53 protein-coding genes and 1 tRNA gene (2 of these 54 cut by a window edge) are annotated in these 57,671 nt (G+C 34.8%); 13 read left to right on the forward strand and 41 right to left on the reverse strand.

What is annotated here, in order from left to right; genetic code table 11:
- The 17 genes from purD to D1003_RS04805 all read right to left on the reverse strand — a co-directional run.
- Positions 1 to 773, reverse strand: the 5' portion of a protein-coding gene (gene purD, locus D1003_RS04725) for a phosphoribosylamine--glycine ligase (RefSeq protein WP_153935936.1). It extends 466 nt beyond the left edge of the window; only the first 773 of its 1,239 coding nucleotides appear in the window; its start codon is at positions 771 to 773; the stop codon falls past the left edge of the window.
- Between the two features lie 244 nt (positions 774 to 1,017).
- Positions 1,018 to 1,569, reverse strand: coding sequence for a hypothetical protein (locus tag D1003_RS04730; protein ID WP_153935937.1), 552 nt, complete (start codon positions 1,567 to 1,569; stop codon positions 1,018 to 1,020).
- A 138-nt stretch (positions 1,570 to 1,707) separates the two neighbouring features.
- Positions 1,708 to 2,490: a hypothetical protein gene (locus D1003_RS04735; RefSeq protein WP_153935938.1), complete on the reverse strand. Its 783-nt coding sequence runs from the start codon at positions 2,488 to 2,490 to the stop codon at positions 1,708 to 1,710.
- 39 nt (positions 2,491 to 2,529) lie between these two features.
- Complete coding sequence (locus D1003_RS04740) at positions 2,530 to 3,105, reverse strand: hypothetical protein (RefSeq protein WP_153935939.1); 576 nt, start codon at positions 3,103 to 3,105, stop codon at positions 2,530 to 2,532.
- A 296-nt stretch (positions 3,106 to 3,401) separates the two neighbouring features.
- On the reverse strand, positions 3,402 to 3,860 hold the full coding sequence (locus D1003_RS04745; protein ID WP_153935940.1) for a hypothetical protein: 459 nt from the start codon (positions 3,858 to 3,860) through the stop codon (positions 3,402 to 3,404).
- A 113-nt stretch (positions 3,861 to 3,973) separates the two neighbouring features.
- Positions 3,974 to 4,420 carry a hypothetical protein gene (locus D1003_RS04750; protein ID WP_153935941.1) on the reverse strand — a complete coding sequence of 149 codons (447 nt, stop codon included), beginning with the start codon at positions 4,418 to 4,420 and terminating at the stop codon, positions 3,974 to 3,976.
- 17 nt (positions 4,421 to 4,437) lie between these two features.
- Positions 4,438 to 5,088: a hypothetical protein gene (locus D1003_RS04755; protein WP_153935942.1), complete on the reverse strand. Its 651-nt coding sequence runs from the start codon at positions 5,086 to 5,088 to the stop codon at positions 4,438 to 4,440.
- Positions 5,040 to 5,300, reverse strand: a complete 261-nt coding sequence (locus tag D1003_RS04760; RefSeq protein WP_153935943.1) for a hypothetical protein — start codon at positions 5,298 to 5,300, stop codon at positions 5,040 to 5,042. Before D1003_RS04760 ends, D1003_RS04755 begins: the two co-directional genes overlap by 49 nt.
- Before the next feature lie 13 nt (positions 5,301 to 5,313).
- Entirely contained in the window at positions 5,314 to 5,604 is a 291-nt protein-coding gene (locus tag D1003_RS04765) for a hypothetical protein (RefSeq protein WP_153935944.1), read from the reverse strand.
- 108 nt (positions 5,605 to 5,712) lie between these two features.
- Positions 5,713 to 6,087, reverse strand: a complete 375-nt coding sequence (locus D1003_RS04770) for a hypothetical protein (RefSeq protein ID WP_153935945.1) — start codon at positions 6,085 to 6,087, stop codon at positions 5,713 to 5,715.
- Positions 6,088 to 6,168: 81 nt separating this feature from the next.
- Positions 6,169 to 7,098 carry a hypothetical protein gene (locus tag D1003_RS04775; protein ID WP_260393328.1) on the reverse strand — a complete coding sequence of 310 codons (930 nt, stop codon included), beginning with the start codon at positions 7,096 to 7,098 and terminating at the stop codon, positions 6,169 to 6,171.
- Between the two features lie 87 nt (positions 7,099 to 7,185).
- Positions 7,186 to 8,280, reverse strand: coding sequence for a glycosyltransferase family 1 protein (locus D1003_RS04780; RefSeq protein WP_153935946.1), 1,095 nt, complete (start codon positions 8,278 to 8,280; stop codon positions 7,186 to 7,188).
- Between the two features lie 5 nt (positions 8,281 to 8,285).
- Positions 8,286 to 9,059: a polysaccharide deacetylase family protein gene (locus D1003_RS04785; RefSeq protein ID WP_153935947.1), complete on the reverse strand. Its 774-nt coding sequence runs from the start codon at positions 9,057 to 9,059 to the stop codon at positions 8,286 to 8,288.
- A 5-nt stretch (positions 9,060 to 9,064) separates the two neighbouring features.
- Positions 9,065 to 9,994, reverse strand: coding sequence for a glycosyltransferase family 2 protein (locus D1003_RS04790; protein WP_153935948.1), 930 nt, complete (start codon positions 9,992 to 9,994; stop codon positions 9,065 to 9,067).
- Between the two features lie 15 nt (positions 9,995 to 10,009).
- Positions 10,010 to 11,185, reverse strand: a complete 1,176-nt coding sequence (locus D1003_RS04795; protein WP_153935949.1) for a glycosyltransferase family 87 protein — start codon at positions 11,183 to 11,185, stop codon at positions 10,010 to 10,012.
- 5 nt (positions 11,186 to 11,190) lie between these two features.
- Complete coding sequence (locus D1003_RS04800) at positions 11,191 to 12,003, reverse strand: 2,3,4,5-tetrahydropyridine-2,6-dicarboxylate N-succinyltransferase (protein WP_153935950.1); 813 nt, start codon at positions 12,001 to 12,003, stop codon at positions 11,191 to 11,193.
- 15 nt (positions 12,004 to 12,018) lie between these two features.
- Positions 12,019 to 12,540, reverse strand: coding sequence for a C40 family peptidase (locus D1003_RS04805; RefSeq protein WP_153935951.1), 522 nt, complete (start codon positions 12,538 to 12,540; stop codon positions 12,019 to 12,021).
- An 881-nt stretch (positions 12,541 to 13,421) separates the two neighbouring features.
- Between D1003_RS04805 and D1003_RS04810 the strand changes: the two genes are divergently transcribed.
- Both D1003_RS04810 and D1003_RS04815 read left to right on the forward strand, forming a co-directional pair.
- Positions 13,422 to 14,552 carry an acyl-CoA dehydrogenase family protein gene (locus tag D1003_RS04810; RefSeq protein ID WP_153935952.1) on the forward strand — a complete coding sequence of 377 codons (1,131 nt, stop codon included), beginning with the start codon at positions 13,422 to 13,424 and terminating at the stop codon, positions 14,550 to 14,552.
- Positions 14,553 to 14,701: 149 nt separating this feature from the next.
- Positions 14,702 to 16,051, forward strand: a complete 1,350-nt coding sequence (locus D1003_RS04815; protein ID WP_064964675.1) for a DEAD/DEAH box helicase — start codon at positions 14,702 to 14,704, stop codon at positions 16,049 to 16,051.
- A 70-nt stretch (positions 16,052 to 16,121) separates the two neighbouring features.
- Here D1003_RS04815 and D1003_RS04820 read toward each other — a convergent pair whose 3' ends face one another.
- The 3 genes from D1003_RS04820 to D1003_RS04830 all read right to left on the reverse strand — a co-directional run bounded on the left by D1003_RS04820 (position 16,122) and on the right by D1003_RS04830 (position 19,450).
- On the reverse strand, positions 16,122 to 16,934 hold the full coding sequence (locus tag D1003_RS04820) for a GLPGLI family protein (RefSeq protein ID WP_153935953.1): 813 nt from the start codon (positions 16,932 to 16,934) through the stop codon (positions 16,122 to 16,124).
- 143 nt (positions 16,935 to 17,077) lie between these two features.
- Entirely contained in the window at positions 17,078 to 18,244 is a 1,167-nt protein-coding gene (locus D1003_RS04825; RefSeq protein ID WP_079207878.1) for an iron-containing alcohol dehydrogenase, read from the reverse strand.
- Positions 18,245 to 18,310: 66 nt separating this feature from the next.
- Entirely contained in the window at positions 18,311 to 19,450 is a 1,140-nt protein-coding gene (locus D1003_RS04830; RefSeq protein ID WP_153935954.1) for an acyl-CoA dehydrogenase, read from the reverse strand.
- A 125-nt stretch (positions 19,451 to 19,575) separates the two neighbouring features.
- Here D1003_RS04830 and D1003_RS04835 point away from each other — a divergent pair, with 125 nt between their 5' ends.
- A complete protein-coding gene (locus D1003_RS04835; protein WP_153935955.1) occupies positions 19,576 to 21,357 on the forward strand; it encodes a long-chain fatty acid--CoA ligase in 1,782 nt (593 codons plus the stop codon).
- 83 nt (positions 21,358 to 21,440) lie between these two features.
- On the opposite strand, the gene D1003_RS04840 is transcribed toward D1003_RS04835, so the two are convergent.
- Both D1003_RS04840 and D1003_RS04845 read right to left on the reverse strand, forming a co-directional pair.
- A complete protein-coding gene (locus D1003_RS04840) occupies positions 21,441 to 23,030 on the reverse strand; it encodes a peptide chain release factor 3 (RefSeq protein ID WP_153935956.1) in 1,590 nt (529 codons plus the stop codon).
- 68 nt (positions 23,031 to 23,098) lie between these two features.
- A complete protein-coding gene (locus D1003_RS04845; protein WP_014938513.1) occupies positions 23,099 to 23,941 on the reverse strand; it encodes an ion transporter in 843 nt (280 codons plus the stop codon).
- 67 nt (positions 23,942 to 24,008) lie between these two features.
- On the opposite strand from D1003_RS04845, the gene D1003_RS04850 reads away from it, so the two are divergent.
- The 6 genes from D1003_RS04850 (at position 24,009) to D1003_RS04880 (ending at position 31,465) form a co-directional block, all read left to right on the forward strand.
- Positions 24,009 to 25,106 (forward strand): Nif3-like dinuclear metal center hexameric protein, encoded by a 1,098-nt coding sequence (locus tag D1003_RS04850; RefSeq protein ID WP_153935957.1) that lies wholly within the window; start codon positions 24,009 to 24,011, stop codon positions 25,104 to 25,106.
- Positions 25,107 to 25,110: 4 nt separating this feature from the next.
- Entirely contained in the window at positions 25,111 to 25,890 is a 780-nt protein-coding gene (locus D1003_RS04855) for a zinc ribbon domain-containing protein (RefSeq protein WP_014938511.1), read from the forward strand.
- An 80-nt stretch (positions 25,891 to 25,970) separates the two neighbouring features.
- Entirely contained in the window at positions 25,971 to 27,977 is a 2,007-nt protein-coding gene (locus D1003_RS04860; protein WP_153935958.1) for a S9 family peptidase, read from the forward strand.
- A gap of 687 nt (positions 27,978 to 28,664) precedes the next feature.
- Positions 28,665 to 29,342: a hypothetical protein gene (locus D1003_RS04870; protein WP_153935960.1), complete on the forward strand. Its 678-nt coding sequence runs from the start codon at positions 28,665 to 28,667 to the stop codon at positions 29,340 to 29,342.
- A gap of 34 nt (positions 29,343 to 29,376) precedes the next feature.
- The gene (locus D1003_RS04875) at positions 29,377 to 31,056 is read left to right on the forward strand and encodes a hypothetical protein (protein ID WP_153935961.1); all 1,680 of its coding nucleotides are present in this window, start codon (positions 29,377 to 29,379) and stop codon (positions 31,054 to 31,056) included.
- Positions 31,057 to 31,081: 25 nt separating this feature from the next.
- Positions 31,082 to 31,465 (forward strand): HU family DNA-binding protein, encoded by a 384-nt coding sequence (locus D1003_RS04880; protein WP_153935962.1) that lies wholly within the window; start codon positions 31,082 to 31,084, stop codon positions 31,463 to 31,465.
- A gap of 968 nt (positions 31,466 to 32,433) precedes the next feature.
- Here the strand turns inward: D1003_RS04880 and recF are convergent.
- The 16 genes from recF to atpB all read right to left on the reverse strand — a co-directional run bounded on the left by recF (position 32,434) and on the right by atpB (position 51,705).
- A complete protein-coding gene (gene recF / locus D1003_RS04885) occupies positions 32,434 to 33,516 on the reverse strand; it encodes a DNA replication/repair protein RecF (protein ID WP_153935963.1) in 1,083 nt (360 codons plus the stop codon).
- The gene (locus D1003_RS04890) at positions 33,516 to 34,232 is read right to left on the reverse strand and encodes a hypothetical protein (RefSeq protein ID WP_153935964.1); all 717 of its coding nucleotides are present in this window, start codon (positions 34,230 to 34,232) and stop codon (positions 33,516 to 33,518) included. Before D1003_RS04890 ends, recF begins: the two co-directional genes overlap by 1 nt.
- Before the next feature lie 64 nt (positions 34,233 to 34,296).
- Complete coding sequence (gene ccsB / locus D1003_RS04895) at positions 34,297 to 37,470, reverse strand: c-type cytochrome biogenesis protein CcsB (RefSeq protein ID WP_153935965.1); 3,174 nt, start codon at positions 37,468 to 37,470, stop codon at positions 34,297 to 34,299.
- Between the two features lie 144 nt (positions 37,471 to 37,614).
- A complete protein-coding gene (trmD, locus tag D1003_RS04900; protein ID WP_004919912.1) occupies positions 37,615 to 38,295 on the reverse strand; it encodes a tRNA (guanosine(37)-N1)-methyltransferase TrmD in 681 nt (226 codons plus the stop codon).
- Positions 38,292 to 39,638: an NAD(P)/FAD-dependent oxidoreductase gene (locus D1003_RS04905; protein ID WP_153935966.1), complete on the reverse strand. Its 1,347-nt coding sequence runs from the start codon at positions 39,636 to 39,638 to the stop codon at positions 38,292 to 38,294. The genes trmD and D1003_RS04905 overlap by 4 nt, the downstream gene beginning before the upstream one ends.
- Before the next feature lie 45 nt (positions 39,639 to 39,683).
- On the reverse strand, positions 39,684 to 40,916 hold the full coding sequence (odhB, locus tag D1003_RS04910) for a 2-oxoglutarate dehydrogenase complex dihydrolipoyllysine-residue succinyltransferase (protein WP_014938503.1): 1,233 nt from the start codon (positions 40,914 to 40,916) through the stop codon (positions 39,684 to 39,686).
- Between the two features lie 53 nt (positions 40,917 to 40,969).
- Positions 40,970 to 43,729: a 2-oxoglutarate dehydrogenase E1 component gene (locus tag D1003_RS04915; protein WP_153935967.1), complete on the reverse strand. Its 2,760-nt coding sequence runs from the start codon at positions 43,727 to 43,729 to the stop codon at positions 40,970 to 40,972.
- Between the two features lie 115 nt (positions 43,730 to 43,844).
- On the reverse strand, positions 43,845 to 44,879 hold the full coding sequence (locus tag D1003_RS04920) for an SRPBCC family protein (RefSeq protein WP_153935968.1): 1,035 nt from the start codon (positions 44,877 to 44,879) through the stop codon (positions 43,845 to 43,847).
- A 10-nt stretch (positions 44,880 to 44,889) separates the two neighbouring features.
- Complete coding sequence (locus D1003_RS04925; protein ID WP_052910792.1) at positions 44,890 to 45,177, reverse strand: ATP-dependent Clp protease adaptor ClpS; 288 nt, start codon at positions 45,175 to 45,177, stop codon at positions 44,890 to 44,892.
- A 28-nt stretch (positions 45,178 to 45,205) separates the two neighbouring features.
- Positions 45,206 to 46,558, reverse strand: coding sequence for a hemolysin family protein (locus D1003_RS04930; RefSeq protein ID WP_153935969.1), 1,353 nt, complete (start codon positions 46,556 to 46,558; stop codon positions 45,206 to 45,208).
- A gap of 156 nt (positions 46,559 to 46,714) precedes the next feature.
- Positions 46,715 to 47,584, reverse strand: coding sequence for an ATP synthase F1 subunit gamma (gene atpG / locus D1003_RS04935; RefSeq protein WP_153935970.1), 870 nt, complete (start codon positions 47,582 to 47,584; stop codon positions 46,715 to 46,717).
- A 71-nt stretch (positions 47,585 to 47,655) separates the two neighbouring features.
- On the reverse strand, positions 47,656 to 49,233 hold the full coding sequence (gene atpA, locus D1003_RS04940; protein ID WP_004919940.1) for a F0F1 ATP synthase subunit alpha: 1,578 nt from the start codon (positions 49,231 to 49,233) through the stop codon (positions 47,656 to 47,658).
- A gap of 17 nt (positions 49,234 to 49,250) precedes the next feature.
- Positions 49,251 to 49,790: an ATP synthase F1 subunit delta gene (gene atpH, locus D1003_RS04945; protein WP_153935971.1), complete on the reverse strand. Its 540-nt coding sequence runs from the start codon at positions 49,788 to 49,790 to the stop codon at positions 49,251 to 49,253.
- A 2-nt stretch (positions 49,791 to 49,792) separates the two neighbouring features.
- On the reverse strand, positions 49,793 to 50,287 hold the full coding sequence (locus tag D1003_RS04950; RefSeq protein WP_064968364.1) for a F0F1 ATP synthase subunit B: 495 nt from the start codon (positions 50,285 to 50,287) through the stop codon (positions 49,793 to 49,795).
- A gap of 95 nt (positions 50,288 to 50,382) precedes the next feature.
- The gene (gene atpE, locus D1003_RS04955) at positions 50,383 to 50,592 is read right to left on the reverse strand and encodes an ATP synthase F0 subunit C (protein ID WP_004919949.1); all 210 of its coding nucleotides are present in this window, start codon (positions 50,590 to 50,592) and stop codon (positions 50,383 to 50,385) included.
- A 54-nt stretch (positions 50,593 to 50,646) separates the two neighbouring features.
- Positions 50,647 to 51,705, reverse strand: a complete 1,059-nt coding sequence (gene atpB, locus D1003_RS04960) for a F0F1 ATP synthase subunit A (protein ID WP_153935972.1) — start codon at positions 51,703 to 51,705, stop codon at positions 50,647 to 50,649.
- Positions 51,706 to 52,278: 573 nt separating this feature from the next.
- On the opposite strand from atpB, the gene D1003_RS04970 reads away from it, so the two are divergent.
- The 4 genes from D1003_RS04970 (at position 52,279) to D1003_RS04985 (ending at position 54,653) form a co-directional block, all read left to right on the forward strand.
- Complete coding sequence (locus D1003_RS04970) at positions 52,279 to 53,496, forward strand: TCR/Tet family MFS transporter (RefSeq protein WP_153935974.1); 1,218 nt, start codon at positions 52,279 to 52,281, stop codon at positions 53,494 to 53,496.
- A gap of 38 nt (positions 53,497 to 53,534) precedes the next feature.
- On the forward strand, positions 53,535 to 53,876 hold the full coding sequence (locus D1003_RS04975) for a twin-arginine translocase TatA/TatE family subunit (RefSeq protein ID WP_052910760.1): 342 nt from the start codon (positions 53,535 to 53,537) through the stop codon (positions 53,874 to 53,876).
- 6 nt (positions 53,877 to 53,882) lie between these two features.
- Positions 53,883 to 54,443, forward strand: coding sequence for a phosphatase PAP2 family protein (locus D1003_RS04980; protein ID WP_153935975.1), 561 nt, complete (start codon positions 53,883 to 53,885; stop codon positions 54,441 to 54,443).
- A gap of 137 nt (positions 54,444 to 54,580) precedes the next feature.
- Positions 54,581 to 54,653, forward strand: a tRNA-Met gene (locus tag D1003_RS04985).
- Between the two features lie 70 nt (positions 54,654 to 54,723).
- Here the strand turns inward: D1003_RS04985 and D1003_RS04990 are convergent.
- The 3 genes in view from D1003_RS04990 to D1003_RS05000 are tightly spaced (at most 11 nt apart) and all read right to left on the reverse strand, a layout consistent with a single transcriptional unit that may run on beyond the window.
- Positions 54,724 to 55,401 carry a DNA repair protein RecO gene (locus D1003_RS04990; RefSeq protein ID WP_153935976.1) on the reverse strand — a complete coding sequence of 226 codons (678 nt, stop codon included), beginning with the start codon at positions 55,399 to 55,401 and terminating at the stop codon, positions 54,724 to 54,726.
- 11 nt (positions 55,402 to 55,412) lie between these two features.
- On the reverse strand, positions 55,413 to 57,647 hold the full coding sequence (locus tag D1003_RS04995) for a T9SS type A sorting domain-containing protein (RefSeq protein ID WP_153935977.1): 2,235 nt from the start codon (positions 57,645 to 57,647) through the stop codon (positions 55,413 to 55,415).
- A gap of 1 nt (position 57,648) precedes the next feature.
- On the reverse strand, positions 57,649 to 57,671 hold the 3' end of the coding sequence (locus D1003_RS05000; protein WP_153935978.1) for a bifunctional UDP-sugar hydrolase/5'-nucleotidase. It continues 925 nt past the right edge of the window; the window shows 23 of its 948 coding nt (coding positions 926-948); the start codon falls outside the window, past its right edge; the stop codon is at positions 57,649 to 57,651.

The raw sequence follows: 57,671 nt of genomic DNA on the forward strand, positions 1-57,671 counted from the left end.
TCAGCCTTAAGCCCTTGCATAGTTGAGTTGAGTATATTTTTCCTAAAGTCTTCCATATGAGCTTCTGTAAATTCTGGACTTGGAGCCACACTACCCATTCCTCCCGTATTCGCTCCTTTATCTCCGTTCCCTACCTTCTTATAATCTTTCACTGGTATACAAGGAAAAAGTTCTTGACCATTAGAGAAAGCGATAATAGAAGCCTCAAATCCTCTTAAATACTCCTCTATCACAACTCTAATACCTGCATCTCCGTAGATTCTTCTAATCATAAAATCATCAAGGGTAGCCAATGCTTCATCATAATCTTCACAAATAACTACACCTTTCCCTCCAGCTAAGCCACTTGCTTTGATAACTAAAGGATAATTTTTATTTTTCAAATATTCTTTGGCTTCTCCATAAGCATCAAAAACTTTTGCAACAGCTGTTTTAACTCCATGCTTTTGCATAAATTTTTTAGAAAATGCCTTACTGCCTTCTAAACTAGCTGCCTTTTGATTGGGACCAAAAACTTTTAAATCAAATTTTTTAAACTCATCTACTAAACCGTCTACTAATGGAGCTTCTGGTCCTACAATGGTTAAATCTATTTTTTCTTTGATAGCAAAATCTCTTAGGTATTTAATATCTGTCTCGTGTACTGTTTTACCTAGGGCTTGTGTAGTAGCATTGCCTTTAGCAAAATACATTTGGGTAACTCTTTTATCATCTTTGAGTTTCATAGCTAGAGCAGATTCTCTACCTCCATTTCCAACGATTAGTATTCTCATTATTTTTTGTTTTTTTTATTTAAGTAACGACTTGCACAAAAATACAAATTTGAACTTATATGTTAATAGTTTTCACTAATAAAAAGTAATTTTTCCTTTAAGTATTCGTTCTCTAGCTAATGTATACAATATTTAAATTTTAGATAATTTATAAATCCATATGTTTTCTAACGATATTATTTCGCTTTTCTTGAGTGGTTTCACAAGAAAATAAATGTAAAAAAATACTAAGACTAAGAAAATTTTATTTCTCGCATCCTCCATTTTTAGAAAAAATAATTTTTCCTTTCTCATCATCTCCTTTAAAACACCATTTTATAGAATCTTTTGTAATTTTTTGTTTGATTTTGAAAGTGGATTTAGTTGCATCATCATAAATATTTCTTTTATATCCGATGAGTCTTTTGGCTTTACAATCAAAATTTTCTATTGAATGATAATATAGTGTGGTTATTGAGGCAGGATAAAAAACTTCTATTTTATGAATACTATCATTTTGATAATATCTGACTATATTGAGATAAGGAGCTGTTTTTAAAATTTTTATGCCGTTTTCAAAATATAGTGTATAAAAATAATTTTCATCTACAATAACTTTATAAAACCCATTTAATAGTTCATTTGTTTTCTTTAGACGATATTCTTTAACAAAGTTATATCCACCACGAGGATGTTTTAAATGATAAACTTGCTCCTGCTTAATTTTTATATCTTGTTGATTTATAACGACCGTATCTTTTTGGCTATATAGCTCATTTGCTAAAACTAATAAAACTAATAAAATTTTATTTTTCATTTTCTTTAATATTGCCTCGTTGTTGTAAATAAATGTCTTTTGCTTGTCTTGCATTAAAATACTTGCGTACTCTTTCCCAATCTATTTCATTTTTTTCATTGTAAATAGAGTATAACCAATGAAAAGTTGGGTTGAGCTTTATTTTAACTTAAACTCACCTGTAATAACAAAAGTATTCACTTCATATCTATCATCCAATTTTTCGGTTCTTTTTTTAATTCTTAATTCAGGTTTATGAACCATTTTTATCTCATAAGCTTCTTGAGTAGCTGCCAACCATTTTTTCTTGTAACGCAAATCGGATTTGTACATTTTATCGGCAATAATGCTATCGTTTCTGAAATTGTAAGTAATGGTCTGATACCACTCACTATAAGGTACCCGCTCTTTGGTCAAAGTATATAATTTATTGCCTTTCAGTTCAAAACTCGCATACGACCATAACTCTATGGGTTCTTTTATTTTAACTAAAGTATCTCCTATAATCTCTACAAAATGATGATTTATGTTAAACTTATTACGGTACATCTCGCCATCATCTGAAAACAAAACCAAGCGAATATCACCATAACTATAATAATAAACTTCATTGATTTTTAAATAAGGATTTTTTAATAACGCTTGGCGTTTTTGCTCTTGTTTATACCAAAAATGGTCATCATAATACCTCGAAAATACCTTTACTGTATCAGGGTCTATACCACGAGATTTTAAATAATTCATAAAAAGAGTATTTTGCCTATCGGGAGTATATTTCTTATTAAAAACTCTACAACTTATTACTAGCAAAGAAACTAAAACTAATAAAATTTTATTTTTCATCTTCTTTAATATTACCTCGTTGTTGTAATAAATGTCTTTTGCTTGTTTTGCATTAGAATACTTGCGTAATCTTCCCCAATCTGTTTCATTTTTTTTCATTATAAATAGAATATAGCCAATGAAAAGTTGGGTTGAGCTCTATTTTAACTTAAACTCACCTGTAATACTTAGATATTTTACATCAAATCCTAATATTTCAGCCTCTTCTACTTTTAGTTCAGGACGATGTATAAGAATCATATTGTCTAACTTATGGACTTTTGCCAATTTCTTCTTTTGGTATCCTTTTGATTTGTAGCGTTCTTGACCTACAATAGTATCATTTTTAAAAATAAAAGAAATCACCTCATCCCACTCTTTATAAGGTACTTTTTGCCAGGTTTGAAATAATAATTTATCTTCTTCAAGTTTAAAAATACAATAGAAATGAGTGTATATAGGCTTTTTTATTGTAACGACATAATCGTCTGCCACATTAAAATAATCTGAATGTAAAGGATGTTCCTCTCTAAACACACGACCATTATCTAAAAATACATAAAAATAAATGTTATTATTTCTATATGATGTATAAACCTGATTGAGTTTTAAATACGGATTTTTTAATAACGCTTGGCGTTTTTGTTCTTGTCGATAATTATAATCATCTTCATAATACCTTGAAAAAGTCTTTACTGTATCAGGGTCTATACCACGAGATTTTAGATAATTCATGAAATCTGTATGTTTTCTGACTATATTATTTTGCTTTTCTTGAGTTGTTTTACAAGAGAGTAAATGTAAAAAAACTACTAAAACTAATAAAATTTTATTTTTCATTCTTTTTAATATTATCTTGTTGTCGTAAATAAATATCTTTTGCTTGTTTTGCATTAAAATATTTGCGTACTCTTTCCCAATCTATTTCTTTTTTTATTTGGTTTGGGTTAATGTTGTCTAAGACAGTTGGAGATTTTAGCCCCAACTTTTTGTTTTATACTTATACATTTATCTTATCACTTTGGCTCCAATTATTTATAGCTAGTGTTAGGCAATGTTACATTAATTGGTTTTAGATGTATTGTATCTAAACTATAATTTTCCAACAAAATAGTGTCATTTTTATAACCTTTAGCACTAATAATAATTCTTTCATTATTTATGTTATAAAAAACTGCTAATCCAGAGCTGTCTATTTCGAATTGTACGATAGAGTTTTTTTTCATACTTTTAATGTTAATATTATTTATAGGTTGATTATAAGTATCTAAAATTCTAAAGCTAGTTGAATTAATGTATTTATATTTATAGCTAAAATCATCACTAGAATTCCATAATAAAATGAGGAAAAATATTCCTGTAATAAAAAAAATGATTAAAAACAAACTGAATATTAAAACTTTTAATTTGATAGTCTTTTTTCTAAAATAGGAAATTCTTAAAATCAGAAAAGAGCAAATAAGTGAAAAAACTATAAATTTTAAAATCATTTTATCTCAATTTTTGTTAACCAAATTAATCTTGATAAGTCTTTTAATAAATACTTCCCCATATACCCAAATTCCCTCAATTTTTCAAAACTACGAATCTATAGATAAAAAATTTAAGGCTTTTTTTCATTATGGGGAGTTAAATAAATTTGTCTGTTCAAATCATCAACACTCACAAAAATAGTATCAGGAATATATCCTTCTGAATGAATAACAATTCTTTTATTGACGAAATTAAATAAATTAATTTGATTTTTATACGTTTTTTCTTTTACTATTTTTGGTTCTTCTGGATTAGATAAGTCTATGATTTTAAAGTTGTTAATGGGATTATTTTTATTATCATAAATATAAAAATTCCATTCTTCAATAATCCTTTGATATTCTTTATTTGCTCTCTCGTGTTTGTGAAATAAATACACAAAACCTGCGTAGCTCACAAATACAAAAAGTAAAATACCTCCTAAAATAGCAGATGTTTTTTTCTGAATGATTTTTTTATTTGTTGCAAATATCCACAAATACAACAATAACAAAAAGGTTATAAAAACATAATCCATAATTACAAAACTTTTAGTTAATAACAAGGCTCCTTTTTATTAAAGATACAGTGCGGAAAACGAACATCAACACTATCTTTCTCAGAATAAACTTTTAGGCTATCTATTTCTCCATTTTTGTTGTAATATTTCCATTGACCTACTTTGTAGTTATTTTTTACCTCTCCTTCTTCTTTAAGATGTCCTTCATTGTAGAAATCTTTCCAGTAACCACACCCTTTTTTGAAGATTGCAGTATAATTCTCCACAGAATAAAAAACTATATTTCCCTTACTATCATAAAAAATATCCTTTCTACACATAATGCCATTAGAAAAATCACAATATGCTTCATAAGGAAGTCCATTTTTTATTTTAACATCCATTCCTGTAAGATTCTTGTTTATTCTTAATAGTAAAGAAATGTTAGAAACTATCGTATTGTTTTCTTTGTTAAATAGTTTACCTCCTTTTATGTAAAATAATTTTCTTACCTCTGACAAAGGTAATATTTCATTTGAATCGTAATTATCTGGAGTTTTTAAACTATCTAACCTCCAAATAACGTTTGTATATATCTCTGAAAGAGGAGATTTTTTATTACTACCACAACTATTCCCTAACCATAAAAATACTATTATCAGTGATAATATTTCTGTACTTCTTCTTGCATTATTTTTATTTGCCATTGGATAAAAGTTTTTTGGTTATTTAAATCATAATCTAAAATATTTTCCGTTGCTTCCTCTTTGAATTCATATCTATTGTTCTTTAAGATAGTGATTTTTTCTTCAAGTGATTTAATAGCATTATTATATTGATAGATATTTTTATCTAATATCTCCACAGCTTCCCGTTTTTTATTTGGATTTTTATCAAGATAATCACTATACCTACGCAAATATTCATCTTTATTATTTTTTCATATAAAAAATTTTTCCATTAAAACATTTACCATTAGGTTTACAACCATATTTTTGAAGCGTGTCAGTTTTATACCCTTCTTTTGATATAATAAGATCATTACACTCAATAAAGGAAAACCTACCTAAAGAATCCGTTAAAACTTGTTTTTTAGGGTTTATTATATCCTGCACGACAACGTCATTTATAGGCTTTTTACTATCAGCATCATAAATATATCCATGGTCATTATAACAACTAGAAAATATTATAAATACTAAGCTTAAAATTATGATTTTCATGATTATTTTTTGCCAGTAACTATACTGGGCTTATAGATAAAAAAATATTCGTTGATATAGATATTCTACTATTACTCCTCCTTAGAATAGTGCTATATGGTTGTCCTCTTAGTCCAATGCGGTCAAATAAATACGCTCCATTAGTCTTCCTTCTTTCCCAAATTCTTCTAAAGTTCCATCTAAATCCATCCACATTTTAGTAGTCGGTTGGGTATCCATATGAATGCCTACCCAGCTGAAAACACCTTTTAACAAATGTTCTTCATTTCCATTTTTGAGTATAAACTCACAAGAAAATGCGACTCCACACCTTACCACAATCATCTCCTGACTTTCCTCTACCTTTTTACCCCCCGTAAGCCATTGTGGTTCGCTTGTTACTTTAAACGATAATAATTTTGTATCTGCTCGTTGCTCACAGAACATTTCTTCAACAGAAGATAAAATGGCATCAAAAGGCTCTTCAGATAACCATTCTAACATATGTCGAGTACTTTTCAACTTTTGAAAGTTGATTTTTCTTTTAAAAAAATGGGTTAACCAATCAAAATTCATCATTAGATTTTATTTCCTTATAATTACAAATTCATCACTGCCTTTTGGTAGAAATAATTTTATGGGATAGTCGGCTGCTCCAGAAATTTTACCTTTACTAATTAACGGACTCCAACCTTTGATATCCATAGATGAGTTATTAAATTCTTTGGTATGTGTTTTTCTTTCTAAAGTTACTATTTTGCCCTCCGCATAAATCTTCATCTCATAATCTTCTAAGGGAATCATTGTTCCTTTACAATTTTTTTCGACATCTTCTTTTACATTTTCATTAAGCACTAAGTATCTTTCTTGTGTTGTATAATAATAAGAGAATAATTCACTATCCGCTTTTTTCCATAAATCCATATATTTTTCGCCTTCTCCATTATTTAAAATTTCCCATAATTTCTTATAGTAAGCCACTACCTTTTTTTCAAGTTCCTTTTGGTCCCATTTCCGCAAGTCTTGTCCACTGCTCCAGCCTTCTAACTCATAAGGGAGTTCAGTAATTTCCACCTCCCATTCTTGTTCAAAATAGGGAACATCCGTTTTTGGGACTGTAATATATAAAGGGTGGTTGTAAATATTATCATAGCCAATTACCTTTCCAGACTCCTTATCTTGTATGTAGGTGCCAAAAAATAATTTGCAATCTGCAATATTTTTTTTAGTTACCAATGTGTCTCCTTTTCTAAAAAGAGGAAATATTTGTAGTTTTATAGTACATTTACCATTCTTTAAAAGGTAGGGATTCAAATCAATTGCGGTACCTAAAGGCATATCGTATTCCGATGCTTTTATATCATTTACATATACAATAACAGGTACATTGGTTGTTATATCCAACGCATAAGTAATCTGTTTCTCTAAGGGGATTTGCGTGATTTTTTTATTCTTTTGTTGCCCATTACAAGCACTTAGTACAAGGACAAAGAATAGGGTTAGGAGTTTTTTCATAAAATATTTTTGACGAATAATTTCTAATGGCACTCTTGGTTTAGTCTGGCAAAAAAACGAAAATATAATAACAATTTTAACTTGTAGTTAACTTAGTACCTCCTTATAGACTTTCATTAAGTCGGCTGCTATATTTTCATCATTAAATCTTCGCACATAGTCTAATCCCTTTTCAGAACGGCGTTTTCTTTCCGCTTCATTATTCCATAAAAATAGAATTTTGGATTTAATATCTGATATATTCTGCGGATTGATGTAAGTAGAATCTGGACCACCAGCTTCTGGCATACTGCTTATATTACTTGTAATAACAGGAGTGCCTGAATATAAAGCCTCTATAACAGGAATGCCAAAACCTTCAAAAAGGCTGGGATAAATAAATATATCTGCCAACTGATAAATCCCTGCCAGCTCCTCCATAGATACATTTTCTAAAAAATGGACTTCTACTTTGGTTTGAGCTAGTGTTTTATCAACTTCTTTTTGATATTTTGTTTTTCTACCTACTACCACTAAAGGGATACCTGTACCATCTAAAGCCTTAATGACATTGAGTAAATTTTTCCGTTCTTCTATCGTGCCAACATTTAGTAGAAAACGTTTTGGCAACTGATACTTTAAAGCAATTTTAGTAAGTTCGCTGGGGCTTAGTGGGTTCTTAAAAGCTTTATGACAGCCTTGATAAACCACTTTTATCTTCTTTTCCGAAACATTTAGATATTTAATAATATCTCTTTTTGTTTGCTCTGAAATGGCAATGATAACATCTGCCTGTTGAGCTGCTTTTTTAAATTTCCAAAAATGAATTTTCCTGTCAAAGAAAGAATAAAACTGAGGGTAACGCAAGAAAATTAAATCATGAATGGTTACCACTTTTTTAATTGTTTTATCATTCCATATCAAAGGGAGCTCTCCAGAAAGTCCGTGAAAGATATCGGCTTTTAAATTCTGAGCATCAGTTCCCATTTGCCTTTGCCTCGCTAAAAATCCTTTGGATATTTCTTTAAAAGTAACATTGGGTAATGTTAAAATATCTTTTCCTCTTTCACTTATTTTTTCAGCTAAAAGATAGTATTGATATTGCGAAAATTCTGAAGCCAAAATCCTTACCAAATCTCTAGAGTAGTTCCCTAACCCTGAGGTATTATGAAAAAATCTTTTGGCATCGAAGGCTATTTTCATAATGATTATTTTGTTTTTTCAGCTAAAAATTCTTTATAAGTTACAAATGTTTCACCCTTGTTCTTTAACCAAGATACGAAATTATCGAATCTTCTTACCATAGATTCACCTGTATTTTTGGTAGTATAGGACGGTAGTTTGTAACTTTTTTTACTAATATTAGAAAATTCCCAAGGATGGAAATAGATATTAAGATAACCATCTCTTTTTAACGCATAATTAGCCAACAGTTGGTATATAAATATCGGGAAATTATGAAAACTAAGCCAAAACAAAGGTACTCTTAATAAAGAAACAGAGGCTGGTATTTGCCAAACATTTCCCTCTTTAAAGTATGTTTTAGAAAAATGTAAATTATTGTATCTCCCTGGTAAAAAAGTAGGATTGATAGAAGAGTTGTATAAATACCCTGCTTTACTTACTTCTTCCTCTTTAACAGGTTGCATTCTAGGCATTCTTAGTCCTAGCACTTGTGTGTTAAATAAAGAACTAAGATGTTCTTTTGATTTTTTTAAATCTGCATCTTCAAATTTTGAATGATACCAAGTGTGTGAGGCAAGTTCGTGTCCTTCTGATAGTAACTGATGAATTAAATCCTGACTATTTTCTGCGAAAACTACTGTAGAAAAAAAAGTCGCTTTTATTTGATGTTTTCTTAATATTCCCAGTATGTTTTTTAGTCCTTCTTGAGATACTTTTAGCTGCTCCTCAAAAGGGATATCCCCTTGGTATTCTAGGGGCATATCAAATTCTTCTATATCAAATGAGAGTAGAATCATCTAGTTTAAAAGTTTTTTGTTCTAACAATATAAGTGGGACGTTCTTTAACTTGTTTAAAAATCTTCCCTAGATAAATCCCCATTATTCCAAGAATAATAAGCTGAACTCCACCAAAAAAAACCATCGTCATAATTAGAGATGCCCAACCCGAAATTTCCGTATCTGACCAAAATGCATACACCACATAAGGTATATAAATGAGTACCGCTAATATGGAAAAGAAAAACCCTAAATAAGCCGCCAAATAAAGCGGTTTTATACTAAATGATGTTATCCCTGTAAACGCGAAACTAATCATTTTCTTTAGATTGTAGCTGCTCTCTCCTGATAATCTTTCAGCTGCAACAAAACTCACTCCCGTTTGTTTAAACCCAACCCAATTCATCCACCCTCTCAAGAAAAGGTCTTCTTCTTTCACATTTCGGATAATATCAATAACGGAAGCGTCCATTAGTCTGAAATCAGAGCCACCACCTTTAGTTAAATCAATATCCGATATTTTGGATAAAAAGTTATAAAACCATTTGGAAGTTGTTTTTTTGAAAAAAGAAATCTCTTTAGGATAAGCTCTTATGGTATAAACTATATCATAGCCTTTCTCCCATTTTTTTATCATTTCGGGAATTAATTTAGGAGGGTGCTGCATATCCGCATCCATAGAAACAACGGCATTTCCTTTGGCAAAATCCATTCCTGCCTTTACAGCACATTGATGTCCAAAATTCCTTGAAAATTCAATGTATTTAACTTCTTTTATTTCTTCAGAAACTTCCTCTAGAACTCGTTGAGTGCCATCTCTACTCCCATCATTTACGAAGATAATTTCAAAGTCATAATCAGGTATGCCTTCCATCACTTTTTTTATCTCTGCACATATAGGTCTAATGTTATTCTCCTCATTATGTGCTGGTATAACAATAGAAATAGTTTTCATAGAATAAATACAATACTAGGTTAATGAATAATCTTTTTCAAAATCTTTTACCAATAATTCGTAAAGTATTCTAAACCAAACTAAACAACAAGGCAATGCTTTTAGAGAATACTTAATAACATAATCTTCTTTTATAGACCTCGGAAATAAATCTGAAAAGCTAAAACAAGTCAGTACCATTACGAAAAGCATAAGAGCCATTGTGGTAAAGGTTTGTTTTTTTTGTATTACGAACCATATCATTACCCCAGCAACCGCAATAATATAAGTAGGTGATTCTGAGCCAGAACTAAATAAAACTATAAATAAAAGTGTAGAAGCTAATATCATTAGTCTGAAAGCCGTGGCTTTGTATTGTGAAAATCTAATATACGGCAATGCGAAGAGAATAATTCCAGGTACCAAAAATACCAAATTTGATATATTAGGATCTTCAAGAACTCGCCTTACAATCCCCATTAAAGAAAAATCTTGTCTATTTCCTAAAACCTGATTAGATAGATTTTTTCCACTTAAAGACTGATACCAATCTAGGTAAGACTGAAGTCCAAAATGCATATCGGACAGAAGCATAGGCAAAATTAAAAAGAGAATAGAAATGCCTAAAAAGGAAAAGATAAACTTCTTTTTATTCGATATAAAGGGGAAAAATGCCAATCCTGCAATCCCATAAATTTTCACAAAAAAACCAGTCAAAATAGCTACAGATGCGTGTATCTCCTTTTTGTTATCAACATAAATGGCAGACAGTATAAGCAAAGCAGTAAGCCCAACATTAAATTGAAAACTTACCGCTGCTGTAATATATTCCTGTAAACACAACCATGCTAACAATGTTTTTTTATTAGTAGAGATGGGTAACTTAGCGAATGCGTACATCAGCAACCATACATTTGCTAAATTCCACAGAACCATTCCTATCGCATCTGGCATCAACGCAAAAGGCATTATTATCGTACTAAAAAATATTCCGTAATGGTTGCTATCAAAGTAAAGTTCAGGATATTGTGCATATAAATTCTTCTTATCTACTGTATGAAAAAATACATTTTTAAATAGCAAATAATTATTATAAGCCTCTTTCCCGTGAAAATATTTACTAAGTGCAGAAAAAATAGCCGCCAAGGAATAAACCCCAAAAATCACTTTTGGATTATAAAACCATTTTAGCAATTTCACTTTTACAGACATAAAGATTATACCGCTACATTATTCTCTCTCAAAGCATCATTAAGAGAGGTTTTCTTATCTGTTGATTCTTTTCTTTTACCGATAATTAAAGCACAAGGTACTTGATATTCTCCTGCTGGGAATTTCTTGGTAAGACTTCCTGGAATTACTACAGAACGAGCTGGTACACGTCCTTTATATTCAACTGGTTGCTCTCCTGTTACATCTATAATTTTAGTGGAACCTGTTAGTACCACATTAGCACCTAAAACAGCTTCTTTTTCAATATGTACACCTTCTACCACAATACATCTAGACCCTACAAAAACATCGTCTTCTATGATTACAGGGGCCGCTTGTAATGGCTCTAAAACCCCTCCAATACCAACCCCACCACTTAGATGTACATTTTTACCTATCTGGGCACAGCTTCCTACCGTAGCCCAAGTATCTACCATAGTACCACTATCTACATACGCCCCAATATTTACATAAGATGGCATCATAATAACCCCAGATGCTATATAAGCCCCTTCTCTAGCCACCGCGTGAGGCACTACTCTTACCCCTTTTTCAGCGTAGTTTCTTTTCAAAGGCATTTTATCATGGAACTCAAAAGGTCCTACTTCGATAGTTTCCATTTTTTGAATAGGAAAATACATTACTACCGCTTTCTTCACCCATTCGTTTACCTGCCACCCGTTAGTCGTAGGCTCCGCTACACGAAGTTCTCCTGTATCCAGTTTAGCAATAACTTCTCTAATTGCTTTTTGATTTTCTTCATTTTGTAATAAATCTCTATTCTTCCAAAGATTTTCTATTGTTTGTTGTAATGACATATTTGTATTTTATATTTAAAGTATTCTTCTTGCAAATAAAAAGGATCTGTTCCAATAAGCCTCATTGAGAGACGAAATAATAACTCCTTTAGAAGTAGAAGCGTGGATAAATTTAATTTCCCCACTAGCTTCTATAGTATGAACAATACCCACATGAGATACTTTAGTACCTCCCATAGTTGCGAAAAAAACTAAATCTCCTACTTTAATTTCTTTAACAGAAATACTACGACCCTTTAATGCTTGATCTGTTGAACGCCTAGGAAGGGTTTTATTATTTTCTATAAAAACCTTACAAACTAACCCCGAACAATCAAAACCAGACGAACTATTCCCTGCATATTTATAAGGAACACCTAGATATTTTTCTGCTGTTTTAACTATTTTTTTGGCATCTTTAGTAACTACTCCTGAATTTTCTGAAGATAATGTTTTAGAAGCAACTTTACTAACTTTGGCTTTAGCCACTGGCCTCCTGGCAGTCTCACAACTTACCAATAATATAGAAAGTAACATTACCCCAATAAATTGCTTCATCACATTTTAAATTTGCTTCAAAAATACAAAAAAATAGACTAATCTAAACCCGTTTTTATGAATACTAATAGAAACAATCTATATTCATCATGTATATCGAAAATTTAATAACCTGAGTTTGATTACTAGTATTTGCACTTCCATCAACTTAAATACTATCAAGTTTAAAGACATTAGCTTAATAAAATAAGATACAGGTAGTGCTAATAAAATTAATTACCGCCCCAGTATATAGATAGTATGAAGGCAGCAGGCTTTGAAAAAGCGAAGTAAACCGCCCTATCTATAAGCCTTTAAAAAACTACCGCAGGTTTCTCTTGAAACCTGCGGTAGTTTTGTATAAAACCTGCTGTGGTTTTGGGTAAAACTTGCGGTAGTTTTTGGTGAAACCTGCGCAGGTTTTTTAGCCTACTTAACCTATCTTCGGAAAGTCCCTAGCCATAGGCGTAACAGAACCTCGCTAGTTCAGACAATAGGGCTTTTTTAACGAATGGACGCCCCATTTTCTTAACGCCTCCGTTTCCTTAGGTCGGGAGTGCAGCGGTTATTATATATGGCAGAGAATACTCGACCTCTAAGCCCGATAGTGCACCCCCTAGTTATAGGCATTACAAAAGGAAACTTCTTTTTGTCTAAAAGGAGGCTTCCTCTTTACCAATTAGAAGCTTCCTTTTAGACAAAATCAAGGCTGGTTTTATACAGAACCAGCCTTGATTTTACACTTATAGTATTAGCCACTAGATACACTCCTTTTTTTCATCATTTCGTTAAAGCCTTAAAAACAGTTGCTATTGGCATCACTAAAAACTCAAAATATAACAAATCTATTTTTTGACCTCAACAAAATTATTTATATTTGGAGGAACAATAATAACACAACTATGAATACAGAAAACCTAAAAATGATAGCTGAAACAGCTCGCGAGTTTGCAGAAAAAAATATCCGTCCACACATTATGGAATGGGACGAAAGCCAAACCTTCCCTGTGGAACTCTTCCACCAGTTAGGAGAAATGGGCTTTATGGGCATTGTAATCCCAGAAGAATACGGAGGCTCTGGGTTATCTTACCACGAGTATGTGGCTATTTTAGATGAAATTTCTCAAGTGGATCCGTCTATTGGGCTTTCTGTAGCGGCACACAACTCTTTATGCACCAACCATATCTACGAGTTTGGTAACGAAGAGCAAAGAAAAAAATGGCTCCCGAAACTCGCTTCTGGTCAAGTTATCGGAGCTTGGGGGCTTACTGAACATAATACAGGTTCTGATGCTGGAGGTATGAATACCACCGCTGTAAAAGACGGCGACGAGTGGGTCATCAATGGAGCTAAAAACTTTATCACTCACGCTATTTCTGGAGATATTGCCGTGGTTATGACAAGAACTGGAGAAAAAAACACCTCTAATAATGCTACTGCTTTTGTTTTGGAAAAAGGTATGCCTGGGTTTAGTTCTGGGAAGAAAGAAAACAAACTAGGTATGAGGGCTTCTGAAACGGCAGAACTTATCTTTGATAATGTTCGTGTTCCAGACTCGCATCGTTTAGGACAAGTAGGCGAAGGGTTCAAACAAGCCCTTAAAATCTTAGATAGCGGAAGAATTTCCATTGCTGCTTTAAGTTTGGGTATCGCTAAAGGAGCTTACAAAGCTGCTTTAAAGTACGCCAAAGAAAGGCATCAATTCGGACAGGCAATTGCCAACTTCCAAGCCATCAATTTTATGCTCGCTGATATGGCAACAGAGATAGATGCAGCCGAACTTCTTATACAAAGAGCCGCTACCCTAAAGAATGCTAAACAAAAAATGACGCGTGAGGGTGCTATGGCAAAACTCTACGCTTCGGAAGCGTGTGTAAGGATATCCAACAATGCATTGCAAATATTTGGAGGTTATGGCTATACCAAAGATTTCCCTGCTGAAAAATATTACAGAGATTCTAAACTGTGTACCATTGGTGAGGGAACTTCCGAAATACAAAAGCTAGTTATCGGTAGAGATATTATTAAATAAAAGAGTATTCAAAAAAGTAACTCTAAAAGCTCTCACCCACACACGTGAGAGCTTTTTTTAACCCTTTTTATTACCTCTCTCTTCTGTTTATTCAAATATAGTTATCTTTGCCTGTTGGTTATTCTTTTAGACCTTAATTTTATCAAATTATGAACATTACTTTTGCAGATTTTGAACTTCCCGAAAAAATACTAGATATTTTAGCCGATTTGGAGCTATTTGAACCTACACCTATCCAACAGAAAAGCTTTAAACCAATACTTTCTGGTAGAGATATTATGGGGATAGCCCAAACAGGTACTGGTAAAACCCTAGCCTACCTATTACCTGTACTCAAAAATTGGAAATACAATAAATCTGGAAACCCTACTGTTTTAGTTTTAGTTCCCACTAGAGAACTTGTAGTTCAGGTAGCTGAAATTTTGGAGAAACTATGTGAAAAACTAAGTACAAGAATTATTGGCGTGTATGGTGGAAAAAACATCAACACCCAAAAGCTACTTTTTGATAACGGTTGTGATATTTTGGTAGGAACACCAGGGCGAGTGATGGATTTAGCCATAGACAACGCTATTTCTTTAAAAGAAGTCCAAAAACTAATTATTGATGAGTTTGATGAGATGCTTAACTTAGGTTTTCGTCCTCAACTCACACACATCTTCGAAATGATGAGAGAAAAGCGGCAAAACATTCTTTTCTCCGCAACAATGACTGATGCTGTTGATGAAATGCTAGATGAATATTTTGCCAATCCGATAGAAATTTCTTTAGCCAAATCAGGGACGCCACTGGAAAAAATACAGCAAATCGCTTTTAAGGTAACTAACTTTAATACTAAAATCAACTTCTTACAGCATCTTCTTGATAAAGATGAATCTATGTCTAAAGTGTTGATATTTTGTAACAATAAAAAACACGCCGACTATCTTTTCACTAAAATAGACGAAATCTACCCCGAAAGTTTTGATGTGATACACTCTAACAAATCTCAAAACTATCGTCTAAGAGCGATGAAAAAATTTGAACAAGAAGAAGTTAGAGGGCTCATCACTACCGATGTAATGGCTAGAGGGCTAGATATATCAGACATCAGCCACGTGATTAATTTTGAAATCCCAGACATTCCAGAGCAATACATTCACCGTATTGGGCGTACAGGTAGGGCGGATAAAGACGGTATTGCACTTTCTTTCATCACAGAAAAAGAAGAAGCCTTATTTCTTGACATTGAAATCTTGATGAAAAAAGAAGTGGAAGTTCAGCCTATGCCTGAGGAAGTTAAAATCAATCCACAAAAAATAGCTTCGGAAAAAGAGGAAGTCAAAATGAAAAATCCTGTGGTGATAAAGCTTAATGAAGGAGGCGGTGCTTTCCACGAAAAGAAAGCCAAAAACAAGAAAGAAAATTGGGGCGGACCTAGTAAAAGAAAACCACCTAAAAAAATTGGAGCTAATAGAGCTCAACAAAAGGCAAAAACCAAAGCTAGAAAAAAGAAATAATATAAAAACTCCCTTGAGAATAGTGTTCTCAAGGGAGTTTTGCTTTTTTAATAAATCACCTCCTAATAGCTTACTCTACGATAAGTTGATATTCTTTTTCTATTGGATTATTTTTTCTCTTCAATTCATTTTGTATTTGCCGACCCATCTCTTTGTAGTCTTGCTCCGTAAACTCCGAGCCGTCCTGTTTATACATTTTCCAATTATGAAGTTTGTAATTAGCGATTGGGTTATTATAATAGCTTTGGACAATGGCTAACCAACGATCTTCCTTAAGCCTTTCTATCTTCCCATCCATTACTGCAGAAGGCTCTACCCACTTAATTTCGTGTTGTTTCTCTATTGAAATCATTTGATATTTAAAATACTCCTCAGTATCCTTTATTTCTAAAATAAGTCCAGGTAACCCTCGAAATACATAAGGTCCAGACTGGATTGGAATTTCATTAGAAAACCAAGCCTCCCAATGCCTACCTCCATAATCTACGGTTGCTCTTTGGCAATGGTAGCCCAAAATGTCCTTCTTTTCTTTACGAATATTCCATTTCAACTGAACGAACTTCGGATATTCATAAATAAAACCGTCAAGATGCTTATAAAATAAAGACTTCCCTAGCTCTGAAGAATTTTTCACAATATCAGAATAACGCGGGGTGATATACTGCTTTTGTTTTGGATTTTGACGGTTGATAGAATCAATAACATAGTATTTCTGATTTAAAAACTCCGATTCCTGACCCTTCTGTAATAATACCATATACTCCCTAATTCCCTCGTGCTTACTATTATATTTCATCTCAAAAGAGTATATCATCTTATAATTCTGTCCAAAACCGTAAATTATAAAACAAAACAAACCGATAAATCTAAGTATTATTTTCATAAAATATTCCTTATAAGAAAAAATAGTAAACTATATCTTACATATCCATTTTGTTGTTTAATAAAGATTTTTCGTTATTATCATAACTACCTTAACAATATTATCTATTCCTTATAACATACTTTATCAAAATCATACTTATCTCAATAACTCATCTTTACGATATTTTTAGCATCTTCGGGCGTGAGTTTGCGGTGTTCTCCCAAACCTAGCCAGTTTCTATCTGTAAATGCTTTTTCTACTTTCTCGGCGGTGCCTTCAAACTGCGAAGTATATTCTGACAACTTGGTTTTAATCCCTATGGAATGGAAGAAAAGCTCCATTTTTTCAATCCCTTTCTGTGCCTTTTCCTCCAAATTCATTTCAGAAGAAATGCCCCAAACCCGTTCGGCATATTGAGCTAATTTTTGCTTCTTAGTTTCAAAATTATAACGGTAATGAGACGGTGCTATAATCGCTAAAGTTCTCGCATGGTCGATACCGAAATAAGCCGTAAGCTCGTGTCCCATAGCGTGTACCGCCCAATCGGTAGCCACACCTAAACGCAACAGTCCATTAAGAGCCATCGTGCAACACCACATATAGTTAGCCGCAGAATCATAATCAAAATCCTTTTGAAGCACCTTAGGAGCCATCTCCTGAAGCGTTACCAAGATACTTTCTGCCATTCGTTCTTGAAGTGTCGCTGCGGTAGGGAAAGTCATATATTGTTCCAAAACATGTGTGTAAGCATCTGCAATACCATTGGCGATTTGATTTTTAGGAATACTTCTTATCACTTCTGGGTCTAGCACCGAAAATTTAGGAAACAAACCATTACCTCCTCCACCGAGTTTTTGTTCGGTTTCTCTTCTAGAAATTACATAGCCCGAATTCATTTCGGAGCCTGTAGCTGGTAGAGTAAGCACAGAACCAAAGCTCAATGCTTCGCCTTCTTCAGGACGAATAGTTTTAGTTAAAATACCCCAAGGCTCACCTTCATACTTAGCTGCCGCAGCCAAGAATTTAGTTCCATCAATAACGGAACCACCACCTACTGCCAGTAGAAAATCAACATTTTCTGATTTGATGACTTTCAATGCTTCCATTAGAACCTCGTATTCTGGATTGGCTGGTATCCCTCCAAATTCCAAAACATTAAAGCCTTTAAGGGCATTTTTAACTTGCTCATACACTCCATTAGACTTAATACTTCCGCCTCCGTAGAGCATCAACACTTTAGCATTTTGAGGAATTTCTTTTGATATTTTTTCTATTTCTCCTTTACCAAAAATAATTTTAGTGGGATTTTTAAATTCAAAGTTAAGCATACATTATTATTTTATACGTTAGACAAAAAAGAGAAACTCTTACTCCTCCTCTTTTTTATATTCATTTCATTTAGCAATATTTCTAGAAATCACTATTTTTTGTATTTCAGATGTTCCTTCATAAATCTGAGTAATTTTAGCATCTCTCATCATTCTTTCCACATGGTATTCTCTCACATAGCCATAACCTCCGTGTATTTGCACGGCTTCTACTGTGGTATCCATAGCCGTTTTAGAAGCAAATAACTTCGCCATAGCTCCACTTTCAGAAATATCTTTACCTTGGTCTTTCTCTGCTGCGGCTTTTAGACAAAGCATTCTAGCTGCCGTAATTTGGGTTGCCATATCCGCCAACTTAAATGCTACCGCTTGATGATTGATAATCTCTGTACCAAAAGCCTTTCTCTCTTTAGCATATTTTAAGGCTAGTTCGTAAGCACCACTAGCTATCCCCAACGCTTGAGAAGCAATACCTATCCTACCACCATTAAGAACTGCCATAGCAAATTTAAACCCAAAGCCATCTTCTCCTATCCTATTTTCTTTAGGCACTTTCACATCGGTAAATAATAGAGAATGGGTATCACTTCCTCTAATGCCCATTTTGTCCTCTTTTGGACCAATTTCAAAACCTTCCCAACCTCTTTCTACAATAAATGCATTGATGCCTTTATGACCTTTTTCTGGGTGTGTCTGTGCAATTACAATATAGTAAGTGGCTGTACTACCGTTGGTAATCCAGTTTTTGGTTCCATTCAGAAGATAATAGTCACCTTTGTCTTCGGCTGTTGTTTTTTGAGAAGTAGCGTCAGAACCTGCTTCTGGCTCAGAAAGTGCGAAAGCCCCAATAACCTTTCCACTTGCCAGTGGTACTAGATATTTTTGTTTTTGTTCTTCGCTAGCATATTTTTCTAACCCTGCACAAACTAAAGAGTTATTTACCGACATAATTACAGCTGCAGAAGCATCTACTTTAGCAATCTCTTCCATAGCCAAAACATAAGATACACTATCCATACCTGCACCTCCGTATTTAGGGTCTACCATCATACCTAGAAACCCTAACTCTCCCATCTTTTTTACCTGTTCTGCTGGAAATTTTTGGTCTTTATCCCTCTCTATAACTTCTGGCAACAATTCGTTTTGAGCAAAATCTCTGGCTGCCTGTTGTATCATTAGTTGTTCTTCCGTCAAATTGAAATCCATAATAATATTTATTATTAAACTGTCTGTAAAAGTAATATTTTAATTAAAACTCTCAAAGAGTATTTTTTGGTTTTTATTAAATAAATATTATATTTGGAAAAATTAAACACAAAAACAAGAAAAGTATGTCAGTAACTAGGTTATTTGATTTCGCTTACAAAGCCATAGAAAATCATCCAAAAGAAGATATGTTAGCCACCAAATATAACGGTGTCTGGCAGAAGACTTCTACACTTAAGTTTATAAATATGGGAAATAAAATTTCTCGTGGTCTTCTCAAATTAGGAATAAAGCCTGAAGATAAAATTTCTTTAATCTCTACTAATAACCGTACAGAATGGGCAGTAATGGATTTAGGAATTTCCCAAATAGGAGCTGTTACTGTGCCTGTATATCCCACTATTTCTGTGGAAGATTATGTTTATATCTTTAATAATGCAGAAATAAAGTATTGTTTTGTTTCAGACGGAGAACTATACCAAAAACTACTAGCGGTACAGCCTAGCGTTCCGTCTTTAGTAGGAATATTTACCTTTGACAAAGTAGAAGGTGCTCCTAACTGGTCAGAGATATTAGATCTAGGAGAAGATGAAACCACTCAAATAGAAGTGGAAGATTTAAAAAAGGGAATTAAAACTGATGATTTAGCTTCAATTATCTATACTTCAGGAACTACAGGACGTCCTAAAGGAGTTATGCTAACCCACCAAAATATCGTATCTAATGTACTAACTTGTACACCTATACTTTCAGAAAAAAAACCTCAAGATACAAATCTAAAGAGCCTTAGCTTTCTTCCCATCTGCCACATCTTTGAACGAATGTTATTTTACTTCTACATCAACAGTGGCATCTCTATCTACTTTGCAGAAAGTATAGATAAAATGGGAGAAAACATCAAAGAAGTTAAGCCTCACTATATGACGGTAGTTCCTAGACTTATAGAAAAAGTGTACGACAAAATCTACGATAAAGGCATAAGTGCAGGCGGTCTTAAAGCTAAAATCTTCTTATGGGCACTAGGGGTTAATAAAGCTAAAAAAGAGATTGGTAAACCTAGTGGGCTTAAAGAAATTATTGCCGACAAACTCGTATTTAAAAAATGGAGAGAAGGCTTGGGAGGAAATATCATCACCCTTATTTCTGGTTCTGCTGCTCTAGCTCCTAGACTTAACCGAATGTTCCAAAATGCAGGTATCAGTATATTAGAAGGTTATGGACTTACAGAAACTTCTCCTGTAATTGCGGTAAACACATTCAATAAAATGAAAGTTGGGACTGTAGGTCCTGTGCTTCCAAATTTAGATGTTAAAATACAAGGAGACGGTGAAATATCAGTAAAAGGTCCTTCGGTTACTAAAGGCTACTACAAAGATGAAGAAAAAACTCAAGAGGCTTTTACAGAAGATGGCTACTTTAAAACTGGAGATATAGGACATATAGATGATGAAGGGTTTTTACACATTACCGATAGAAAGAAGGAAATGTTTAAAACCTCTGGTGGCAAATACATCGCTCCTCAGATGATAGAAAATATGGCAAAAGCCTCCAAATTCATAGAGCAAATAATGGTTGTAGGTGAGGGTGAGAAAATGCCTTGTGCTTTGGTGCAACCAGACTTTCATTTCGCAGTAAATTGGGCAGAGAGACACAACATCAACATCGGCAAAACTCCTGAAGAAATTGCTAAAAATCCTCAATTTAAAGCCCGTATAGAAAAAGAAATTGAATACCTAAATACCAAATTAGGAAACTGGGAAAAAATAAAAAAAATAGAGCTTACACCTGAAATTTGGTCTATCGACAGCGGACTACTTACCCCTACTCTAAAATTGAAAAGAAAAATGATTAAACAAAGATTTATAGAACTGTATAACAATATGTATGGACATACAGAGGAAGAATAATCATTGATTGTAAAATACAATTATAAATAAAATCCTCTGGAAATTATTCTAGAGGATTTTATTTATTGATGATTATTTATTGCCTATTTACTAAACTCACTAATAAAATGTAGCTTCACATTAGGAAACTTCTCTTGCGTCATTGTAATTGTAAATGAAGAATCTGCTAAGAAAACCAACTGATTGTATTTATCTCTAGCTAAAAAGCGTTGTTTTAGCCTTGCAAATTCTTGGAACTCCGCCGACTTCTCATCAGCCTCAACCCAACACGCCTTATGAATGCCTATGGGCTCATAAGAACACTTAGCTCCATACTCGTGTTCTAATCGATATTGGATAACTTCATACTGTAACGCTCCTACTGTACCTATAATTTTTCTTCCGTTCATTTCCAAAGTAAATAGCTGTGCCACACCTTCGTCCATCAGTTGATCTATACCTTTAGCCAGCTGTTTTGCTTTAAGAGGGTCGTTATTATTTATATATCGGAAATGTTCCGGAGAGAAGCTCGGTATGCCTCTAAAGTTAAGTTTTTCTCCAGCCGTTAAAGTATCTCCAATACGGAAGTTACCCGTATCGTGTAAACCTACAATATCTCCTGGATAGCTCTCGTCTACCACTTCTTTTTTATCCGCAAAGAAGGCATTAGGAGAAGAAAACTTCATCTTTTTATTTTCTCTTACCAAAAGATAATTTTCATTTCTTTTAAAAGTACCCGAAACAATCTTCACGAAAGCCAAACGGTCTCTGTGCTTAGGGTCCATATTTGCATGGATTTTAAATACAAACCCTGTAAAGTTTTCCTCCTCTGGTTTTACCACTCTTACATCAGATTCTTTAGGCTGAGGCATTGGAGCTATATCTATAAAGGCATCAAGAAGTTCTCTTACCCCAAAATTATTAAGTGCAGAACCAAAAAATACAGGCTGCTGCTCTCCTTTCATATAAAGCTCTCTATCAAATTCAGGATAAACAGACTCTATAAGTTCCAACTCTTCTCTTAAGGTTTCTGCTGCTTTTGCGCCTATCGCATCGTCTATTGCTTTATCTTGAATATCATCGAAAGTAATGCTCTCGCCTACTTTTTGTTTCTTTTCCTCTAAAAACAGTTGGATATTTTTCTCCCAAATATTATAAATCCCTTGGAACTGAGCTCCCATACCTATTGGCAAAGAAAGAGGCACTACACTAAGTCCTAGCTTCTGCTCAACCTCATCTAGCAAATCAAAGGCATCTTTACCTTCTCTATCCAATTTATTGATGAACACTAGCATTGGGATATTTCTCATACGGCACACCTGAACCAGTTTCTCCGTCTGCTCCTCCACCCCTTTAGCTACATCTATCACAACGATTACAGAATCTACCGCTGTAAGAGTTCTATAAGTATCCTCAGCAAAATCTTTATGCGCAGGCGTATCTAGTATGTTTATTTTATGATTCCTATATTCAAATGCTAGTACCGAAGTCGCTACCGATATACCTCTCTGGCGTTCTATTTCCATAAAATCCGAAGTAGCTCCTTTCTTTATTTTGTTTGATTTTACGGCTCCAGCTTCTTGTATCGCCCCTCCAAATAAAAGTAGTTTCTCGGTAAGTGTGGTTTTACCAGCATCAGGGTGAGAGATAATCCCGAAGGTTTTTCTTTTTGCAATTTCTTTTTCTAAAGACATTAGTAAACTGTTTTTTGAGACTGCAAAAATCGGTATAATTTTTCGATTAGAAAAACGCCTCTCTCAATTTAGTCTTTTAATCTTTCTCCGCAGATTTTACAATATCTGGCATCATCATCATTATTAGAGTTGCCACAGCGTTCGCAATCGTTATTCTTTCTGGTTCGTAATTTCATTTCGGAAGTTACAATTCCTGTAGGAACCGCTATAATGCTATAACCACAAAGCATCAAAATAACCGATAAAAACTTGCCTAAAGGAGTTACAGGCGATATATCCCCATAGCCTACCGTGGTCAATGTAACCACCGCCCAATAGATACAAGTAGGAATATCCACAAAACCGTTTTCGCCTCCTTCTATCACATACATTACAGAGCCCAACAATACCACTATAATGATAATGAATAGCATAAATATGTATATCTTACGAGAACTTTTCCTAAGTGCTTGTACAATGTATTGTCCGTCGTGCATATAATCCATCAAATTAAGTACTCTGAAAACCCTTAACATTCTTAGCAGTCGGATAATCATAAAGAACTTAGTCTGTGGAAAAAACAAACTCAAAAAGAATGGTATTATCGATAAAAAGTCAATAATACCCATAAAACTGAAAATGTAATCCTTTTTATTTCTTACAATTACAATTCTCAAGATATATTCTATCGTAAAGAAGATAGAAATTGTCCATTCTATAGCTAGAAGAAGATAATGATATTCCTTTTCTACTGGTCTTAAACTTTCCGAAACAACAGTAAGTGTACTGATTAGAATAAGGACAAGAAGTACAATATCAAAAAGTTTCCCCAATGGCGTATCTGCACCATAAATAATACGAAATAGCTCTTTCTTCCAACCTTTTTCTGGAACGAGATTATGCTCTTTTTTTATTCTGACTCTATGTATCATAGCCGCTGCGAAAATAACAAATAAATAATAAATTCTTATTTTCGTGGAAAAATAATTCAGTTTTTAAATGAAAATAAAAGAACTAGTAGCAGAACTCAATCGCCTCATTCCCTTTGCACAAGCAGAAAATTTTGACAATGTAGGTCTTCTTTGTGGAAACCCAGAAAGGGAAGTTACAGGCGTTCTTATATCTCACGATACACTAGAACACATTGTAGATGAAGCCATTGAGAAAAACACCAATGTTATTCTATCATTTCACCCCATTATATTCTCTGGCTTAAAAAGTATTACAGGCAAAAACTATGTGGAAAGAAGTGTGATGAAAGCCCTAGAAAACAAAATTGCCATTATTGCCATACACACCGCTCTGGATAACGATTTTATGGGCGTTAATCATAGGATTGGAAAAGAATTAGGATTAAAAAACCTTAAAATTCTAATGCCTAAAAATAATGATTTACAACAACTTTCTGTATATGTACCTAAAGACTACGAAGAAAAAGTAAAAGATGCTCTATTCTCGGCTGGAGCAGGAAGTATTGGCTTTTATAACGAATGTAGTTTTAATATCAAAGGAATAGGCACTTTTAAACCCCAAGAAGGCTCTCAACCATTTATAGGACAGCAAGGCACAAGGGAAAGCGTAGAGGAAACTTTAATCTCCGTTATTTTTGAAAAGTATAAAAAGAACACCATCATTGCAGCAATGAAAGCCGCTCACCCATACGAAGAGGTGGCTTACCAAATTTACAATCTTGAAAACGAAAATCAATATCTAGGCTTAGGTCAATATGGTGAGTTTGAAACCGAAATCTCCGAAGAAGCCTTTTTAAATTTAGTAAAGAAAACTTTTGGATTACAAGTCATTAGACATAGCCAAAAACTCAATAAACCTATCCGAAAAGTAGCAATGCTAGGCGGAAGCGGTGCTGATGGTATTAAAGCCGCACTTGCCAATAAATGTGATGCTTATCTAACAGCCGACCTCAAATACCACGACTTTTTTCAAGCGGAAAACCAATTATTGTTATGTGATATAGGACACTTTGAGTCTGAACAATTTATCATACAACAATTATTTGAACTTTTATCAGAAAATTTTACTAAATTTGCAACCTTGAAAACTACTCAAAGTACTAACCCTGTAAATTACTTTATATAAAGATATGGCTAAGAAAACAAACGACATTTCTGTAGAAGAGAAACTAAGAGCATTGTATGATTTACAATTTATAGACTCTCGTTTAGACGAAATTAGAAATACAAGAGGTGAACTTCCTATTGAAGTAGAAGATTTGGAGATAGAAATAGAAGGTTTAGGAAAAAGAGCCGAGAAGTTTGCTACCGAAATCAAAGAGCAGGAAGTTGAAATAAAAAATAAAAAAGAACTCATCTCTCACGCACAAGGGCTTATAGAGAAATATAAATCTCAACAAGACAATGTGAGAAACAACAAAGAGTTTGAAGCTCTGGCTAAAGAAATAGAATACCAAGAACTAGAAATCCAATTAGCAGAGAAGAAGATTAAAGAGTTTGGTGCTAAAAAAGACCACAAAACAGAAGCTTTAAACAATCTAGAAGCTAAGATTGAAGAGTTACAAAGCCACCTTACTTTCAAAAAGAACGAACTAGAAAGCCTCATCGCAGAAACTCAAAAAGAAGAAGAGTTTTTACTAGAAAAATCTCAAGAGTTCGCAGATAAGATAGACCAAAGACTTCTAGCGTCTTACCAAAGAATTAGAAAAGGGTCTTCTAACGGTCTTGCAGTAGTAGGTATAGAGAGAGGAGCTCCTAAGGGGTCTTACTTTACTATCCCACCACAGAAGCAGATGGAAATTGCCCAAAGAAAAAAGATTATTATAGACGAGCATTCCGGTAAAATCTTAGTAGATGACGATTTGGTGATTGAGGAAACAGAAAAAATGAAGGAAATAATCAAATTCTAAGAAAATAAATCTTATCTATCCGCTCTTTTAGGGCGGATTTTTTTATTTTTGGGCTTTACTTAACCTATAATGCTTAATTTATGATAAACTTAAAACAAAAAATGCTGGCTGTGGCGACCAGTCTCCCGATGCTCATCAGTGCTCAAAATCTTATGACCCCAGAGAAATTGTGGACGCTTAAAAGAATGAGCGTTCAGGTAGTTGCACCAGACCGATCGGGGTTAATCTATAAAGTGGGACAAACCGACTTAGAAACAGAAAAAACCAATTCCGAAAACTACTTTCTCAATTTAAAAAACAATCTTTCGTCTAAAGTTAATTTTAGCGGAAAAAGCATCTTCCAATGGGATAAGAATGGCATCTATGCCACGGAAGGTAAGCAGATATTCCTTTCAAAAGACCAAGGTAAAACGTGGAGTTCGTTCTATACTCTACCTGATGATGCCGATAATGTTATCATCTCTCCCAACGGAAAAAAGATAGCTTACAGCAAAGAAGTGCTTGTAGAAAAGGTGCTTGGCAAAGAAAAATATAACGATGTGCCTAATACAACGGCTCATATCTATTCCGACCTTAACCACCGCCATTGGGATTACTTTAACCAAGGAAGATACAACCATATTTTTGTGATAGATTTGGACAAAAACAGCTCTCCTAAAGACTTACTAGAAAGTAAAAAGTGGGACAGTCCGCAAAGACCTTTTGGTGGAGCAGAAGATTTTGTATTCAGCCCTGATTCCTCTCAATTATTATTTGTAATGAAGCCTTTGGAAGGAGCGGAATATGCCAAATCTACCAATACAGATATTTTCTCTTATCATTTTGATAGCGAAACTATAAAGAACCTTACTGAAGCCAACAAAGGCTATGATATGAGCCCTAAGTTCAGCCCTGATGGCAATTATCTTACTTGGTTAAGTATGGCAAGGGACGGCTACGAGGCGGATAAAAACGACCTCAAAATTATGGACTGGAAAACAGGAACCATCACCAACCTTACCAAAGATTGGGACGAGTCTGTTACTGGAGATTTCTTTTGGAGCCAAAACAATCAGTTGGTTTACTTTACCGCAGCTTACAGAGGTACCAAACAGCTTTTTAGCATCAGTCCTAAATCTAAAAAGGTAACCAAAATTACCGAAGGAATTTTTGATGTAAACGACATTATCACAGAAACCAAAAACCAACTTTTAGTTACTAGAACAGACATCAACCACAACGCCGACTTATTCTCCGTAAACACCAAAAACGGAGCGATGAAGCAAGTTACCGAAGTTAATAAAGAGATGTACCAAAACATCGCCACTTCTAAATCTGAGCTTAGAATGGTAAAAACTTCGGACGGCAAAGAGATGGGCGTATGGTTCCACTATCCACCTAACTTCGACCCTAACAAAAAATATCCTGCACTACTCTATTGTCAGGGAGGTCCGCAGTCTGCATTAACGCAATATTTCTCGCTTAGATGGAACTTTGCACTAATGACGGCTAACGGCTATATCGTTATCGCTCCTAACAGAAGAGGTATGCAAGGCTGGGGCATAGAATGGAACGAAGCCATTTCTAAAGACTGGGGCGGACAGCCTATGAGAGATTATCTTTCTGCTACAGATTACGCTAAAACACTTCCGTTTGTAGATGGGGACAGGATAGCTGCCGTAGGGGCTAGTTATGGTGGTTACAGTGTATTGATGCTGGCAGGCATACACCAAAACAGATTTAAGACCTTTATTTCTCACAACGGTCTATTTGATATGAAATCGTGGTATCTTAATACCGAGGAGCTTTGGTTTGCGAACTGGGATTTGGGTGGTTCTCCTTACGACAACCCTCTACCAAGAGCTTATACAGAGTTTAATCCGAGTAACTATGTCCAAAATTGGAACAAGCCTATGATGATTATACAAGGGCACAAAGATTACCGAGTGCCTTATGAGCAAGGACAAGGCGCCTTCCAAGCGGCAAGACTAAAAGGACTAAAAGCCAAACTACTCTACTACCCTAACGAAAACCATTGGGTACTAAAACCTCACAACGGTTTGGTATGGCAAAGAGAGTTCTTTGATTGGTTAAAAGAAACGCTTTAGGATACTAGCAATGGCATATAGTGATAAGGATAGGTTTAGTAAGCCTATCCTTATTTTTTTTGATTAGAAGCTATAAAACTCCCTAAAAAAATTTAAAACATTTCTATACCACTCTTGTGCATATCATAATAGTTTTATACATTTGCCCCAGTTTTATGACACCGTCTATCAACCACATACAAAAAAGTGAAAAAAAGTTGCAAAATTATTTGGTCAGTTCAAATAATTTCGTAAACACACACACACACACACAGAATAGTTACACGCGTACGCGTATTATACTACTTTTTATCTAGATTTTTATCATCAATCATAAATAATGTTCCACCAATCTTCGTTGGGGGCTTTTGGCGTTTATTCTATTCTAATTTTAGCTTTCATCAATATTTACTAAAAGCACCATTGTTTTGTCTCATAACAGGGTCGTTCTTGTTAGGTGCTTTTAGTGTTCAGAAGGGGCGTTCTGTTCTTTCTGTTTTAGCCTTCCTCCTTGTTTTGTGTGTGTTTAGAGGGGGAAGGCGTTTTCTTATTGGTTTCAGGTTTAAAGTTCAATGTTTAAGGTTCAAGTGTTTAAGGTTGAATAGGCGTACATATTCCTTAAACCTTAAACATAGAACTTTGAACAACTTCAGTTCCTTAAGTCCAAAATCTATAATCTAAATATTAACCATTTTAAAATTAAATGTTATGAAAACAACAACAACCAAATTAAGTGTATTAGCCTTTTTAGGCTTAGGTCTCGTAGCCTACGGACAGTACGATGGTAAAGTGGGTATCAATACTCCATCACCTAATGCAACATTGGAGATTCAAATATCCGATGCTAACAAAAGTGGAAGTACCAAAGAGGGGATTTTAATCCCAAATGTAAGTGCAGACAGAGCCGAAAAGATGGGAGCAGGGCTAGAAGATGGTACTTTATTATTCATTGGTTCTGGGACAGCTAATGCTACAGGTACTACTTCTAACTACAATGGTAAAGGGTTTTACTACTTTGATAAAACGGCTACTAAGTGGGTAAAAGTAGGAGCGGCTTCTACAACTAAAGAGTTTACCGCAAGGTTAGGACAGACGGTATCTACCGATTACGCGTGGACAAAAGAAGGAGGGGTTTCTTCTGGTAAAGAAATAGGTTTAGCCGATTTCTATGAGTTTACAGTAGATGCAGGAGCGTTAAAACTCCCTGCACCTAGTGCACATAAGGGAGCGATTATTCACTTTAAAAACTCTACGGGTGGAACACTTGTCTATACAGGCACGGCAGGTATAGATGTACCACTAAATACTTCATCTATTACTGCAAGTTCAGCTCAAATGGTTTGGTCTAATGGAACTAACTGGTACCTTATAGGAGGTAGAAACTAATTATCATTTTATTAACCTTAAAAAAATAGACAAAATGAAAAAAATCACAATATTGGCACTAGCATTAGGGACTTGCTCAATAGCTCAAGCTCAAGTGCTATCTCATGGATTAATATCTAATGATTTATTAAAAACTAATTATTTCCTCGATGCAAGTAATTTCCAAAGTCAGGCAGATGCTTCTAAAGGAAAGCTACTTGGTTTCCCAAAAACTGATTTAACAAAGTTTAAATTTGACCTTGGCGTAGTTAGTAATGATGTGGTAGCTTCTGGGTTTGATGGTGTAGTGGTGTATAATACTGCCACAGGTAAAACATTAGCAGATGCTAGCAAAGGAGGGAAACAAGTAGATGTAACCCCAGGTTTCTATTATTTCTCTAATCCTAATGGTGCTACAACCCAAACAGTTTCCGAAGGAAAATGGGTAAGATTAAGCGATGGTGTTAGCCAAGAAGGGCAAGAGTGGGTATATAATCCTACTAATAAAAGAATAGAGCTTAAGAGAAGTGGAACATCACCCTTTAATAACAAAGTGTATTATGATGAAAATGGGGTAGCCTACAACGGAGGGTACTCTGAAGATGACAATGCCGTATTTCCAATGACAGTAACAGACCCTGTACAAGGAGTGGTTACAAAATATCTAAAAATGCCTTTTAAACAGTCTTTTAGAGGAAAAGTCTCTATGTATGATACTTTGGATAATTTACCATTAAATACCATTAATCACCCTATAACTGGTAGCCCAACTAATACTAAAAATCAAACAGCTAAATTACTGACTTTATCGGCTACAGACCAGCAATATCCAAATTTAATGACTGTAGGAACTAGAAATCAAATAAATGTTTCTGAAGGAAATAATAATAATTATAACCACATTTCTACATCTACATTTGTTACAAATGGTCTTGGTTCTGGAAAAATTAATGAACTTAACGGATCACAATCTATCGCGCATTTGGGAAATAGTCAGTCAGCAGATGATTTAAGAGGGAGTTCTCTACAAGCTTCATTTGATACTTCTGGAAATGTAAGTAATCTGTTTGGTTCACAGGGCACCGCTTATTTAAAACCTGGTGGTACAGGGAATGTAACTAATGCAGCAGCAGGATATTTCTATTCAAGTATCGGAAGTAAAGGCTTAAATACTAATGTATATGGAACTATGGGGCAGGTTTCTGTAGGTAAAGACTCTGGAAATGCCACTTTTGTTGGGGGGCAATTAGTGGCGGGTTATTTCGGTGCTTATAACTCTGGTAGAACTCAGTATAAAACCCAATCAGGGGTTTATGTTAGAAGTACGGTAGCTGACCCAACAGTTGCAACTGCTCCAATAAATAATTATGGGGTATTTGTAGAGAATATTTCTGGTGGTTCAGATAGTAATTACTCTATCTATACCCAAGCAGGACAAATCCGTTTGGGAGATTTAAAAGGAACAGGTACTCGTCCAGTATATGCAGATGCAGATGGGGTGCTTACTGCGGGGGTAGGAGGTGCTACCCAACTAGAAGGTACCGCGGGGATAGAATGTAACGAAGCCAACAGAGGAAAAATGAACTTCCAAAAAGATGTTGCTATAGGTACAGGTACAGGAGATGCCTTTGCTGTATGCCTAAAAGGAACTGATGGCGGTTTTTATTGGAGATACCTCTACGGAGCGGCAGGTGTTGCTAACCAAACAGGTACTTTTGGTACAGGGTTACAGTAATTGTTAAACATAAAAAGTAGAAATTATGCCAGTAAAATTTAAAGTAATCGAAAGAGGTCAGCCGGGCGTAAGCGGTGGCGGCGACAAAAAATGGTACGCTTCTCCTAATATGAGCGGCGAGAAAACCCTAACCGACCTTACCAAAGACATAGAGAAAATCTCCACCGTAAGCGGAGCGGACATCAGAGCGGTACTCTACTCCTTAGTAGATGTAATGCAGTCGTCCTTAGCCAATGGGCAGATTGTCCGTTTGGGAGAGTTGGGCAGCCTGCGAATAAGTTTCAGTAGTGAGGGCAAAGCTACAGAGAAAGAGGTAACGGCTAGTGCCATCAAACAAGCTAAAGTCATCTTCACTCCCGCTAAAGGGATAAAAGATACGCTAGCGACACTCACTTACGAGAAGGCTTAAGGTAACGCCTAAGCTCCCTTAAAAAAACCGATGCTTATAAGTTTTAGATTTTATAGGCATCGGATTTTTTTTTATAAGCATAAAATTTTTTTTTATAGGCATAGAATTTATAGGCTGTACTTTTTTGTTATCTGTCTGTCCTTTTGGCTTGACCCAAACCTAACGAAGTGGTTATCATTTAAAGCGGTCAGTATATCCGACCTCTAAGCCCGACGGCGTTAAGAACCTCGTTACTAAAGGCGTTAAAAAATACCCATTGTTTGAGCAAAGGTGTGGGCAAAAGCGTTGGAGCGAGTTTTGGGGATTTTAGCCTTTAGTAATGAGGTTTAGCCTAAGGGGTTACAGTCTTGAATTTTTGCTTCTTTTGCTTCAAGGCAAAAGAAGGGAGATAAATATATATGCTTGTCCTTTTGGCTTGACCCAAACCTAACGAAGTGGTTCGGCAAAGCCAAAAGGACCAAAAAGTCAAGACTAGAAAACTACGGCTAAAAATGTGTCGTCCATTCTAAAAGCCCTAGAACTCACGCCAAGGCTAAAGCCCAACGCTTGTTCAGACAATAGGTCTTTTTTAACGAATGGACGACACATTTTCTTAACGCCTCCGTTTCCTTAGGTCGGAGAATGGAGCGGTGATAATTTAGCATTGTTTTAAATGGTCTTTGGTGGGTAGCCGTTAAAAAAGATAGGAGCAAAGGTTAGGTTTGGCTCCGCCGAACCACTGCGTTAGGTTTACCTTCGGCACGGGACTGCCCCCTGCTATTTGGAAGCTATCGCTCCCAATTCCGCTACGGGGGCATTCCCTAAACTTACCTTTGCTCAGCAGAGCGTTGATAATAGCTAAGTGGGTATCACTTAAAGCGGGTTTAAGAAGGTCTTTGGTAATAGTAGGCTTGTACTTTTAGCTTGACCTAAAGGCAAACCACTAACATTTGATGCTTATCGCTTTTATTTTCCTATGGATTGGAACTTCAATTTATCTCAAAAATACGGCTTTCTTCATTGATGTTTTTTACTACGGCTTCCGTTCGTTCTTTGTGGGTATCTGTAATAAATATCTGTCCGAAATGTTCTTTGTTCACCAATTCTATAAGTTGAGCCACACGGCGGTCGTCCAGCTTATCAAATATATCGTCTAACAGCAACAGTGGAGTCTTCCCTGTAATTTCTTTAATACGGTTGATTTGAGCCAACTTTAACGCAATTAAAAACGACTTCTGCTGCCCCTGGGAACCAATTTTCTTTATCAAATCCCCACTCATCTCAAAGCGAAGTTCGTCTTTATGAATTCCTTTAGAAGTGTAGGTAAGCACTCGGTCTTTTTCTACATTTTGAGATAGAACTTCTGCCATTGTTTGCTCTTCCAAATCCGATTGGTAAACAATATCCACCTCCTCTTTACCATTAGAAATCATATTATAAAAATGCAAAAAAGTAGGCAGTAGCTGTGTGATAAATAGGCTCCTCTTTTCAAAAATCACCCCTGCATATTGGCACAAAGGCTCATCATAAATCTCTAGCGAATCTTTATCAAAATATCTATTTTTAGCGAAAGACTTTAGTAAGGCATTTCTTTGTTTAAGTGCTTTTTGGTATTGCATAATAGAGTGCAAATACTCTGCATCTACCTGCGAAATCATTGCATCTAAAAATCGTCTTCTGCTCTCCCCAGAATCAGAGATAAGATTGGCATCATAGGGAGAAATCATCACACTTGGCAAAAACCCAATATGGTCTGACAAACGAGCGTAAGACTTATCGTTCTTCTTTACCAACTTTTTAGCGTCTTTGCTTTGGATAATTTTTAATATCGTTTCTTTTTCGCCATCATCTACCACCGCCTCCAATGTAAAAAAGTCTTCCCCTGTCAAAATATTATTAACATCAGAATTCCCTAGAAAACTTTTACCTACGGACAAATAGTGCAAAGCGTCCAAAATATTGGTCTTCCCTACTCCATTATTTCCTATGAAGCTATTGATTTCGGAGGAAAAATCAAACACTCGCTCTTGATGATTTTTGAAATTTGTTAAATATAATTTTTTGATAATCATTACTGAAAAATTAGCCAAAAATACTCCAATAAAATCAGAAATAAAAACGGAAGCCCACAACAAGTTTCTACCAAAAGAGAAAAATACCAATCGGGCTTACTTTCAGACGCACCATACACCAAAGCTAAAGCTACCACAATAGCTCCACCAAACGCCACCGCATAAAGTGTATTAAAATAAATAAACGATAGCCCTCCGCTAAAAATAAGTAAAACATAAGCCAGCCTTTTAGTCGCCGCCACGCCTATAAACTTAGGGAATGTTATCACTTTATCGCTGGATTTATCTCGTATATCAAAAGGTAACACCAATGCCGAAACATAAAGAAAACTCACCAAAAAAATAGCTCCATCTATTTTAGGTAAAAATAGCCAAGCACTCACCAAAGCCCAACTCAACCCCACATAAAATATCTTTAGTAATGGTATTTTTCGGACAAAAGTATTCAAAAAACGAGAGTTATAAGCCAAGCCTAACAATAAAATCGTAAGCCATTTCAGTAAAACATCAACATTATAAAAAGACAAAATCAGTATGACGCCGAGTGCAAAACTAACTGCATTAACTACTAATATTCTACCAATGATTGGCTTTCTATATTGATATTTAGTATATAGATAGCCATTAAAATAAGTGAGAAAAACCAAACTCAATAGCTCAACTGAAATCTGAACTTTGGTATCATTAACAAAAAAGACAGTCAGAGCTGTTCCCATTACGGAAACATAAATCTGACTGTCTATAATATATTTTTTAAATTGTGTAAAAATGATTTTACTCTTAGTTTTTGGAGTTCAGTTTTTTATATTTAAACCACGCCGCTAAAGAAATGGTAATCATACTCGCCCCTGTAATATAAACCCACGCTGGTACAGGGATAGGGTCTCCTGCCGCATAAGAGTGTAACCCTGAAAGATAGTAATTAACCCCAAAATAAGTCATAATAACCGAACTAAAAGCAAACATCGTTACCATATGAAAGGCATAACGCCCTCTAAGCCCTGGCACCAAACGCATATGTAATACAAAAGCATACACCATAACCGATATAAATGCCCAAGTTTCTTTAGGGTCCCAAGACCAATATCTTCCCCAAGATTCGTTAGCCCAAACTCCACCTAAAAAAGTCCCTATCGTAAGTGCAAAAAGCCCTATCGTAAGCGACATTTCCGAAACGGCAGTAAGCTCTTTTATCGTGGTATCATTATGTTCTTGGAAAGTAGCTTTACTAGAAACAATGTAAAACAACAGTACCATAATCCCTATAATAAAGGACAACGCAAAGAATCCGTAACTAGAGGTAATAATAGCCACATGTATTACTAACCAATAAGATTTAAGCACTGGTACCAAAGGTGTAATTTGCGGGTCTAGACTTACCGCACCATGAGCAAAGCCCATCAGCAATACCGCCACTAAGAAACCTGCCGAAGGTATCAAAGCATTATTATTTCTGTAAAGTAATAACCCTGCACTAATGCCTACCCAAGAAATAAACATAATCGCCTCATAACCGTTACTCCAAGGTGCGTGTCCTGAAATATACCATCTGATACCCAGCCCCACAAGATGCACAAGGTAGCCCAATATCCCTGCAGCTAAAATCACTTTAATGACTTTATGTAGCCAACGATTGGGTTTAAATAATTCTATAAAACCAAGTACCAATAATAATGCAGCAACAACACTATAAAAAATCATCAACTTAAAGTTGAGGTCAAGTTTGTTCATTAAAATTTCTAAGTCTATCTTGGTTTGAGGCGGAATAACATTTTTACCCCATTTTGCTTGATAACTCTTTACTTTATCTAGTTCCTTATCAGCAGTTGCCCACTTATCGCTTTGTGTAGCCATCAGTACCGAAGAAAGGTAAGTACCTAACACCTCCTGTGCATTAGTATCTATTTGGAAGTTAGCGTCCATTACAGAATTCCATTTGTGGTTAGGGTCGTTCTGTACTGGTATCACACGGAAATATTGCCAAGACATTAGGGCATTCATCACTTGTACTTTATCATTAAGTTTGATGACTGCTTGGTCGTACTTAGATTGTTCGGCTGGCTTTTTGTTAAAAGCCTCATTGTAATCATCTTCTAAAACAAAACGAAGATTACCAAACTTATCCGCTGGGAAAAGATTTACAAGGCTAGTATAACCCTCATCGTTCGCCTTGGTTTTTTTCTTTAATTCTTCTCCTACTTTCCCTCTAGTCTCTACCTTAATAATATGTACTTGTGCCCAAAACATTGGGTCTATAGTCGCTGACAAAAACCACTGGTTAGCATCTAGTTGTTTAAAAGATTCTTTACCCGTAAGTTTTCTTAAAATATCTAGTGCTTGTGTATTTACTGGCTGTATTCTCCCATCATAACTCTGCACTAACAAAGAACCAAATTTCTCTGTGTGAGCCTTATCTATATTGATGTGCTGTACCATATCATCGGCAGAAAGCACTTTTTGAGTAGAAGGTTTGGCTGTTGGCGTTTTTGGTTGTGCTTGTAGAAAACCAAAGCTCAACACCAGTAATAATATTCCTAGCGCTTTTTTCTTGCTAATATCTTTCAACATTTTATTTAAAGACCAAAAACGAGTTCCTTTCCAAAACAGAGTAATAAACATTGCAATAAACATAAGTGTATAACCTATATAGGTAATAAGTGTTCCCCAATAGTCGTGATTAACCGATAGTACCGTACCGTGTCTATCTGGGTCAAAACTAGATTGGAAGAAACGGTATCCACGATAATTAAGTACATTATTCATATAAATTTTGTATGGTGTCTGCTTACCATTATCTATAATCTGAACGTGGCTCTCATAAGCAGACGGCGAAGAACTCCCTGGGTAAGTTTCCATCACAAAGTCGTCTAATTTCAATGCAAATGGCGTAGTGTAAACTTTAGCACCAAACCCCAACATCATATTCATACCATCTAACGAAATTTGTTTTACCAAGTTAGGATTGCCTTCCTGTACTTGTAAGCTAACTTGCTGCTTAGTTTTAGGACCTTCTACCTCTAGTAAAAGTTCATCAGGTATATTTTTATCCTTCTTTTTATCCCCAGAATAAGACACTATTTCGCCTCTTTTCAGTCCTTCAGGCACTACAATTCTCATTTGGTTAATCGTGTATAAACTTCTAAGAGATAGTGGTGTGTATTCATCTTTAGGAGATGCCCCCACTTCTTGGCTCGCCATTACCATATAAGTAGCATCTACAGGAGTTTTAATGTAAAGTTTTCCGTCTTGTTTTTTAAACTCCACCGCTCCGTCTATCGGTCTGTTATAAGTTACTAATGTACCACCAATATTTTTAACCTCTCCTTCTGATAAATAATACTCTAACCTTCCTGCATCGTCTGTAGTTACAAAATGAAGATACTCTTTGCCATTAGGCGTTACCTTTATACTGTCTTTCTTTCTAGGCGTGTAAGCTAACTGCTTTACTTTTATTTTTTTACCATTAAAGTCGTAAGTCGCTTTGAAGTAATGGTTGGTAACTTTAGACCAAAAAGGCACTTCAGGCGTCATCAAAAAAGGAATATCTGCATAATTAAGTACCTCCCCTTTTTCTTCTATTTGAATTTTAAAGAAATTCTTGCTAGTTACTATTTCGTTAGAAGTTTCCCCCTCACGAATGTGCATCGTCCCTTCGTAACTGATATATCTGGTAATAGCCCCTCCTATAAACAATAAAATAAATGATAAATGGAATGCTAATAAAGGCCACTTTTCTCGTTTCCATAAGCGATACCTGCCAATATTGCCTATAAAATTGATGATAAGCAAAAACATAATTGCCTCGAACCATTTAGACTCATAGATAAAAGCCTTTGCCGTAGGCGTGCCATAATCGTTTTCCATAAAAGTAGCATACGCCATAGATAAAGCATACACCAACAGCAACACCGCCATAGTACGGGTGGATACAAGAATATTTTGGATTTTTTTCATAATAATTTAATCATCGATAATGAAAAGTTTCATCATTAGCTCCGCAAAAATAAGGAGGATATTTTAAATAAAAGAATATACCTAGATAGTTTTTATAAATTGTGATATTCAGAGAAATACCATCTCCTAAAAGCTATCTATTTTCTAATCTTCGCCTAACAAATCGGGTCTTTTAGTTCTAGTGATTTGTAGTGCTTGTTCGTAACGCCAATCATCTATTTTAGGGAAATTACCACTCAATAAAACTTCGGGAACTTTCAGCCCTTTGTAATTTTCGGGACGAGTATAAATCGGTGGAGCTAACAAGTCATCTTGAAAACTATCTGTAAGAGCCGATTGCTCATCGTTAAGAACGCCAGGCAACAGCCTTATAACAGCATCTGCTAAAACACAAGCTGCAAGTTCGCCTCCTGTTAAAACAAAATCTCCAATAGAAATTTCTTTAGTGATGTGTAAATCTCTCACCCTTTGGTCTATACCTTTATAATGCCCACACAAAAGAATAAGATTTTCTTTGATAGAAAGTGTATTGGCTATTTTTTGATTTAGAGTTTCTCCATCAGGTGTAAGGTAAATTACCTCGTCGTATTCTCGTTCAGATTTTAGTTTAGAAATGCACAGGTCTATCGGTTCTACCATCATTACCATACCTGCACCGCCACCATAAGGCTCGTCATCTACTTGGCGATGTTTACCTACACCCCACTCTCTTAAATGATGAAAGTGGACTTCCGCAATACCTTTCTCCATAGCTCTTTTAAGAATAGAAGTCTTAAAAGGACTTTCCATGAGCTCTGGTACTACACTTATAATATCTATTCTCATTGTTCTGTTCTGTTTTTTTTGTTAGGAAGTATAATTAGTCTTAAAGAAGAATCTCCATTGAGGTAACTCCACATCCAGTTGAAAAATATGGCGATTTTATTTCTCACCGAAAGAATCAGCATTAAATGTAAAAACATCCAAAAAAACCATGCAAAAAAGCCCTGAAACTTCATATATGGTAAATCTACCACAGCTCTATGCTTCCCTATCGTTGCCATAGAGCCTTTATCAAAATATTCGTACTCTTTCCAATCGTTTTCGGAGCGTTTGTTTAAATTATCACCTAAATTTCTTCCTTGATTTATAGCTACATTAGCCACCTGAGGGTGCCCTTGAGGATATTTAGGTGTTTCCATATAAGCAATGTCTCCTATTGCAAATATATTGTTATAACCTTTTACTCTATTGTAGCGGTCTACTCTGTATCTATTATTGATGATTTGTTCTTCTGATAATCCCTCAATAATATTTCCTTTTACACCAGCCGCCCATATCACATTATTAGACGGAATTTCTTTACCACTTTTTAGATAAACTTTATTGCCGTCGTAGTTTACCACCCTGTCATCGCTGATAAATTTAACGCCCAACTTATTAAGATATTCCTCCGATTTATTCTGTGCTTCTTCGCTCATTACCGCCAATGGCTTTTTGGTGGAACTTACCAAGATTATTTCTAAATCCCTGAAATTCATCTTAGGATAATCTCTAGGCAAAATATCTGCCTTCATTTCCGCAAATGCTCCTGCCAGCTCTACCCCTGTAGGACCACTGCCTACAATTACGATATTCCAATTACCATCATCAGACCTTTTTCTTTCTATAATAAGTTTCTCAAAAGTGAGTAAAATATGATTTCTAATACTGATAGCCTCTTGAGTATTTTTCATACCGTAACTCAATTGCTCCATTTGTTCGTTACCAAAAAAATTGGTTCTGCACCCTGTAGCTATAATCAGTTTATCATAAGAAAACTCAGAATCTTCTGTAATGATTTTATTTTCTTCAGGAAGTATTTTGGTAACCTCCGTCATTCTATATTGTATATTTTTAGACTTTTGGAATATCTTTCTAAAAGGAAACGATATGTTAGAAGGTTCTATCCTCCCACACGCCACCTGATAAAATAAAGGCTGAAACATATGATGGTTCACTTTATCTATCACCATTACCTTTTTCCTTTTACCATTAAGTTTTCTCGCCAGTTGTAACCCAGCAAAACCGCCTCCTATGATGATTATTTTCTCTCTTGCTTCCACAAAGTCTAAATTTAAAAGTACAAATTTAAAGATTTTAACTACAACTATTACTCCTACAAGGAGCAATAAAAAACTCCTACCCAAAAAGAATTGAGTGGGAGTTTTTTTTAATTATTATTATGTGATTGACTAAAGTTCTAATCCTCTTCTTTCATCACCTCCTAGCAAATGTTCTACAGGATTATCAATAGCTTCTTTTACCGCTACTAAGAAACCTACAGATTCTCTTCCGTCTATAATTCTATGGTCATAAGATAATGCTAGATACATCATTGGACGAATAACTACTTGCCCATCTACTGCCACTGGTCTTTGGATAATGTTGTGCATTCCTAAAATTGCAGATTGAGGCGGATTGATAATCGGTGTTGAAAGCATAGACCCAAATACCCCACCATTAGTGATAGTAAAAGTTCCTCCTGTCATTTCATCTACCGTAATTTTCCCGTTTCTTGCCTTCTCTGCTAGTTCCTTAATGCTAGCCTCTACACCACGGAAAGACATTGTTTCTGCATTTCTAAGTACAGGAACCATAAGCCCTTTAGGACCAGATACAGCCACAGAAACATCGCAGAAATCATAAGTAATCATTTGATTGCCGTCTATCATAGAGTTTACCTCTGGATACATTTGTAACGCTCTAGTAACCGCCTTTGTAAAGAAAGACATAAAGCCTAAACCTACACCGTGCTTCGCTGCAAACTCCTCTTTATATTGTTTTCTAATTCTGAAAATCTCACTCATATCTACCTCATTGAAAGTAGTAAGCATCGCCGTCTCATTCTTAACAGAAACTAAACGCTGAGCTAATTTTCTTCTCAATGAAGATAATTTAGTTGTCTTAGAAGATCTAGACCCATTAGTAGCAAATACAGAACCCATAGCCGGTACAGAAGCCTGTTCTGCATCTTCTTTAGTAATTCTACCATCTCTACCTGTTCCTTTTACTTGAGATGCCTCTACCCCTTTTTCATCTAGAATTTTCTTAGCTGCAGGAGACGGTGTTCCTGTAGCATAGGTTGCAGGAGAAGCCTCTTGTTTTGGAGCTTCTGCTTTAACTTCTTCTTTCTTTTCTTCTACTTTAGCAGTCTCTTGCTTAGCTGCACCACCTTCTGGTTTAGCCGCACTCATATCAATTAGACAAACCACTTGTCCTACTTCTACTACGTCGCCTTCTTCTGCCTTTAGCGTAATGATACCACTTTCTTCAGCTGGAAGTTCTAGCGTTGCCTTATCAGAATCTACTTCTGCAATAGGCTGATCTTTTTCTACATAATCACCATCTTGAACCAACCAAGTAGCGATTTCTACTTCTGTAATAGACTCTCCCGGAGAGGGAACTTTCATTTCTAATATTGACATATTGGGGTATTTTTTATTATTCGTTGATTTTTATTTTTAATATTACTCTATTTCTAGATACCAAATGTTTGGTTAATTACATTAGTTTGGTTAATCTCATACTTCTTATGGCTACCTGGTGCTGGTGTTCCACTAGGTACTGGTGCAATTACTTGTACATCGTACTTGCGGAAATTTCTCAAAATATAAGACCAAGCTCCCATATTCTCTGGTTCTTCTTGAACCCATACAAAATCTTTTCTGTTAGAATATTTAGACAACACAGTCTCTATTTTCTCTGAATCCAAAGGATACAACTGCTCCAGCCTTACTAAAGCTACTTTCTCATCTCCTAATTCTTCTTTTTTAGCCAATAAATCGTAATAAACCTTACCAGAACACATCACTAACCTCTCCACCTTAGAAGCATCAGCCGTAGCATCATCAATCACTGGTTGGAAACTTCCGTTTGCTAACTCTTCCATAGAAGAAATAACCTTAGGGTGTCTCAGTAACGACTTAGGTGTCATTACCACTAACGGTTTTCTAAACGGAAACTTCATTTGCCTTCTCAATAAATGGAAATAATTGGCTGGAACTGTACAGTTAGCTACGAAAATATTATTATTAGCACAAAGCGTTAAAAATCTCTCTAACCTAGCCGAAGAGTGTTCTGCACCTTGCCCTTCAGAGCCGTGAGGTAACAACATTACCAAACCATTTTGCAGCTTCCATTTTTCTTCTGCAGCTACCAAATATTGGTCCACAATAATTTGAGCGCCATTCACGAAATCTCCAAACTGTGCTTCCCAAATGGTTAAAGTATCAGGCGATGCCATAGCATAACCATAATCAAACCCTAAAACAGCGTACTCTGATAGTAATGAGTTATAAATATGAAACTGCTGACTTTCGTTGATATGTTGTAATGGTACATATTCCTCCTCTGCATCTTCTGTTTTTACCACTGCATGACGGTGAGAGAAAGTACCTCTCTCCACATCTTCCCCAGAAATTCTCACATTGTAACCTTCTGCAAGAAGCGTAGCATAAGCTAAAAGTTCTGCCATCGCCCAATCTAGCTTATCCTCTTCTATCATTTTTAACCTTTGGTCAAAAAGTCTAGTGATTTTTCTTATGAACGCCTTGTCTTTAGGTAAAGAAGACATCTTAACTGCCAACTCTTTTAACTGTTCAGCATTGTATTGAGTTTCTACAGCCTTTAGAACTTTTTGTTTATTTGCAGGGTCTAGATACTTAATCCAAACCTGTTCCATAAATACATCTAAAGTATTTTTTTGAATTTCTTTAGATGCATCAAAATCTTTATCAAGAAGGGTTTTAAATTCTTCCTCCATCTTCTTCAACACTCCTTCAGAAAGCACTCCTTCTTTCTCTAGCTTGATTTTATAAATCTCTCTAGGATTAGGGTGTTTTGCTATGGTATTATAAAGTTTAGGCTGTGTAAAACGAGGTTCATCACCTTCGTTATGCCCATATTTTCTATAACCTAACAAATCTATATAAACATCTTTGCCAAACGCTGCTCTATAATCCGCCGCAAATCTAATTGCGTGTACCACAGCTTCTACATCATCTGCATTTACGTGCATCACAGGCGAATCTGTTACCTTAGCAATATCTGTACAGTAAGTAGAAGACCTTGCATCTAGATAATTGGTTGTAAACCCTACCTGATTATTAACTACAATATGAACCGTTCCTCCTGTCTTGTAACCGTCTAAAGTCATCATTTGTGCAATCTCATAGACAATCCCTTGTCCTGCAATAGCTGCATCTCCGTGAATAACGATAGGCAATACTTTCTTAAAATTATTACCATAAGTATGGTCTATTTTAGCTCTAGAAATACCTTGTACTAAAGAAGCTACAGTTTCCAAGTGAGACGGGTTAGGCGTTAAATTGATAATTACCTCTTCCCCTGCAGCCGTTTTTATTTTCGTGGTAGAACCTAAGTGATACTTAACATCTCCAGAAAATACATCTTCCTCAAACTCTTTACCTTCAAATTCAGAGAAGATTTGCTTGTATGATTTCCCAAAGATATTAGTTAATACATTAAGCCTCCCTCTGTGTGCCATACCTAAAACCACTTCATCTACACCGTGTTTTGACGAACGACTGATAAGCTGGTCCAAGGCTGGAATTAAAGATTCTCCGCCTTCTAGTGAAAATCTCTTCTGCCCCACAAACTTGGTATGAAGATAGTTTTCAAAAGCTACCGCTTGATTTAATTTGGATAAAATTTCTATCTTTTCGTCTGCCGAAAGTATAGGGTGATTTTCATTTTTAGCAATCCACTGACGAATAAATTCCTTCTCCTCTACCTCACGAATATGCATATATTCTATACCGATAGAGTCGCAATAGATTTGGTCTAAATGACGAATAATATCTGCCAAAGTAGCTGCTCCCGGCATTCCTGTTTCTGTAGCAGAATTAAATTTAGTTTCTAAATCTGACTTTGACAACCCAAAATTTTCTATAGATAAATCAGGAAGATAAGTTCTCCTCTCTCTAACAGGGTTAGTTCTAGTAAACAAATGTCCTCTAGTTCTATAAGCCTCTATTAAGTTAAGAACTTTAAACTCCTTTATAATATCATCTGGGACACCTACTTGCTGAGATAAAGAAGACGCACCTACTTTTTCTGTAAAAGAATCGTCTTCACCAAAATTTTCTAGAGCAAAATCAAACCCTTGAAAAAAAGCTTTCCAAGATGGCTCTAAACTATCTGGGTATTTTAAGTACTGCTGGTACATGCTATCTATGAAATCAGCATGTGTTGCATTTAAGAATGAAAATTTATCCATTATGACAGATTTATCTGTTTTTTAAATTTAACTTTTTATACGATGCACAAATTTATTAAAAAAAAACGATTCAGAAAACTCCAATAACCAAAGTTTATTTTTTCCTTCATATCTTTTAAGACGATACTGGTAATGCTATTTTTAGCAATACTGGTTTATTCTCTACAGGTGTTTCTATAAAGACCTCTTGTAATTTACCAGTCCTTAAGCTGTCTTCCTCTGCTTTTTTTAATAACTTATTGATAACCGAAACTCTATTAGCATAATCTCCCTTATAATACATCACATACAATCTAGAAGCGTCCTGCATATGATAAGTAAAGTTGTTATCTGTAATCTCTGATTTTTTAGACAGCGGTATTCCATAAAAATAGCTTACCTCTTTATCCTTATAACTTTTAGCTTGAGTGATGAGCATAGGAAAACCAAATTCATCTTCCTTTTTACCTAAATCATTCATCACAAAATTGACTACTTTATGATGATTTTTAACTAAATCTTTAAAATAAATGGTTTTGTTTTTATTTTGAGTATTGGCATTGATACCTACTAGAACAGCAGCTTCTTGATTTTCTATCATGAGGCTATCGTACTTAATATTGGTTAAAATTTCTATTTTATCCACCTTATTACTCAACACTGCTTTTAAATTCCGAAGGCTCTCATCTACCATTCCCTCAAAATTTTCTACTGAAAACAGATTGACATAACGATTTAAAAGTGTCTTTTTAGGTGTCGTTACCACCCATATCAATCGAGTTTTTTTACCCTTTGGTAAAAACTTAATATCTACTTTGAGAGGTGCATTGGTATCCGCATCAAAAAACTCGTATCTTAGAGTTTTTTCAAAATTTTCATATCTAATAAAAACCATTCCTACCCCTTTCTTAGCATCTACAAAGTTCATAGAACTTCCCTGCCCTTCATAAGGTAGAAAATATTCGAATTTCAATTTAGGATTTTGAGTAAAGTATTGATACCATCTAGTAAGATTCTGAAAATTACTAAATTGCGGATAAACTTTATCTATGGGATAATCAATTTCTCTTTCTACTTTAAAGGATTTGCTCTCATCAACAAACAACATAGAGACCGCATAAACACCAGACAATAATATCCCTAAAACCAAAATAAACTTCAACCAACGCATAAGATTATTTTTAGATTATTTCACTAGACAATCCTCTTAAAATCAGTTTTTTATGCATAGGCTGAATCAGTTCTAAATCGCCTGTTTTTACAGTACACTTACCCTTATAATGTACCAAAAACGTGCATTGTTCCGCCTGTTCTAGTGTATGGGCACATACTTCTATAAGAGATTCTATAACGAAGTCAAAAGTATTAAAATCATCATTATGCAGTACAAGCCTATGTTTTGCTTCTACAGAAGACAAAACACTAACCTCTTCTTCGCTCTCTCTATTGGGAATAATTTGAAATACCATCTTTAAATCTATAGCTTTCAACAATTATTTAATTGTCTGTAGAAATCTCTCCTAGTTCACCAAAGAAACTTTCATTATAGGTAAGCTCTACCATTTCTACACTTTTATTATTCATTTTCAGTATTTTAAAATGGTAACTTTCAAAATCAAACTCTTGATTTTCCTCTGGAATTTCTTCCAAACGATGAAGTATAAAACCTGCTAAAGTATTAAACTCACCCTCTTCAGGCAATGGTTTTGGTAAAAAATCGTTAATCTCTTCAAGTGGCTGTGTGGCTTTAACCCAATAAGTATTTTCTCCTATTTTATCCACAATCTTCTCTTCTTCATCTTCCTCATCTTGTATCTCTCCCACCAACTCTTCTAATATATCCTCTAGCGTGATAATACCTTCCGTACCTCCAAACTCATCTATCACAATAGCAATATGCTGTTTTTTAAGCTGGAAACTTTTCAACAAGTCAGAAATCTTTTTACTTCCAACTACAAAATAAGCCTCTCTTAAAAAACCTCTCAAATCTTCATGAGTAAGTTCTCCTTTAGTTTTAATATAGTTTCTAATAATTTCCTTAGTATAAAATATACCTATCACATTATCTATAGAATCCTCATAAACAGGAATACGAGAGTAACCACTTTCCATTATAATCTCTATAATTTCATCTATCGAAGTTTCTATATCAATAGATAAAATATTTTGACGTGGCACCATAATTTGTTTTGCAGAATGGTCTGTAAAATCAAAAGCGTTCTTTATAATCTCATAGTTTTCTTCTTCTATCTCACCACCATCGGCACTCTGTTTTACCAAAAGCTGTAATTCTTCAGTAGAATGTATCTCATGCTCCGAAGCAGGATTTATCTTTATCAGCCTCAAAAAAGCATTAGATATTGAATTCATCAGCCATATAAATGGTCTAAAAATATTATAGAACAATTTGAGTGGTGCAGCAATGAACAAAGTCGTTTCTTCTGCCTTTCGTATCGCTATAGATTTGGGCACCAACTCTCCAAATACTATATGCATCACTGTAATAATAAGAAAGCTAAGCACCAAAGATATCGTGGTAACTGTAGTAGTATCTACACTAATACTAAAGTACTTAAACAAACCTTCTATAATATGATGAAGTGCACTCTCTCCAACCCAACCTAACGCTAAAGAGGCTAAAGTAATACCTAATTGCGTAGCAGAAAGATAGGCATCTAAATTTTTGATAATACCTTCTGCCTGCTTTGCCATAGCATTACCTTCGGCAGCTTTAATTTGAATTTGAGAATAGCGTACTTTAACTATTGAGAACTCTGCGGCAACGAAGAAGCCGTTTAGTAGAACTAAAAAAATTGCGATAAAAATTTTGACTATACTGTCGGGATCCATTTAGTTTTATAAATTATAATGATATGCAAAGATAAATATTTTTTCACAACAAAAGACAATCTACCTAATTTTTGACAATACTCGTCTGTCTAAAAAGTATAAAAGCATCAGAAAGTAAATTTCTGATGCTTTTAGTATCTATCACAAAATAAAACTCTATCCATTCTTCAGTGCTTCTGCACCAGAAACAATTTCTAAAATTTCATTAGTAATGGCTGCCTGACGAGCTTTATTATAGTAAATTACTAATTCATTCTTAAGAGCCTGTGCATTATCCGTTGCCTTATGCATTGCCGTCATTCTAGCTCCATGTTCCGAAGCAATAGAATCTAAAACGGCTTTATAAACCTGAGTTTTAATAGACTTAGGAATAAGCACATCTAAAATCTCATTTCTATTGGGCTCAAAAAGATAATCTGTTTCTATAGCTTTACCGCCTTCTTCAGAATCCTTAATTGCTATAGGCAAAAGTTTTTCCGTTTGTACTGTTTGGGTAGCAGCATTCAAGAATTTGTTATAAATAAGATACACTTCATCAAATCTCTCCTCACGGAAATCTTTCATCACTCCATAAACAATATTAGCAACCGCCTCAAAGCTAAGATTATCAAAGATATGGCTTTCATTACTATATGGAGTTTTAATCTTCTTTACTGCATCATAAACCTTCTTACCTATAGTTATCACCTCTACCTTCTTATCAGAATTTTGTGATAACTGAGCATTAAGCTCTTTAATAATAGAAGAGTTGAATGCTCCTGCTAAACCTCTGTTAGAAGATATTGCAATATACAATACTCTCTTTACTTCTCTTTGTTTAGCGTAGATAGAAACCTTATCCGCATCTGAACTTGTATTTACATTCTCAATAATTTCCTGTAACTTTTCAGAATAAGGTCTCAACATCACGATGGCATCTTGCGCTTTCTTTAGTTTCGCAGCGGAAACCATTTTCATCGCACTTGTAATCTGCATCGTAGAAGAGATGGAAGTTATTCGCCCTCGTATTTCTTTTAAATTTGCCATATTTTATGGATTCAAAATTTAAAACTCCGAGTTTAAAAATTATCTTCTAAACTCGGAATTATGAGTTATTTTTAGTTATACTTAGATGCTAAATCATTAGCAGCTTGTCTTAGCACACCTGTAATTTCATCATCAATTTTACCTGCCTTAATTTTAGCCATAGTGTCTGGGTGCTTAGATCTCAAGAATTCTACATATTCTTTTTGGAACTCTTTAACCTTATTTACAGGTACATTTCTCAATAAGTTTTCTGTACCAGCATAAATCATCGCCACTTGGCTATCTACAGGTAGTGGAGAGTTTACTGGTTGCTTAAGAATTTCCACATTTTTCTCACCTTTTGTGATTACCGCTAAAGTTGCAGCATCAAGGTCAGAACCGAACTTAGCAAACGCTTCTAATTCTTTATATTGTGCTTGGTCTAACTTAAGTGTACCTGATACTTTTTTCATTGATTTAATCTGAGCGTTACCTCCTACTCTCGATACAGAGATACCTACGTTGATTGCAGGACGCACCCCAGAGTTAAATAAATCTGACTCTAAGAATATCTGTCCATCTGTAATAGAGATTACGTTAGTAGGGATATAAGCAGATACGTCTCCCGCTTGAGTCTCGATAATTGGTAATGCAGTAAGAGAACCTCCTCCTTTAACGATTGGTTTTAAAGAATCAGGAAGGTCGTTCATTTGCTTAGCAATACTATCATCAGCAATTACCTTAGCAGCTCTTTCTAAAAGTCTAGAGTGTAAATAGAATACGTCCCCTGGATAAGCCTCACGACCTGGTGGTCTTCTTAATAAAAGTGAAAGCTCACGATAAGCGACTGCTTGTTTAGATAAGTCATCATAAACGATAAGAGCAGGACGACCTGTATCACGGAAATACTCTCCAATAGCAGCACCTGCCATAGGAGCATACACCTGCATAGGTGAAGGGTCTGAAGCATTAGCCGCTACTACTACTGTATAAGCCATCGCTCCTTTATCCTCTAGTGTTTTAACAATTTGTGCTACAGTAGAACCTTTCTGACCTACTGCAACATAAATACAGAATACAGGCTCACCAGCATCATAAAACTCTTTTTGGTTAAGAATCGTGTCTATCGCTACAGTAGTTTTACCTGTTTGACGGTCACCAATGATAAGCTCTCTCTGACCTCTTCCGATAGGAATCATAGAGTCAACCGCTACGATACCTGTTTGCAAAGGCTCATTAACTGGCTGTCTGTAGATAACCCCTGGAGCTTTTCTTTCCAAAGGCATCTCATAAAGCTCTCCTCCGATAGGACCTTTACCATCTATAGGGTTACCTAGAGTATCTACAACTCTTCCTAACATACCCTCTCCTACTTTGATAGAAGAAATTCTGTTAGTTCTTTTAACAGTATCCCCTTCTTTTACTTGTTTAGACTCTCCTAGTAGAGCAACCCCTACATTATCTTCTTCTAAGTTTAATACAATTCCTTCAATACCACTTTCAAATTTAACAAGCTCACCGTATTGTACATTTTCTAGTCCATATACACGAGCAATACCGTCTCCTATTTGAAGCACTGTACCTACTTCCTCAACATTAGATTGAGTATCAAAATTTGCTAATTGCTGTTTTAAAATTGCAGATACTTCTGCTGGATTTATTTCTGCCATTGTATGGTTATTTTTTCTTAATTCAACTGAAATTCTTTTTTCATCTGAGCCAACTTAGTTCTTACTGAAGTATCTAATTGTTGGTCTCCTACTCTCAAAACATACCCACCTAATAAATCTGGATTTACATTGATTTTTAAATCATGAGATGCTCCAGAATTCACAAGACTAGACGATTTTAATATTTTATCAATATTTTCTTGAGAAAGAGAAGCCGCAGTTGTCAAAGTAATTCTTTGTACTCCGTTGATATCTTCTACTTTATCTATAAAATCTTGCGCTATAAACTTAAGCTGAGCTTCTCTACCTTGACGGATAACTAACGAAATTAAATTCTGACTAGTAGCACTAAGTCCTTTAAAAATTTCTTTAGCTACCGCTATTTTTTTCTTATAGTCAATGAAAGGTGTTTGTAAAAAACGGTTAAGTTCTTTACTCTCACTCATAATCTTAACTACGGCTTTCATATCAGAAAACACAGTAGAGGTTTGCTGAGACTCTTGGGCAAAATCCAAAAGACCCTTAGCATATCTTTTGGCTACTTTAGATGTTCTCATTTTTAGTTAAGATTAGATTTATTCAACATGTTCTCTACTAAAGCATTCTGAGCTTCAGTATTATCCAGTTTTTGCTTAAGAATAGTTTCGGCTATACTTAGAGATAAAGCGCCCACTTGGTTTTTAATATCAGCCATAGCCGCAGATTTTTCTGCTGCTATTGATTGCTTCGCAGCTGCAATCATTTTATCACCTTCCACTTTAGCTACCTCCTTAGCTTCATTTACAATTCTATCCTTAATCTCCCTAGCTTCTTTTAGTATAGCATCTCTCTCCACTTTAGCCTCACGAATAATTCTCTCATTATCCGCTTTTAAATCTTCCATTTCCTTTTTAGCTAATTTTGCTTGGTTCAAAGCATCTACAATAGAGGTTTCTCTATCATTAACCGTTTTAAGGATAGGCTTCCATGCAAACTTAGATAATAAAAGTACTAAAATAAGGAAAACCACTAAAGACCATATAAGGTTACCTTCTGAAGGAATTAATAAATCCATATTATTAAGATATTAATTTATATTGTTATTTAATTTTTCTTAAAATCAAAAGAAAAGCGACAGACCAACCGTCTGTACGCTTTTCAGTTTTTAGATTATCCGTTTCCTAGTAATGCTACTACGATACCGAATAGACCAGCACCCTCGATAAGAGCCGCTGCGATAATCATTGCAGTTTGGATTTTTCCTGATTGCTCTGGTTGTCTAGCAATAGCGTCCATTGCGTGACCACCAATTTTACCAATTCCTAATCCTACACCTAGAACTGCTAAACCAGCTCCGATTGCTGCGATACTACCTGTCATAACTTTAAATTTAAAAGGTTGATATTAATTATTTTTTTTCTTTAACTTATAATTTTAATGATGTCCTTCTTCTACTGCCATTCCTATAAATAGAGCTGTAAGTAATGTAAATATGTACGCTTGTAAAGCCGCTACCAATAGCTCCAATGTATTTATAAAAAGGGTAAGCATAATAGAAACTGGTGCAATAGCATAAGTCTCCATTATGAATATAAGGGAAATTAAACTCAAGATTACGATGTGTCCTGCAGTCATATTCGCAAAAAGACGAATCATCAATGCGAAAGGCTTAGTAAACATACCTAAAATCTCCACTGGCACTAAGATAACATAAACCAAAGCTTTGCCTGCCAACGGCATATTGTTCCCTAATGGGTCAAATATATGCGACCAATAAGTCTTTTTACCACTAAATGTTACTATAATAAATGTAAGAACTGCCAACACCATTGTAAAGGCGATATTACCTGAAACATTGGCTGCACCTGGAATAAGCCCAAGTAAGTTAACAATCCATATAAACAAGAATAACGTTACTAAATACGGCGTATACTTTAGATACTTTTTAGTCCCAATATTTTCTAAAGCAATATCATCTCTCACGAAAAGCACTAAAGGCTCCAAAAATTTAGCTATTCCTTTAGGGACTCCATTAGAAGTGTAGCTAGACTTAGTGGCAAAAGCTAAAATAATTAGTAAAACTGCCGCTAATAAAGTTTGTGCTACATTTTTAGTTATAGAAAAATCCAATGGTCTCTCATTGGAAGGATGCCCCTCATGCATTTCTAGAGTACCATTGGCATCAGTTTTGTATATTTTGTTATGGTATAACTTATAGTAGTTACCATCTACTTGAGCTACCTCATCCTCGTGATGACCAAAATGAGATGAAGAAAAAATCTTCAATCCATTATCCCAAAGTATCACAGGTAAAGAAAACCCGATACTTTTATCTCCTTCCCCCCAAAGATGCCAACTGTGGGAGTCTGAGATGTGATGCATAATGTCTGGAACTGGATTGTACTTCTCTCCAGGTTGTTTAGTCTCGGTAGAGGCATTAGCCCAACCCATCATAAAAATGGTCAACAATAAAATAACTCTCTTGAAGTGCATTTTCTTCAGTTTATAATTTCTGCAAAAGTAGGAAATTGATTTTATATTTTCAAATTAAAAAAAATTAAAATTTTATGATTTTTGTTGGCTTTTAAGATTTTTAGAAATTAGACTGATTATCAAAACTGTTTCTATTAAAAGATAGAAAAAATAAAGTCCTACAGACGCTATAAGTTGTTTTTTTAGGTCAGGGAAAATATAAAAAAGATATAAAAAAGCACCCATTTTCAATATTATAAATGCCATGTAAACAAATCCCATAATATCCTTTTTGAATAAACCAACTCCTCCCACCGTTATAAGACCTAAAAAATGTAGAAAAGCAATCAAAAAATGTAACGACAACGGATATTGAAACAATAGAGATTGTCCAAGAATACAAAAAATAGCTACTATACAATAGATTAAAATAAATAGTAAAATTTGACGTGAATATTTCATTCGACAAAAATAGTCTATTACACAATGATTCCAAAAAAATAATTCAATACAAATACCCGCTTAAAATAATAACCATTACATTTTGATTTTTGAAGACAATTTTTATTTAATTTTGTTCCTTATTTTGACAATATGGAAAAGCCTCATAAGTCTGCTGCTATTAGCTTTATTTTTATCACTCTCCTTATAGACATTACAGGTTGGGGCATCATTATACCAGTAGTACCCAAATTGATAGAAGAACTCATCAATGGAGATATTAGTCTTGCATCTAAGTATGGAGGCTGGTTAAGTTTCGCTTATGCGGTTATGCAATTTATTTTTGCTCCAGTATTAGGTAATTTGAGTGACCAATTTGGACGTCGTCCTGTTATCCTATTCTCCCTATTAGGTTTTTCAGCAAACTTTTTTCTACAAGCGTGGGCTCCTAGTATTTTGTGGTTGTTTGTAGGACGACTTCTGTCTGGTATCACAGGAGCCAGTATCACAACTGCTAGTGCTTATATTGCAGACATTAGCACCAAACAAGACCGCTCAAAAAATTTTGGTATTATTGGAGCTGCATTTGGGCTAGGCTTTATTATTGGTCCTGTACTTGGGGGTGTATTAGGGCATTATGGTGCTAGAATACCTTTTTTAGCAGCAGGTGTACTTTGCCTTATCAACTTTCTATATGGTTTTTTTATACTTCCCGAGAGTCTCTCCAAAAAACATAGACGACCATTTAATTGGAAAAGGGCCAACCCCATAGGCTCTCTTCTACAGTTAAGAAAATACCCTGAGTTGTACAAACTTATCTTAGCATGGTTCTTGGTCTATATTGCCTCCCATGCAGTACAAACTAACTGGGCTTATTTTGGTATTTATAGATTTGGTTGGAGTGAAAAAACAGTAGGAATTTCACTAGGTGTAATGGGAGGATTAACAGCTTTGGTGCAAGGCGTTATACTAAGAAAAGTAAATCCTAAAATAGGTAATGAAAGAAGTATCTTTTATGGCATTGGTATGTATAGTTTAGGAATGCTGCTTTTCTCATTTGCAGGAAGCAGTTGGATGATGTTTGCCATTCTTGGTATTTATTGTTTGGGAGGAATCGCTGGACCCTCTTTGCAATCCGTTATTTCCACAAAAGTTTCTGCCAGTGAACAAGGCGATCTACAAGGAGCGCTCACCAGTATCATTAGCCTCACGAGTATTATTGGTCCACCATTGATGACAAATATTTTTTACTATTTCACCCATAATGATGCACCTTTTAAGTTTGCTGGTGCTCCTTTCTTTGTTGGATTCATTTTAATGAGTGTTAGCACCTATATAGTTTATCGTGGATTTTATAAAAATAAAAAATAATTTTTTTCGTTTTGTACTTTTATTTGTAATTTAGCAGAATGGATTTTAGTTTTAGTGAAATGTTAGTAATAGCACTAGTAGTATTAGTGCTTTTTGGACCTAAAAAGATCCCAGAAATAGCTCGTGGGTTAGGTGAAGGTGTTAGAAAAATGAAGTCTGCAATGGAAGACATCAAAACCGAAATCATGAAGGAGACAGACAACCCTGTTTCTGAAATAAAAAAGGAAATCGAGCAGGTAAAACAATCCATACAAGAAGTAAATCCTTTGAACGATATTAAGAAAGACCTTACTGAAGCAACTAACGATATTGTAAATCTAGATAAAAAAACTAGTGTATCACAACTAGATGACGCTCACGAAGGACCTGTAAGCAGATAAAATAATATGCACAAAATCATTGAGCTAGACCAATCTCTCTTTCTTTATCTAAATGGGTTGGGAAACACCTATTTCGACACCTTTTGGATTATGGTATCGGGTAAACTTACTTGGTTGCCTCTTTATTTTATATTTTTATATCTCATTATAAAAAACCACGAAAAGAAAAAAGTCATTTACATCCTCCTATTTATTACCCTAGGAATTATTATTTCTGACCAAATTGCTAATATTTTTAAAATTGGAGTTCATAGATTTCGTCCGTGTCACGAACCTATTTTAGAAGGATTGGTAAGAGAAGTAAAATGCGGAGGACCTTTTGGTTTTTATTCGGCACACGCTTCTAACAGCTTCTTTATAGCTTCTTTTATGAATCTTATTTTTTCTAAAAGGATTAAATTTTTCGGGCTAGTGGTATTCGCTTGGGCATCTTTTGTAGCTTATAGTAGAATTTATTTAGGAGTTCATTATCCACTAGATATTATTTACGGAGCGATGGTTGGTTTTCTCTTAGGTGGCTTTTTTGGGAGTTTGGCACTTTATGCGAGTAAACCTAAAAGGCTTTAAATATTCCTTCCCTTTTATAATTAAGCAATAATACTAAGAAAATAAAACTAATAATCAATTAGTTACAATAAATAGAAACATTTTTATTCTATTTTTTTGGTATTTAAAAAAATCGTCGTATATTTGCATCACAATATCGCGGGGTGGAGCAGTAGGTAGCTCGCAGGGCTCATAACCCTGAGGTCGCACGTTCGAGTCGTGTCCCCGCTACTACTCATAAAAGGATGATATATTATCGTCCTTTTTTATTTTTATAACTAACTACCGTTATTATCCTGTTTTAAAAAACTTCTCTGAAAATATCTAACGATTTAGGTTCATTAAATTCAGGGATATGATACTTACAATACTTCATCAAAATATCTATCACATTTCTTCTCTCATCAGCATCTATCGAAGTTTTAATAAACTCTGAGTTTCCTATTTTTTTTAATATATCCGACAAAACTCTGTTGATAGTAAACTCATTTTCTCTCTCTTGAAAGCATCCATTTTTTAAATCAAAGAAAGCTCCTTCTGTAAATAAAAACCCATAACCAATATTCTTTATTATGGAGTAAATAGTAAATATCAGTGAATTTTTATTATCTATATTGATATAAAAATCTTCCACACACTGATAAAGACTATCCTCTACAACCTCATAAGGAACCGTTTTTAGAATAAACTCTGCCAAAAGAGTCATTTGAGCGTTATTAACCAAAGTAAAATCTATCATTTTTGATATTTCTGAAAGTGAAATTTGGTTTACTAATGATAATACTCCGCTTTTAGTTTTAGAAATATTAAAATCCACTCCCATTAAAGGCGAAAGATACACCTTCTGTTTACTCCGAGCTAGATAAATATTCTTAATAAAATAAGACTGAATACCTGCCTCTCGCTCTAAAACACGAAGCACCGCTCCAGAGTCATTATATTTAGTATAAGATAGTATAAACCCTTGTAAAGATTGCAATTTTAGTGTATTTAATTAACCACTGCTATTTTCGCTGTTGCTTTATCTGTACCATCTCCATTAGTCATCAATACAAAATAAATCCCTGAAGCTACACGAGAACCTCTTTGGTTTTGTAAGTTCCACTCGTAATAACCGTTTCTGGAAACCGCTTGATGAATTAAATTACCCGCAGCATCTGTAATACGAATATTAGTTTTTTCAGCCAGTCCTTTTATTTTTACACTTCCCTTAAATTGACTATAAACCACAGGATTAGGATAAACTACTATTTCCCCAAATTTTGAGGTCACATTAGCCACATCTCCCTTATAAACCACTATGCCATTGCTAGTCGCAAAATAAATATGCCCTGTTTTGTCATTTATTTTGATATCCGTAACCTCATCAGACGGAAGTGGAGAATTAGCTTTGGTAAAGTGATTGTAAACTTTCTGTCCATCGGCACTTAGAAAGAACACCCCACCTCCATTTACAGATACCCATTTATTATTACCAGAATCTACCGCTATGCTCAAAATTTCCGCATCTTTGAAAAGTTCTTCTGCTATGCCATTTTGAGTAATAACTATTGGATTTACCTTTATTATATTCCCGTATAAGTCGCCTGTAGCACCAGAAAGAACTCTAAGTCCCGTTGTAGAACCTAGCCAAAGACTATTGTTTTTATCCATTGCCATCGCTGTTACCGATGCCGAAGGTAACCCTTCTTCAACTCTTAGAATTTGTCTCAAATCATCATCAAAACGAGTGGGTGTATTATTAAAATAATAAATTAACAGCCCTCCCTCTGATGCTCTAGGTCCACCTATAAAAAGTCTATCATTAAAAGCTAGTATACCCGACGAGCTGGTTTTTATATTTGCTGTTTTTATAGTTTCAAATCTAGAGCCATCTCGAGAAATAAAGTACATTCCTCCAAAATTTACATCTCCTTCGAAAAAAGAAAAAGTGGCAAATAAATTATTATTTTTATCGAAGACCAAGTACTCTGGAACATTATACCATTGAGCACTAGAAGTATTAAAAACTTTTGAGAGCTTATTATCAATCATTTTATAAACTCCCTTGGAATTTCTCTGCACATAATTAGTAAAATAAATTTCGCTTGGGTTAGAAGGATTAACAGCAATATCTAAAATATTGAATGCTAGCTGTGAATTATCTAAAAAATACTGTGGATATACCCAACGAGTTCCGTCGTAGTAGTAATAACCTAAATTATTGTCATAAATTACTTGGTAATAGCTTCCCTTTCTACCCGCAGCTACCCATATTTTATCTTCTACAAGAGTAATTCGGGAAGCTGTATTACTATATGGTCCATCTGGTTTAATACTAATAAAATTTTGGTCTAAAATACCTGAAAAAGCCGTTCCTACAAACAACTTACCATCATACATAGCACCTGTCGTAAGATAATAAGATGAAAAATCATAAGTGTTTTGCAAAATACCATCAGTAGAAAATTGATAAATTTTATTTACATCACAAACTAAAAAACTGTTGGTTTGGTACACCACATCTTTAATGTCAGTAAAAGAATATGGTAGACGCTGAAAATTATTTCCAAAATAGATTTCTGTTTTTGTGGCAACTAAATAATCCTGTCCATTGGTATCAGATTGCAATAAATCAAATACATTAAGCCTTTGCCAAGTGAGATAAATAGAAAATTCCAAATCTATTTTGTGAGAATAAAGCCCTCTAGATGTAGAAGCATACACCACATTATCTTTTACAAAAGCTTCATTTGAGGCTATAAAATTGTTCCCTTCCTGAAAAAATACAGTTTCCTCAAACTCTTTTTTATCCAAATTAAAGATAGAAACCCCATAACCTGCCGAAATTATCGCTAGATTATCTTTTATAAAGATATGATTGATTTTTTTTGAACCTTGATAACTCCTTGTTATAGGAATATCTACAATTAAATTAACTCCACTGGGGGTAATCATATCCAATGCCCCTGTTTCGTAACCTATAAGTCCTACCTTTGTACTAGGATTATAGTCAAACGCTGTAATACCAACTTCGTGAAGCCCATTAGCTTTTGATAGTTTTCTAATCTCCCCTGAAACTCTATCATAATAAAATAACCCGCTTTTAGTGGCTGCTATAAGTTCTGCACCATCTTGCTCTATCTTGATAATATGATTATAAGAAAACAAATCTTGCCATTTGCTGCCTTGAGCTAACCCCAAAAAGCCAATGCTAAGTACTAAAAACGAAAATATTTTTTTCATCTTAAACCATTATCTTATCATCTA

Origin of the sequence: Riemerella anatipestifer (assembly GCF_009663465.1) — a bacterium.
Lineage (GTDB): Bacteria > Bacteroidota > Bacteroidia > Flavobacteriales > Weeksellaceae > Riemerella > Riemerella anatipestifer_C.

Excerpts from the sequence above, each read along its gene's own strand:
- D1003_RS04890 (WP_153935964.1), bottom strand. The coding sequence starts at position 34,232 with ATGGGAACAGCTCTGACTGTCTTTTTTGTTAATGATACCAAAGTTCAG.
- atpG (WP_153935970.1), bottom strand. The coding sequence starts at position 47,584 with ATGGCAAATTTAAAAGAAATACGAGGGCGAATAACTTCCATCTCTTCT.
- recF (WP_153935963.1), bottom strand. The coding sequence starts at position 33,516 with ATGATTATCAAAAAATTATATTTAACAAATTTCAAAAATCATCAAGAG.
- D1003_RS04815 (WP_064964675.1), top strand. The coding sequence starts at position 14,702 with ATGAACATTACTTTTGCAGATTTTGAACTTCCCGAAAAAATACTAGAT.
- D1003_RS04860 (WP_153935958.1), top strand. The coding sequence starts at position 25,971 with ATGATAAACTTAAAACAAAAAATGCTGGCTGTGGCGACCAGTCTCCCG.
- atpE (WP_004919949.1), bottom strand. The coding sequence starts at position 50,592 with ATGACAGGTAGTATCGCAGCAATCGGAGCTGGTTTAGCAGTTCTAGGT.
- D1003_RS04750 (WP_153935941.1), bottom strand. The coding sequence starts at position 4,420 with ATGGATTATGTTTTTATAACCTTTTTGTTATTGTTGTATTTGTGGATA.
- D1003_RS04875 (WP_153935961.1), top strand. The coding sequence starts at position 29,377 with ATGAAAAAAATCACAATATTGGCACTAGCATTAGGGACTTGCTCAATA.
- D1003_RS04970 (WP_153935974.1), top strand. The coding sequence starts at position 52,279 with ATGGAAAAGCCTCATAAGTCTGCTGCTATTAGCTTTATTTTTATCACT.
- D1003_RS04785 (WP_153935947.1), bottom strand. The coding sequence starts at position 9,059 with ATGATTCTACTCTCATTTGATATAGAAGAATTTGATATGCCCCTAGAA.
- D1003_RS04930 (WP_153935969.1), bottom strand. The coding sequence starts at position 46,558 with ATGGATCCCGACAGTATAGTCAAAATTTTTATCGCAATTTTTTTAGTT.
- D1003_RS04980 (WP_153935975.1), top strand. The coding sequence starts at position 53,883 with ATGCACAAAATCATTGAGCTAGACCAATCTCTCTTTCTTTATCTAAAT.
- trmD (WP_004919912.1), bottom strand. The coding sequence starts at position 38,295 with ATGAGAATAGATATTATAAGTGTAGTACCAGAGCTCATGGAAAGTCCT.
- D1003_RS04880 (WP_153935962.1), top strand. The coding sequence starts at position 31,082 with ATGCCAGTAAAATTTAAAGTAATCGAAAGAGGTCAGCCGGGCGTAAGC.
- D1003_RS04735 (WP_153935938.1), bottom strand. The coding sequence starts at position 2,490 with ATGAAAAAAAATGAAACAGATTGGGGAAGATTACGCAAGTATTCTAAT.
- D1003_RS04925 (WP_052910792.1), bottom strand. The coding sequence starts at position 45,177 with ATGGTATTTCAAATTATTCCCAATAGAGAGAGCGAAGAAGAGGTTAGT.
- D1003_RS04820 (WP_153935953.1), bottom strand. The coding sequence starts at position 16,934 with ATGAAAATAATACTTAGATTTATCGGTTTGTTTTGTTTTATAATTTAC.
- D1003_RS04730 (WP_153935937.1), bottom strand. The coding sequence starts at position 1,569 with ATGAAAAATAAAATTTTATTAGTTTTATTAGTTTTAGCAAATGAGCTA.
- odhB (WP_014938503.1), bottom strand. The coding sequence starts at position 40,916 with ATGTCAATATTAGAAATGAAAGTTCCCTCTCCGGGAGAGTCTATTACA.
- D1003_RS04915 (WP_153935967.1), bottom strand. The coding sequence starts at position 43,729 with ATGGATAAATTTTCATTCTTAAATGCAACACATGCTGATTTCATAGAT.
- D1003_RS04825 (WP_079207878.1), bottom strand. The coding sequence starts at position 18,244 with ATGCTTAACTTTGAATTTAAAAATCCCACTAAAATTATTTTTGGTAAA.
- D1003_RS04755 (WP_153935942.1), bottom strand. The coding sequence starts at position 5,088 with ATGGCAAATAAAAATAATGCAAGAAGAAGTACAGAAATATTATCACTG.
- ccsB (WP_153935965.1), bottom strand. The coding sequence starts at position 37,470 with ATGAAAAAAATCCAAAATATTCTTGTATCCACCCGTACTATGGCGGTG.
- D1003_RS04840 (WP_153935956.1), bottom strand. The coding sequence starts at position 23,030 with ATGTCTTTAGAAAAAGAAATTGCAAAAAGAAAAACCTTCGGGATTATC.
- D1003_RS04810 (WP_153935952.1), top strand. The coding sequence starts at position 13,422 with ATGAATACAGAAAACCTAAAAATGATAGCTGAAACAGCTCGCGAGTTT.
- D1003_RS04845 (WP_014938513.1), bottom strand. The coding sequence starts at position 23,941 with ATGATACATAGAGTCAGAATAAAAAAAGAGCATAATCTCGTTCCAGAA.
- D1003_RS04830 (WP_153935954.1), bottom strand. The coding sequence starts at position 19,450 with ATGGATTTCAATTTGACGGAAGAACAACTAATGATACAACAGGCAGCC.
- atpA (WP_004919940.1), bottom strand. The coding sequence starts at position 49,233 with ATGGCAGAAATAAATCCAGCAGAAGTATCTGCAATTTTAAAACAGCAA.
- D1003_RS04745 (WP_153935940.1), bottom strand. The coding sequence starts at position 3,860 with ATGATTTTAAAATTTATAGTTTTTTCACTTATTTGCTCTTTTCTGATT.
- D1003_RS04920 (WP_153935968.1), bottom strand. The coding sequence starts at position 44,879 with ATGCGTTGGTTGAAGTTTATTTTGGTTTTAGGGATATTATTGTCTGGT.
- D1003_RS04770 (WP_153935945.1), bottom strand. The coding sequence starts at position 6,087 with ATGTTAGAATGGTTATCTGAAGAGCCTTTTGATGCCATTTTATCTTCT.
- D1003_RS04805 (WP_153935951.1), bottom strand. The coding sequence starts at position 12,540 with ATGAAGCAATTTATTGGGGTAATGTTACTTTCTATATTATTGGTAAGT.
- D1003_RS04740 (WP_153935939.1), bottom strand. The coding sequence starts at position 3,105 with ATGAATTATCTAAAATCTCGTGGTATAGACCCTGATACAGTAAAGACT.
- D1003_RS04835 (WP_153935955.1), top strand. The coding sequence starts at position 19,576 with ATGTCAGTAACTAGGTTATTTGATTTCGCTTACAAAGCCATAGAAAAT.
- D1003_RS04850 (WP_153935957.1), top strand. The coding sequence starts at position 24,009 with ATGAAAATAAAAGAACTAGTAGCAGAACTCAATCGCCTCATTCCCTTT.
- D1003_RS04975 (WP_052910760.1), top strand. The coding sequence starts at position 53,535 with ATGGATTTTAGTTTTAGTGAAATGTTAGTAATAGCACTAGTAGTATTA.
- D1003_RS04855 (WP_014938511.1), top strand. The coding sequence starts at position 25,111 with ATGGCTAAGAAAACAAACGACATTTCTGTAGAAGAGAAACTAAGAGCA.
- D1003_RS04995 (WP_153935977.1), bottom strand. The coding sequence starts at position 57,647 with ATGAAAAAAATATTTTCGTTTTTAGTACTTAGCATTGGCTTTTTGGGG.
- D1003_RS04950 (WP_064968364.1), bottom strand. The coding sequence starts at position 50,287 with ATGGATTTATTAATTCCTTCAGAAGGTAACCTTATATGGTCTTTAGTG.
- atpB (WP_153935972.1), bottom strand. The coding sequence starts at position 51,705 with ATGCACTTCAAGAGAGTTATTTTATTGTTGACCATTTTTATGATGGGT.
- D1003_RS04780 (WP_153935946.1), bottom strand. The coding sequence starts at position 8,280 with ATGAAAATAGCCTTCGATGCCAAAAGATTTTTTCATAATACCTCAGGG.
- D1003_RS04775 (WP_260393328.1), bottom strand. The coding sequence starts at position 7,098 with ATGAAAAAACTCCTAACCCTATTCTTTGTCCTTGTACTAAGTGCTTGT.
- D1003_RS04790 (WP_153935948.1), bottom strand. The coding sequence starts at position 9,994 with ATGAAAACTATTTCTATTGTTATACCAGCACATAATGAGGAGAATAAC.
- D1003_RS04870 (WP_153935960.1), top strand. The coding sequence starts at position 28,665 with ATGAAAACAACAACAACCAAATTAAGTGTATTAGCCTTTTTAGGCTTA.
- D1003_RS04765 (WP_153935944.1), bottom strand. The coding sequence starts at position 5,604 with ATGAAAATCATAATTTTAAGCTTAGTATTTATAATATTTTCTAGTTGT.
- D1003_RS04800 (WP_153935950.1), bottom strand. The coding sequence starts at position 12,003 with ATGTCATTACAACAAACAATAGAAAATCTTTGGAAGAATAGAGATTTA.
- D1003_RS04795 (WP_153935949.1), bottom strand. The coding sequence starts at position 11,185 with ATGTCTGTAAAAGTGAAATTGCTAAAATGGTTTTATAATCCAAAAGTG.
- atpH (WP_153935971.1), bottom strand. The coding sequence starts at position 49,790 with ATGAGAACATCTAAAGTAGCCAAAAGATATGCTAAGGGTCTTTTGGAT.